Origin of the sequence: Paraburkholderia sp. J7 (assembly GCF_905220155.1) — a bacterium.
GTDB lineage: Bacteria > Pseudomonadota > Gammaproteobacteria > Burkholderiales > Burkholderiaceae > Paraburkholderia.
The window spans coordinates 56,862-111,395 of the sequence record NZ_CAJMYZ010000013.1 but is presented as its reverse complement, the minus strand read 5'-3'; the positions used below and the strand labels follow the sequence as shown (position 1 = coordinate 111,395).

Annotated in this window: 57 protein-coding genes, 1 tRNA gene, 1 pseudogene and 1 riboswitch (1 of these 60 cut by a window edge); of the genes and pseudogenes, 26 read left to right on the top strand and 33 right to left on the bottom strand. The window is 65.6% G+C overall.

The genetic code is table 11. The features are described 5' to 3' along the window. The first annotated feature begins 477 nt into the window (after positions 1-477). A complete protein-coding gene (locus tag U5A58_RS21785; protein WP_321962974.1) occupies positions 478-1,953 on the top strand; it encodes a xylulokinase in 1,476 nt (491 codons plus the stop codon). A 70-nt stretch (positions 1,954-2,023) separates the two neighbouring features. Here the strand turns inward: U5A58_RS21785 and U5A58_RS21780 are convergent, their stop codons facing one another. Genes U5A58_RS21780 through U5A58_RS21770 form a run of 3 tightly spaced genes read right to left on the bottom strand, consistent with a single transcriptional unit; the run spans position 2,024 to position 4,757 of the window. Beyond that, positions 2,024-2,806, bottom strand: coding sequence for a metal ABC transporter permease (locus tag U5A58_RS21780; RefSeq protein WP_028205927.1), 783 nt, complete (start codon positions 2,804-2,806; stop codon positions 2,024-2,026). Beyond that, positions 2,799-3,749, bottom strand: coding sequence for an ABC transporter ATP-binding protein (locus tag U5A58_RS21775; protein WP_321935057.1), 951 nt, complete (start codon positions 3,747-3,749; stop codon positions 2,799-2,801). The genes U5A58_RS21780 and U5A58_RS21775 overlap by 8 nt, the downstream gene beginning before the upstream one ends. A 24-nt stretch (positions 3,750-3,773) precedes the next feature. Next, positions 3,774-4,757 carry a metal ABC transporter solute-binding protein gene (locus U5A58_RS21770; RefSeq protein ID WP_321947233.1) on the bottom strand — a complete coding sequence of 328 codons (984 nt, stop codon included), beginning with the start codon at positions 4,755-4,757 and terminating at the stop codon, positions 3,774-3,776. A gap of 323 nt (positions 4,758-5,080) precedes the next feature. Here U5A58_RS21770 and U5A58_RS21765 point away from each other — a divergent pair, with 323 nt between their 5' ends. Next, the gene (locus U5A58_RS21765) at positions 5,081-5,884 is read left to right on the top strand and encodes an L-iditol 2-dehydrogenase (RefSeq protein WP_321962973.1); all 804 of its coding nucleotides are present in this window, start codon (positions 5,081-5,083) and stop codon (positions 5,882-5,884) included. 119 nt (positions 5,885-6,003) lie between these two features. Further along, entirely contained in the window at positions 6,004-7,338 is a 1,335-nt protein-coding gene (locus U5A58_RS21760; RefSeq protein ID WP_321913768.1) for a sugar ABC transporter substrate-binding protein, read from the top strand. Here the strand turns inward: U5A58_RS21760 and U5A58_RS21755 are convergent. Beyond that, on the bottom strand, positions 7,329-7,484 hold the full coding sequence (locus tag U5A58_RS21755; RefSeq protein WP_321962972.1) for a hypothetical protein: 156 nt from the start codon (positions 7,482-7,484) through the stop codon (positions 7,329-7,331). The genes U5A58_RS21760 and U5A58_RS21755 overlap by 10 nt on opposite strands. Here U5A58_RS21755 and U5A58_RS21750 point away from each other — a divergent pair. Genes U5A58_RS21750 through U5A58_RS21735 form a run of 4 tightly spaced genes read left to right on the top strand, consistent with a single transcriptional unit; the run spans position 7,483 to position 11,126 of the window. After that, complete coding sequence (locus U5A58_RS21750; protein ID WP_415765296.1) at positions 7,483-8,427, top strand: carbohydrate ABC transporter permease; 945 nt, start codon at positions 7,483-7,485, stop codon at positions 8,425-8,427. The two genes, U5A58_RS21755 and U5A58_RS21750, sit on opposite strands and share 2 nt — an antisense overlap. After that, positions 8,424-9,293 (top strand): carbohydrate ABC transporter permease, encoded by an 870-nt coding sequence (locus U5A58_RS21745; protein WP_415765294.1) that lies wholly within the window; start codon positions 8,424-8,426, stop codon positions 9,291-9,293. Before U5A58_RS21750 ends, U5A58_RS21745 begins: the two co-directional genes overlap by 4 nt. 12 nt (positions 9,294-9,305) lie before the next feature. Continuing rightward, positions 9,306-9,992 (top strand): HAD family phosphatase, encoded by a 687-nt coding sequence (locus U5A58_RS21740; protein ID WP_321962971.1) that lies wholly within the window; start codon positions 9,306-9,308, stop codon positions 9,990-9,992. 24 nt (positions 9,993-10,016) lie between these two features. Then, positions 10,017-11,126, top strand: a complete 1,110-nt coding sequence (locus U5A58_RS21735) for a sn-glycerol-3-phosphate ABC transporter ATP-binding protein UgpC (RefSeq protein ID WP_321935061.1) — start codon at positions 10,017-10,019, stop codon at positions 11,124-11,126. A gap of 121 nt (positions 11,127-11,247) precedes the next feature. On the opposite strand, the gene U5A58_RS21730 is transcribed toward U5A58_RS21735, so the two are convergent. The 5 genes from U5A58_RS21730 to mutL form a co-directional block, all read right to left on the bottom strand. After that, entirely contained in the window at positions 11,248-12,195 is a 948-nt protein-coding gene (locus U5A58_RS21730) for a sugar-binding transcriptional regulator (protein WP_158758530.1), read from the bottom strand. A gap of 54 nt (positions 12,196-12,249) precedes the next feature. Further along, on the bottom strand, positions 12,250-13,731 hold the full coding sequence (gene xylB, locus U5A58_RS21725) for a xylulokinase (protein ID WP_321962970.1): 1,482 nt from the start codon (positions 13,729-13,731) through the stop codon (positions 12,250-12,252). A gap of 122 nt (positions 13,732-13,853) precedes the next feature. Beyond that, positions 13,854-15,260, bottom strand: a complete 1,407-nt coding sequence (gene dalD, locus U5A58_RS21720; protein WP_321962969.1) for a D-arabinitol 4-dehydrogenase — start codon at positions 15,258-15,260, stop codon at positions 13,854-13,856. A gap of 240 nt (positions 15,261-15,500) precedes the next feature. Continuing rightward, positions 15,501-16,481, bottom strand: a complete 981-nt coding sequence (gene miaA / locus U5A58_RS21715) for a tRNA (adenosine(37)-N6)-dimethylallyltransferase MiaA (protein WP_321962968.1) — start codon at positions 16,479-16,481, stop codon at positions 15,501-15,503. Further along, on the bottom strand, positions 16,478-18,628 hold the full coding sequence (gene mutL, locus U5A58_RS21710; RefSeq protein WP_321962967.1) for a DNA mismatch repair endonuclease MutL: 2,151 nt from the start codon (positions 18,626-18,628) through the stop codon (positions 16,478-16,480). Before mutL ends, miaA begins: the two co-directional genes overlap by 4 nt. Before the next feature lie 224 nt (positions 18,629-18,852). Here mutL and U5A58_RS21705 point away from each other — a divergent pair, with 224 nt between their 5' ends. Continuing rightward, a complete protein-coding gene (locus U5A58_RS21705; RefSeq protein WP_321913775.1) occupies positions 18,853-19,539 on the top strand; it encodes a DedA family protein in 687 nt (228 codons plus the stop codon). Positions 19,540-19,634: 95 nt separating this feature from the next. Here the strand turns inward: U5A58_RS21705 and U5A58_RS21700 are convergent, their stop codons facing one another. After that, entirely contained in the window at positions 19,635-20,450 is an 816-nt protein-coding gene (locus tag U5A58_RS21700) for a mechanosensitive ion channel family protein (RefSeq protein ID WP_321962966.1), read from the bottom strand. A gap of 287 nt (positions 20,451-20,737) precedes the next feature. Here U5A58_RS21700 and U5A58_RS21695 point away from each other — a divergent pair. Next, positions 20,738-21,358, top strand: a pseudogene (locus U5A58_RS21695) (ParB-like protein); the annotation flags it as partial. A 111-nt stretch (positions 21,359-21,469) separates the two neighbouring features. Here U5A58_RS21695 and U5A58_RS21690 read toward each other — a convergent pair. After that, on the bottom strand, positions 21,470-21,850 hold the full coding sequence (locus U5A58_RS21690; RefSeq protein WP_321962965.1) for a hypothetical protein: 381 nt from the start codon (positions 21,848-21,850) through the stop codon (positions 21,470-21,472). 312 nt (positions 21,851-22,162) lie between these two features. Then, a complete protein-coding gene (locus U5A58_RS21685; RefSeq protein ID WP_321913778.1) occupies positions 22,163-23,092 on the bottom strand; it encodes a LysR family transcriptional regulator in 930 nt (309 codons plus the stop codon). Between the two features lie 112 nt (positions 23,093-23,204). Between U5A58_RS21685 and U5A58_RS21680 the strand changes: the two genes are divergently transcribed. The 3 genes from U5A58_RS21680 (at position 23,205) to U5A58_RS21670 (ending at position 25,068) form a co-directional block, all read left to right on the top strand. Then, the gene (locus U5A58_RS21680; RefSeq protein WP_321962964.1) at positions 23,205-23,774 is read left to right on the top strand and encodes a cytochrome b; all 570 of its coding nucleotides are present in this window, start codon (positions 23,205-23,207) and stop codon (positions 23,772-23,774) included. Between the two features lie 61 nt (positions 23,775-23,835). After that, entirely contained in the window at positions 23,836-24,423 is a 588-nt protein-coding gene (locus U5A58_RS21675) for a YceI family protein (protein WP_321913780.1), read from the top strand. A 54-nt stretch (positions 24,424-24,477) separates the two neighbouring features. After that, positions 24,478-25,068, top strand: coding sequence for a YceI family protein (locus tag U5A58_RS21670; RefSeq protein WP_321962963.1), 591 nt, complete (start codon positions 24,478-24,480; stop codon positions 25,066-25,068). A gap of 106 nt (positions 25,069-25,174) precedes the next feature. On the opposite strand, the gene U5A58_RS21665 is transcribed toward U5A58_RS21670, so the two are convergent. From U5A58_RS21665 to ydfG, 10 genes are all read right to left on the bottom strand, one after another. After that, positions 25,175-25,621: a BspC domain-containing protein gene (locus U5A58_RS21665; protein ID WP_321913782.1), complete on the bottom strand. Its 447-nt coding sequence runs from the start codon at positions 25,619-25,621 to the stop codon at positions 25,175-25,177. Positions 25,622-25,787: 166 nt separating this feature from the next. Next, positions 25,788-25,863: transfer RNA gene (locus tag U5A58_RS21660), tRNA-Lys, on the bottom strand. 188 nt (positions 25,864-26,051) lie between these two features. Next, positions 26,052-26,801: a tol-pal system protein YbgF gene (ybgF, locus tag U5A58_RS21655; RefSeq protein ID WP_321913786.1), complete on the bottom strand. Its 750-nt coding sequence runs from the start codon at positions 26,799-26,801 to the stop codon at positions 26,052-26,054. 23 nt (positions 26,802-26,824) lie between these two features. Beyond that, the gene (pal, locus tag U5A58_RS21650) at positions 26,825-27,331 is read right to left on the bottom strand and encodes a peptidoglycan-associated lipoprotein Pal (protein WP_042266217.1); all 507 of its coding nucleotides are present in this window, start codon (positions 27,329-27,331) and stop codon (positions 26,825-26,827) included. Positions 27,332-27,349: 18 nt separating this feature from the next. Then, positions 27,350-28,642 (bottom strand): Tol-Pal system beta propeller repeat protein TolB, encoded by a 1,293-nt coding sequence (gene tolB / locus U5A58_RS21645; protein WP_321913787.1) that lies wholly within the window; start codon positions 28,640-28,642, stop codon positions 27,350-27,352. Between the two features lie 134 nt (positions 28,643-28,776). Beyond that, on the bottom strand, positions 28,777-29,778 hold the full coding sequence (gene tolA, locus U5A58_RS21640; protein WP_321962962.1) for a cell envelope integrity protein TolA: 1,002 nt from the start codon (positions 29,776-29,778) through the stop codon (positions 28,777-28,779). Continuing rightward, positions 29,775-30,221 carry a protein TolR gene (gene tolR / locus U5A58_RS21635; protein ID WP_158758513.1) on the bottom strand — a complete coding sequence of 149 codons (447 nt, stop codon included), beginning with the start codon at positions 30,219-30,221 and terminating at the stop codon, positions 29,775-29,777. The genes tolA and tolR overlap by 4 nt, the downstream gene beginning before the upstream one ends. Positions 30,222-30,245: 24 nt before the next feature. Then, a complete protein-coding gene (tolQ, locus tag U5A58_RS21630) occupies positions 30,246-30,923 on the bottom strand; it encodes a protein TolQ (RefSeq protein ID WP_028205324.1) in 678 nt (225 codons plus the stop codon). Between the two features lie 154 nt (positions 30,924-31,077). Beyond that, positions 31,078-31,572: a tol-pal system-associated acyl-CoA thioesterase gene (gene ybgC, locus U5A58_RS21625; RefSeq protein WP_321913789.1), complete on the bottom strand. Its 495-nt coding sequence runs from the start codon at positions 31,570-31,572 to the stop codon at positions 31,078-31,080. A gap of 68 nt (positions 31,573-31,640) precedes the next feature. Next, positions 31,641-32,387 carry a bifunctional NADP-dependent 3-hydroxy acid dehydrogenase/3-hydroxypropionate dehydrogenase YdfG gene (gene ydfG, locus U5A58_RS21620; RefSeq protein WP_321913790.1) on the bottom strand — a complete coding sequence of 249 codons (747 nt, stop codon included), beginning with the start codon at positions 32,385-32,387 and terminating at the stop codon, positions 31,641-31,643. A 197-nt stretch (positions 32,388-32,584) separates the two neighbouring features. Then, a riboswitch (ZMP/ZTP riboswitch) is annotated at positions 32,585-32,722 on the top strand. Positions 32,723-32,882: 160 nt separating this feature from the next. Here ydfG and glyA point away from each other — a divergent pair. From glyA to U5A58_RS21585, 7 genes are all read left to right on the top strand, one after another. Further along, positions 32,883-34,130, top strand: a complete 1,248-nt coding sequence (gene glyA, locus U5A58_RS21615) for a serine hydroxymethyltransferase (protein ID WP_321913791.1) — start codon at positions 32,883-32,885, stop codon at positions 34,128-34,130. A gap of 15 nt (positions 34,131-34,145) precedes the next feature. Next, entirely contained in the window at positions 34,146-34,628 is a 483-nt protein-coding gene (gene nrdR / locus U5A58_RS21610; RefSeq protein WP_321913792.1) for a transcriptional regulator NrdR, read from the top strand. A 157-nt stretch (positions 34,629-34,785) separates the two neighbouring features. Next, on the top strand, positions 34,786-35,322 hold the full coding sequence (locus tag U5A58_RS21605) for a GspH/FimT family pseudopilin (protein WP_321962961.1): 537 nt from the start codon (positions 34,786-34,788) through the stop codon (positions 35,320-35,322). Continuing rightward, positions 35,319-35,747, top strand: coding sequence for a hypothetical protein (locus U5A58_RS21600; protein WP_321962960.1), 429 nt, complete (start codon positions 35,319-35,321; stop codon positions 35,745-35,747). Before U5A58_RS21605 ends, U5A58_RS21600 begins: the two co-directional genes overlap by 4 nt. Continuing rightward, positions 35,744-36,541: a PilW family protein gene (locus U5A58_RS21595; protein ID WP_321962959.1), complete on the top strand. Its 798-nt coding sequence runs from the start codon at positions 35,744-35,746 to the stop codon at positions 36,539-36,541. The genes U5A58_RS21600 and U5A58_RS21595 overlap by 4 nt, the downstream gene beginning before the upstream one ends. Continuing rightward, positions 36,538-37,074, top strand: a complete 537-nt coding sequence (locus tag U5A58_RS21590; RefSeq protein WP_321962958.1) for a hypothetical protein — start codon at positions 36,538-36,540, stop codon at positions 37,072-37,074. The genes U5A58_RS21595 and U5A58_RS21590 overlap by 4 nt, the downstream gene beginning before the upstream one ends. Before the next feature lie 20 nt (positions 37,075-37,094). Beyond that, positions 37,095-37,526: a type IV pilin protein gene (locus U5A58_RS21585; RefSeq protein WP_321962957.1), complete on the top strand. Its 432-nt coding sequence runs from the start codon at positions 37,095-37,097 to the stop codon at positions 37,524-37,526. A gap of 29 nt (positions 37,527-37,555) precedes the next feature. Here the strand turns inward: U5A58_RS21585 and U5A58_RS21580 are convergent, their stop codons facing one another. The 3 genes from U5A58_RS21580 to U5A58_RS21570 form a co-directional block, all read right to left on the bottom strand. Further along, positions 37,556-38,035, bottom strand: a complete 480-nt coding sequence (locus tag U5A58_RS21580; RefSeq protein ID WP_321962956.1) for a DUF3318 domain-containing protein — start codon at positions 38,033-38,035, stop codon at positions 37,556-37,558. A 15-nt stretch (positions 38,036-38,050) separates the two neighbouring features. Continuing rightward, complete coding sequence (locus tag U5A58_RS21575) at positions 38,051-38,437, bottom strand: phage holin family protein (protein WP_321913799.1); 387 nt, start codon at positions 38,435-38,437, stop codon at positions 38,051-38,053. 206 nt (positions 38,438-38,643) lie between these two features. After that, positions 38,644-38,946 carry a DUF883 family protein gene (locus U5A58_RS21570; RefSeq protein ID WP_007584918.1) on the bottom strand — a complete coding sequence of 101 codons (303 nt, stop codon included), beginning with the start codon at positions 38,944-38,946 and terminating at the stop codon, positions 38,644-38,646. Positions 38,947-39,307: 361 nt separating this feature from the next. Here U5A58_RS21570 and U5A58_RS21565 point away from each other — a divergent pair, with 361 nt between their 5' ends. Next, a complete protein-coding gene (locus U5A58_RS21565; protein WP_321962955.1) occupies positions 39,308-39,946 on the top strand; it encodes a peroxiredoxin in 639 nt (212 codons plus the stop codon). Positions 39,947-40,036: 90 nt separating this feature from the next. On the opposite strand, the gene U5A58_RS21560 is transcribed toward U5A58_RS21565, so the two are convergent. Then, a complete protein-coding gene (locus tag U5A58_RS21560) occupies positions 40,037-41,227 on the bottom strand; it encodes an acyl-CoA dehydrogenase (RefSeq protein WP_091996231.1) in 1,191 nt (396 codons plus the stop codon). A gap of 127 nt (positions 41,228-41,354) precedes the next feature. Here U5A58_RS21560 and U5A58_RS21555 point away from each other — a divergent pair, with 127 nt between their 5' ends. Next, positions 41,355-42,155 carry an IclR family transcriptional regulator gene (locus tag U5A58_RS21555; RefSeq protein WP_321913801.1) on the top strand — a complete coding sequence of 267 codons (801 nt, stop codon included), beginning with the start codon at positions 41,355-41,357 and terminating at the stop codon, positions 42,153-42,155. A 75-nt stretch (positions 42,156-42,230) separates the two neighbouring features. Here the strand turns inward: U5A58_RS21555 and argF are convergent, their stop codons facing one another. Next, complete coding sequence (gene argF / locus U5A58_RS21550) at positions 42,231-43,160, bottom strand: ornithine carbamoyltransferase (protein WP_321962954.1); 930 nt, start codon at positions 43,158-43,160, stop codon at positions 42,231-42,233. Positions 43,161-43,806: 646 nt separating this feature from the next. Here argF and U5A58_RS21545 point away from each other — a divergent pair. Then, entirely contained in the window at positions 43,807-44,154 is a 348-nt protein-coding gene (locus tag U5A58_RS21545; protein WP_133182706.1) for a DUF3579 domain-containing protein, read from the top strand. A 162-nt stretch (positions 44,155-44,316) separates the two neighbouring features. On the opposite strand, the gene rpsT is transcribed toward U5A58_RS21545, so the two are convergent. Next, entirely contained in the window at positions 44,317-44,589 is a 273-nt protein-coding gene (gene rpsT, locus U5A58_RS21540) for a 30S ribosomal protein S20 (RefSeq protein WP_069262794.1), read from the bottom strand. Positions 44,590-45,022: 433 nt separating this feature from the next. Between rpsT and murJ the strand changes: the two genes are divergently transcribed. Next, positions 45,023-46,573, top strand: coding sequence for a murein biosynthesis integral membrane protein MurJ (gene murJ / locus U5A58_RS21535; protein WP_321962953.1), 1,551 nt, complete (start codon positions 45,023-45,025; stop codon positions 46,571-46,573). Positions 46,574-46,578: 5 nt separating this feature from the next. Next, complete coding sequence (locus U5A58_RS21530; RefSeq protein ID WP_321962952.1) at positions 46,579-47,418, top strand: SirB1 family protein; 840 nt, start codon at positions 46,579-46,581, stop codon at positions 47,416-47,418. 82 nt (positions 47,419-47,500) lie between these two features. Here U5A58_RS21530 and U5A58_RS21525 read toward each other — a convergent pair whose 3' ends face one another. From U5A58_RS21525 to lpxK, 5 genes are all read right to left on the bottom strand, one after another. Then, complete coding sequence (locus tag U5A58_RS21525) at positions 47,501-48,259, bottom strand: SDR family NAD(P)-dependent oxidoreductase (RefSeq protein ID WP_321962951.1); 759 nt, start codon at positions 48,257-48,259, stop codon at positions 47,501-47,503. A gap of 196 nt (positions 48,260-48,455) precedes the next feature. Continuing rightward, positions 48,456-49,118 (bottom strand): adenylate kinase, encoded by a 663-nt coding sequence (gene adk / locus U5A58_RS21520; RefSeq protein ID WP_321947158.1) that lies wholly within the window; start codon positions 49,116-49,118, stop codon positions 48,456-48,458. 298 nt (positions 49,119-49,416) lie between these two features. Further along, complete coding sequence (gene kdsB, locus U5A58_RS21515; RefSeq protein WP_321962950.1) at positions 49,417-50,220, bottom strand: 3-deoxy-manno-octulosonate cytidylyltransferase; 804 nt, start codon at positions 50,218-50,220, stop codon at positions 49,417-49,419. A gap of 186 nt (positions 50,221-50,406) precedes the next feature. Continuing rightward, complete coding sequence (locus U5A58_RS21510; protein ID WP_028205303.1) at positions 50,407-50,610, bottom strand: Trm112 family protein; 204 nt, start codon at positions 50,608-50,610, stop codon at positions 50,407-50,409. Further along, positions 50,591-51,682 carry a tetraacyldisaccharide 4'-kinase gene (gene lpxK / locus U5A58_RS21505; protein ID WP_321962949.1) on the bottom strand — a complete coding sequence of 364 codons (1,092 nt, stop codon included), beginning with the start codon at positions 51,680-51,682 and terminating at the stop codon, positions 50,591-50,593. The genes U5A58_RS21510 and lpxK overlap by 20 nt, the downstream gene beginning before the upstream one ends. A gap of 549 nt (positions 51,683-52,231) precedes the next feature. On the opposite strand from lpxK, the gene xseA reads away from it, so the two are divergent. Both xseA and sodB read left to right on the top strand, forming a co-directional pair. Then, positions 52,232-53,608, top strand: coding sequence for an exodeoxyribonuclease VII large subunit (gene xseA, locus U5A58_RS21500; RefSeq protein WP_321962948.1), 1,377 nt, complete (start codon positions 52,232-52,234; stop codon positions 53,606-53,608). Positions 53,609-54,049: 441 nt separating this feature from the next. Next, a protein-coding gene (sodB, locus tag U5A58_RS21495) for a superoxide dismutase [Fe] (RefSeq protein WP_321913810.1) crosses the window boundary here: on the top strand, positions 54,050-54,534 show its 5' portion. The gene runs 94 nt beyond the window's last position; only the first 485 of its 579 coding nucleotides appear in the window; the start codon lies at positions 54,050-54,052; its stop codon lies off the right edge, out of view.

Genomic DNA, 54,534 nt, shown 5'->3' with positions numbered 1-54,534 from the left:
CATAAGGGTGGGATCAGCGTGCGCGGGGCGTGTGAGGCGGTTTCGTAACGGCTTCACCGGGCCACGTTTCGGACCGCGCGCGTGACGGTGCAAGGCGGGAACGCCCCTGTTTGCGGCGGTTGAGCGCTCTCGCGCGGTGGGAGACGCGGCGCGGGCGTGGCGGCACGGCGGACCTAACGAACGTGTACGGCGGCATCGAGCGCAGACCGGCCATGCCGCGCGGGTCATGTCACATATGGCCGCGCCGTTATGATCTCTATTCCGAATGTTGGATGTGAGCCATTTTGCATCGCACGCGCACCCACCGGGTTAACCCGCGAATGGGCGTTTTTCGCGTCGAAATCGGCGGTGTTGCGCGCGGGTTCGAGGCACGTTTGAAAGCCCTGCTTAACGCACGTTTCGCACCGTGCATCTCACCGCGCATCGCGCCGGTATGATGGCTTTTCCTTCCCCGCACAATCTCGCGCACCGTTTCCCATGAGCCCATCGCAAACGCGTTTTCTCGGCATCGACCTCGGCACTGGTTCACTCAAGCTAGGCATCATCGATGGCGATGGCGTCGAGCGCGCCGCCGCGAGCGTGGCCTACGCGCTCGATACGCCGCAGCCCGGCTGGGCCGAGATCGCCGTGGATCGCTGGTGGGACGCACTCGTCACGGCCTGCGCGCGCCTGCCCGAAAGCGAGCGCGCGGCGGTGCGAGCCATCGGTTTTTCCGGGCAAATGCACGGCGTCGTACTCACCGATGAAGCGGGCCGCGCGCTGCGCCCTGCAATGCTCTGGCCCGACACGCGCGCGCATGCGCTGCTCGATGCATGGCCCGACGAAGCCGAGCATCCGCAGCCCAACCCCGTTGCGCCCGGCATGGCGGGGCCGCTGCTGCGCTGGGTTCTGCGGCACGAGCCGCAAGTCGCCCAAGCCGCGCGCTGGGCGCTGCAGCCGAAAGACTGGCTGCGCGTGGCGCTCGGTGGCGAGATCAACGCCGATCCCTCGGACGCGTGCGCGACGGCGCTCGCCGCACCCGACGGTGCATGGGATTTCGCGCTGATCAAGCGGCTGGGATTGCCGGCGCGGTGGTTCGCACCGTTGGCCGCATCGCATGAAGCGAGCGGCGCGCTGAGCGCGGCCGCCGCGCATGCGCTCGGACTGCCCGCGGGCGTCGTGCTCGCGACGGGCGCGGGCGACACGCCGTGCGCCGCGTTCGGCAGCGGTCTGGCCGACGAAGGCGACGCGCTCCTCACCACGGGCACCGGCGGCCAGATCGTCGTGACCGCGCGCAGCGAGCCGCCCGCGCGGCGCGGGCTGCATCGCTACCGCTCGGCCACGGGCGGTTGGTACACCATGGCCGCCATGCAGAACGTGGGCGTGGCCCTCGAAGCGGCGCGCGGCTGGCTGGCCTACGACTGGGCTTCGGCCTACGCGGACACGTTCGCCGTGCCGCCTTCGGCGACGCTCGCATTCCTGCCTTATTTGAGCGGGGAGCGCTCACCGTGGCTCGACCCCACGGCGCGCGGGGGCTGGCTCGGCGCTTCCCTTGGCGACTCGCGCGGCACGCTCATGCGCGCGGCGTTCGAGGGCGTCGCGTTCGCATTGCGCGCGGGCCTCGACGCCGTGCGCAGCACGCGCGACGTTGCGGACACCGTTGCCAACGAACGCAGTGTGCCGACGCTCAAACTCGCGGGCGGCGGCTCCGTGGACGCGCGCTGGCGGCAGTTGCTCGCCGACACGCTCGACGCGGACCTCTACGCGATCGACTGCCCGAACGCAGCGGCGCGCGGCGCCGCGATGCTGGGCGGCCTCGCCTGCGGGCACTGGCGCATGAGCGACCTCGCGGCGCTTGCCCCGGCGGCGACTCAGGTGGCGTCGCCGCGTGAGGACGCCGCGCTCGCGCAGCGCTATGCGCGCTTCATCGATCTGTATGGCCGCGTTCGAACGTGGTTCCCACCGGCATCGTGACGAGGCCTAAAAGCAAAAAAGGCGTTGCCACCGCGAGGGGCAACGCCTTTCTTATTGCGTGCGTAACGTTCTAGCGACGCCCGATCAGACTCGCGCCGTAGACGAGCGCGGCGAGCGCGGTGATCCAGAAGCTGGTGGGCCAGTCGGTATAAAACGCGAGCGTGACGCCGAGCCACGCTTGCACGAGCGCGAGCAGCGCGGCCAGAACGAGTCCGGTGGAAAGGCGCGTGGTGAGATTCTGCGCGGCGGCGGCCGGACCGACCATCAGCGTGAAGACGAGCAGCACGCCGACGATCTGCGTGCACGCGGCCACCGCGAGCGCGGCGATGGCGAGGAACAGCATCGAAACCGCGCGCAGCGACACACCCTTTGCTTCGGCGAGTTCGGGCTGCAACGAGGCGAACAGCAGTGGCCGCATGATGGCGGCCAGTGCCGCCAGGCTCGCCACGGCGAGGGCGGCGAGCACGCCGAGCGTTTCGCGGTTCACGCCCAGCACGTTGCCGAACAGGAGCGCCGTGACCTGCGTGGCATACGACGTGAAGAAGTGCAGAAACAGCAGGCCGAAACCGAGTGCGAGCGAAAGAATCACGCCGATCGCCACATCGCGGCCCGCGAGCTTTTCGCCGAGCGCCCCCATCGAAACGCCCGCGGCGAGCGTGAAGCCCACCATGCCCCACATCGGCGAAACGCCCAGCAGTACGGCGCCCGTGGCACCCGTGAAGCCCACGTGCGACAGCGCGTGGCCCGCGAAGGTCTGGCCGCGCATCACGAGGAAATAGCCCACCACGCCCGCGAGCACCGCCACGATGCCCGACGCCGCGAAGGCGTTCACCATGAAATCGTATTCAAGCATCGTGCGTGTGGCCGTGTGTGTTGTCGTTGTTGTCGCCGTGACCATGGCCGTGCGCGTGGCCGTGGCCGCCGTGGTCATGGCCATGGTCGTGCTCATGTTCGTGGTCGTGCTTTTCGACTTCCACGTCGCCCGACATCACGAAGATGCGGCCCTTCATGCGCATCACTTCGATAGGCGAGCCGTAAAGGCGCGAGAGCACGGGCGCGGTGATGACTTCGTCCACGCTGCCGAGCGCGGCCACGCCGTTGCCGAGATAGAGCACGCGATCGAGCGCGTTGAGCAGCGGATTGAGTTCGTGCGCGGAGAACAGCACCGCGATGCCAAGCTCGCGCTGCACGCGGCGCACGAGTTCGACCACGCCGCGCTGATGATTCGGGTCGAGGCTGATGAGCGGCTCGTCGAGCAGCAGCAGCTTCGGGTCGCCGAGCAGGCATTGCGCGAGCAGCAGGCGCTGGCGCTCGCCGCCCGAGAGCTCCGAAAGCGGGCGATCCGCAAGCGCACTCGCACCCACGAGATCGAGCACGCGCGCGACGTCGGCGCGCGTGGCGGCGTCGGCGCGCGGCAGGCCCCAGCGGTGGCCGTCGGCGGCCATCGCCACGAAGTCGCGGCCGCGCACGCGGCGGCTCGCGAGCGCCGTGCGCGTTTGCGGCATGTAGCCGATCTTCGCGTTGCCGCGCGCGACCGGCTCGCCCAGCACGCGAATCGCGCCGTGCGAGGCCGGCACGAGGCCGAGGATGGCGCGCATGAGCGTGGTCTTGCCCGCGCCGTTCGGCCCGAGCACGCCGATGAATTCGCCCTGGTTCACTGCAAAGTTCGCATCGCGCAGGATCGTGCGCTCGCCGAGCGAGAGCGTCACGCCCGCGAGCGTGAGCACAGGCGTGGGCGCGCGATGCGCATGGTGTTGTGAAGCGATATCGGTGGGCGAAGGGCCGGCCCCGGTCATGACATCTGTCCTTGCTGAATACGGTTAGTGTTGCCCTGCGGTTCCCGCTGCAAGCGCCTTGTCGAGCGAGTCGAGCTGCACGAGCATCCATTGCTGGAAGCTCACGCCGGCCGGCTGTGTCTCGGTCACGCTCACGGACGGCACGTTCGACTGCTTCGCCAGCGCCAGCATGCGCCGCGTGAGGGCCTCGGTCGCCTGGCTGTTGTAGATCAGCACACGCACGCGGCGCTCGCGCAGGTCGCGCTCGAATGCCGCGATGTCCGACGCGCTCGCCTCGGTGTCGTTCATCGTCGCGAGCTGGAAGCGCAGGTTGCGCATGTCGAGGCCGACCGCATCCGACATATAGCCGAACACCGGCTCCGTGGCCGTGACGGGCTGCCCCTGGTAGCGCGCGCGCAGCGCCGCGACCTTGGCGTCGACCGGTTGCAGCGAGGCGAGGAACGTTGCCAGGTTGGCATCGTACACGCTCTTGTGCGCGGGGTCCGCGGCGCCGAGCGCGGCGCTCACGGCGCGCGCCACGGCAGGCATGGTCTTCGGGTCATACCAGAGGTGCGGATTGTCGCCCGCTTTCTTGCCGACGAGGTCCGCCGCAATGATCGTCGTGCGGCTGTTCGCGCTTTTCCCGCTGCTTGTTGCGCCGAGCAGCTTGGTCATCCACGGGTCGTAGTCCGCGCCGTTATAGACGACCACGCGCGCGTTCTGGAGCGCGCGGGCGGTCTTCGGGCTCGCTTCGAAGAGATGCGGGTCCTGGTCGGGGTTGCTCAGGATGCTCGTCACGTCCACGTAATTGCCGCCGATCTGCTTGACGACGTCGCCGTAGAAGTTTTCCGCTGCAACGACGGGAAGGGCGGCACTGGCCGCCTGCGCCGCCATGGCTGCAGTCGCGCCGCCGAACGCCGTCCCCAGCGCGAGAGCGAGCCTGGCCGCGAAACGCGCGAGCGCGAAGCCCCGGCGCGCGCCGGCCGTAGCCGCGCGGGGCGGGCAGTTCGCGTGGGTGAACGTGATCATGGTTCTATCCTTGTTGATAAGGGAGCCTGAAAGCGGACGCGTCGGTGTCACGAAGGCGAGATGATATAACGTATCACTTCGATTGGCGAGTCAGCTCGCCATCCGGTCAGGGGGCCGGATCCGCGGGCCGCAGCCAGCCAAGGCTTGCGCGCCGCACCATCGAAATCTCGTCCAATCGCGTTGGTTCGCCTTGACAGTCTCCGACTCGTATCCGATCATTCGATCAACGAAAGAGCAAATGCTCACATGTCGGGCGATCGCTCAGATGCTCCCCGGAGCACCAGCCGGGCGCGCCCCACACGGACGAAAATTGGAGACAACCTGTGGCACACACCGCGACGCGAGCGGCAGGACGTTTGCAGGACAAGGTTGCCGTGCTGACTGGCGCGGCAAGCGGCATTGGTGAGGCGGTCGCCCAACGCTATCTGGACGAAGGCGCGCGCTGCGTGCTCGTCGACGTGAAGCCCGCCGAGGCCGTCGCGCCAACGCTCGCCGCCGCGTACCCCGAACGCGTGCTCGCGATCTCCGCAGACGTGACCCGCCGCGAGGACATCGAGCGCATCGTGCTCAGCGCGGTCGAGCGCTTTGGCCGCATCGACGTGCTCTTCAATAACGCGGCGCTCTTCGACATGCGCCCGCTCCTCGACGAATCCTGGGACGTGTATGACCGCCTCTTCGCGGTGAACGTGAAGGGCATGTTCTTCCTCATGCAGGCCGTGGCGCGCCATATGGTCGAGCAGGGGCAGGGCGGCAAGATCATCAACATGTCATCGCAGGCGGGCCGCCGCGGTGAAGCACTCGTTTCGCACTACTGCGCAACCAAGGCGGCCGTGCTGAGCTACACGCAGTCGGCGGCGCTCGCTCTGGCGCCGCATCGCATCAACGTGAACGGCATCGCACCGGGCGTGGTCGACACGCCGATGTGGGAGCAGGTCGACGCGCTCTTTGCGCGCTACGAACATCGCCCGCTCGGCGAGAAGAAGCGACTGGTGGGTGAGGCCGTGCCGCTCGGGCGCATGGGCCTCCCCGAGGATCTCACAGGAGCCGCGCTCTTTCTCGCTTCCGCCGACGCCGATTACATCACCGCGCAGACCCTGAACGTCGACGGCGGCAACTGGATGAGCTGATATTTCCCGCAACCCTCGCCCGCAACCCTTGCACAACGCATCACGACAGCATCACGACAGCATCACGACAGCAGCACGGCTGCAGCAAGACATAACGCAACGAACAAGGAGACAACGTCATGAAGCCAGCAATGAAGACCGCCGCGAAGTGCATAAGTCGCGCGGTGAGTGCGGGTGCACTCGTCGCCGCGGCCAGCGCCGCTCACGCGCAGACCGTCACGATCGCCATGTTGAACAATCCGGACATGATCGAGCTGAAGAAGCTCTCGCCGGCCTTCGAGAAGGCCAATCCGGGCATCAAGCTGAACTGGGTGATCCTCGAAGAAAACGTGCTGCGCCAGCGCGCGACCACCGACATCACGACCAACAGCGGCCAGTTCGACGTGATGATGATCGGCACCTACGAGGCGCCGCAATGGGGCAAGCGCGGCTGGATCGTGCCGATGACGAACCTGCCCGCGAGCTACGATCTCGACGACGTGGTGAAGACCGCGCGCGACGGTCTCTCGTACAACGGCACGCTCTATGCGCTGCCGTTTTACGTCGAAAGCTCGATGACGTATTACCGCAAGGACCTGTTCGACAAGAAGGGCCTCAAGATGCCCGAGCAGCCGACCTATGACCAGATCCGCGACTTCGCCGACAAGCTGACCGACAAATCGGCCGGCCAGTATGGCATCTGCCTGCGCGGCAAGGCCGGCTGGGGCGAGAACATGGCGTACGTGACGACGGTCGCGAACACCTTCGGCGGCCGCTGGTTCGACGAGAAGTGGCAAGCGCAGCTCACGTCGCCCGAGTGGAAGAAGGCGGTGAACTTCTATGTCGATATGCTGAAGAAGGATGGCCCTCCGGGAGCGAGCTCGAACGGCTTCAACGAAAACCTCACGCTGATGTCATCGGGTAAGTGCGCGATGTGGATCGACGCCACGGTGGCCGCGGGCATTCTCTACAACAAGCAGCAGTCGCAGGTGGCCGACAAGATCGGCTTCGCGGCCGCGCCGACCGAAGTCACGCCCAATGGCGCGCACTGGCTGTGGTCGTGGGCGCTCGCCGTGCCGAAGTCGTCGAAGTCGCAGGACGCCGCGAAGAAGTTCATCGAATGGGCGACCTCGAAAGAGTATGTCCAGATGGTCGCGCAGGACGAAGGTTGGGCTTCGGTGCCGTCGGGTACGCGGATTTCGACGTATCAGAATCCCGAGTACAAGAAGGCCGCGCCGTTCTCCGACTTCGTGCTGAAGGCGATCCAGACCGCCGATCCGACCCACCCGACCGCGAAGCCGGTGCCGTACACGGGTATCCAGTTCGTTGGGATTCCTGAGTTCCAGTCGTTCGGTACGGTCGTGGGCCAAAGCGTTGCGGGCGCCGTGGCAGGGCAGATGAGCGTCGATCAGGCGCTCACGGCGGGTAACGCCGCTGCCAACCGCGCCGTGGCGCAAGCCGGGTATCAGAAGTAAAAGCGAAAAATGAGGCTGCGATGTTCGAGCAGCCAGCGTAGTAACGCGAGCGCGCGCCGGGCCGCCCGGCGCGGCGCGCGCCCTCGCGAAGCCGATGCAGCGCCTGCACCCTGAGCAGGCGCGCAACCGAGAAGGGTGGTCCTCATGCGTCATCTCCATCTCCCCATGCCTATATTCAATCGAGCGCGCACGCCACAGAAACCGCAGCAGGTCGAATCGCGCCGCACGGCGTCGCGCTGGCTCGTGTCGCCGTCCGTCGCGGTGCTGCTGCTGTGGATGACGATCCCGCTCGCGATGACGATCTGGTATTCGTTCACGCGATACAACCTGCTGAATCCGGACCTCAAGGGTTTCGCGGGCTTCGACAACTACCGGTTCCTCGCTACCGACCCCTCGTTCGTGCCGTCGATCGTGCACACCATCGAGCTGATCGTGGCGGTGCTCGTGATCACCGTGGTCGGCGGCGTGCTGATGGCAGTGCTGTTCGACCGCAAGTTCGTGGGCCAGGGCGTGGCGCGCCTCTTCGCCATCGCGCCGTTCTTCGTAATGCCCACGGTGAGCGCGCTGATCTGGAAGAACATGATCCTGCATCCGGTGTATGGCCTCGTGGCCATCGCGATGCGCTCGATGGGCATGACGCCGATCGACTGGTTCGCTGTGTATCCGCTCACCGCGGTCATCATGATCGTGGCCTGGCAATGGCTGCCGTTCGCGTTCCTCATTCTCTTCACGGCGATCCAGTCGCTCGACCAGGAGCAGAAGGAAGCCGCGAAGATCGACGGCGCGGGGCCCATCGCCTTGTTCTTCTACATCACGCTGCCGCACCTGCGGCGCGCGATTGCCGTTGTCGTGATGATGGAATCCATCTTCCTGCTCTCGATCTTCGCCGAGATCTACACGACCACGGGCGGCGGTCCCGGCAACGCGACCACGAACCTCACCTACCTGATCTACTCGTTGGGCCTGCAGCAGTTCGACGTGGGTATCGCTTCGGCTGGCGGCATTCTCGCTGTCGTGCTGGCGAACATCGTGTCGTTCTTCCTCGTGCGCATGCTCGCGCGCAACCTCAAAGGGGAGTACGAAAAATGAGCCAGATTACTGCTACGCCTGCTCGATCGCCCGACGCGGTCAACCACTCGTCGCCGCTGCAGTTCCTTGGTCGCGTGGTCCCGGGGCTGCTCGCCTGGCTGATCGCGATTGCGCTGTTCTTCCCGATCTTCTGGATGACGATCACGGCATTCAAGACCGAACAGCAGGCCTATATTCCGACGATCTTCTTCCTGCCGACGCTCGACAGCTTCCGCGAGGTGTTCGCGCGCAGCAACTACTTCGCGTTCGCCTGGAATTCGGTGCTGATCTCGGCGGGCGTGACGGTCGTCTGCCTGATCTTTGCCGTGCCCGCGGCCTACGCGATGGCGTTCTTCCCGAACCAGCGCACGCAGAAGATCCTGTTGTGGATGCTCTCCACGAAGATGATGCCTTCGGTGGGCGTGCTCGTGCCGATCTATCTGCTGTGGAAGAACACGGGGCTGCTCGACACCGTGAGCGGGCTCATCATCGTCTATACGCTCATCAACCTGCCTATCGCGGTGTGGATGGCGTACACGTACTTCAACGAGATTCCACGCGACATTCTCGAAGCGGGGCGTATGGACGGCGCGGCCACCTGGCAGGAGATCGTCTATCTGCTCATGCCGATGGCGGTGCCGGGCCTCGCATCCACCGCACTGCTGCTGATCATTCTTTCGTGGAACGAAGCATTCTGGAGCATCAACCTCTCCAGCTCGAACGCCGCGCCGCTTACCGTGTTCATCGCTTCGTATTCGAGTCCTGAGGGGCTCTTCTGGGCGAAGCTTTCCGCGGCGTCGCTGCTGGCGGTCGCACCGGTGCTGATCGTCGGCTGGCTTTCGCAGAAGCAGCTGGTACGCGGCCTTACGTTCGGTGCAGTCAAGTAAATGGACCACGCGATGCCCATTCAAGCCCTCATCTGCGACTGCGACGGCGTGCTGATCGACAGCGAAGCCGTGGCGGCCAGCGTGCTGGTGCGCGAACTCGAAGCGCGCTGGCCCGGTGTGGACGCGGCGCCGGTCGTGATGCCGTTGCTTGGCCAGCGCATCGAGCGCGTGCTGGGCGGCGCGGGCGAGGCGCTCGGGCGCAGCCTGAGCGTAGCGGACGTCGATGCGATCCGCGCGGTCGCAGAAGCCCAGGCGCGTGAGGCGCCGCTTTTCCCGGGCGTCGTCGCCGCGCTGGAAGCCGTGACGCTCACCAAGGCCTGCGCGAGCAACAGCTACACGGCAGTGGTGCGCGAAGTGCTGGCGCGCAACGGACTCGAACGCTTCTTCGGCGCGCGCGTGTATTGCGCGGATATCGTCGCCAAACCGAAGCCCGCGCCCGATGTCTACCTCGCGGCGGCGCAGGGCATGGACGTCGCGCCCGCCGCGTGCCTTGTGGTCGAGGACAGCGTGACGGGTGTGAGCGCGGCGCGCGCGGCCGGCATGACCGTGCTCGGCTTCGTGGGCGGCACGCACGTGGGCGGCGACGCGCACGCGCACGAGTTGCGCGAAGCGGGTGCAATCGAAATTTTCGACGACATGACGACGCTGCCTGCGCGGGTGGCGCAATGGATGAACAGGGCGCAAGCGCGTTCGAACTGAATCAGGCAGAAACGGAGACATATCATGGCAAGCGTGATCCTCAGAGACGTACTGAAGCGCTACGACGACAACGAAGTCCTGCGCGACGTGAACCTCGACATCGGCGACGGCGAGTTCGTCGTGTTCGTGGGCCCGAGCGGCTGCGGCAAGACCACGCTCATGCGCATGATCGCGGGGCTGGAGGACATCAGCGGCGGCGACCTGATGATCGACGGCACGCGCATGAACGACGTGCCCCCGGCCAAGCGCGGCATTGCAATGGTGTTCCAGTCGTACGCGCTCTATCCGCACATGACGCTCTACGACAACATGGCGTTTGGCCTGAAGCTCGCGGGCGCGAAGAAGCCCGAGATCGACGCGGCCGTGAAGAACGCCGCGAAGATCCTGCACATCGACCACTTGCTCGACCGCAAGCCCAAGCAGCTTTCGGGCGGCCAGCGCCAGCGCGTGGCGATCGGGCGCGCGATCACGCGCAAGCCCAAGGTGTTCCTGTTCGACGAGCCGCTCTCGAACCTCGATGCCGCGCTGCGCGTGAAGATGCGCCTCGAATTCGCGCGTCTGCACGACGAACTGAAGACCACGATGATCTACGTGACGCACGATCAGGTCGAAGCGATGACGCTCGCCGACAAGATCGTCGTGCTCTCCGCGGGCAACGTCGAACAGGTCGGCAGTCCGAACCGTCTGTATCACGCGCCGGCGAACCGCTTCGTGGCGGGTTTCATCGGCTCGCCGAAGATGAACTTCCTCGACGGCACGGTGCAGAGAGTCGAGAGCGACGGCATTGTCGTGCGCTACGAGACGGGCGATACGCAGAAGGTGGCCGTCGAGCCCGGCACGGCGCGCGAAGGCGACAAGGTGACGGTGGGCATCCGTCCCGAGCATCTGCACATCATGACGGGCGGAGAAGGCGTGAGCGCGAAGGCGATGACGGTCGAATCGCTTGGCGACGCGGCCTATCTCTACGCCGAATGCCCGGTTGCGCCTGATGGCCTGATCGCGCGCATTCCGCCGCTGGAGCGGCACGAGCGCGGCGAGGCATTCAAGGTCGGCTCGACGCCCGATCATTGCCATCTCTTCAATGCGGATGGTCTCGCGTTCGAGCGTCGTTTCGCGCAGCAACTGGCTGCGTGATTTCACTGGCTTGCTGGACGCACCGCCTCGAAGCGTGAGGCGGTGTTTGTGTGGCGAGGTACCTGAGGTTGCCTTTGTTAGCCCGCTTCGCGCGGGCTTCTTTTTTTGTTCGGTGCAGGGTTTAGCGTTCGATCGCCGCGCGCGCGCACAGCTCGTCGGTGACGAGCCCGGAGAGCCAGCCGCCGTTGAGCGCCGCGATCACGGCTTCGCGCTTGCGCGCGCCGCCTGCAAAACCGATGGTCGGGCGGCGCGGCGGCGAATCGAGGTACACGCTCGTCACGCGGCGGCCCGTGGGGGAATCGACACGCTTGCCGGCTGCGTCGATCGGCAGGCCGAGCATTTCGGCCACAGCGCCTTGGCCCATCAATTCGCGCACTTCGTCGGAGGTGATGAAGCCGTCCTCATGCAGCGGGCAATGCTCGCCGATGTTGCCAATGCCGACGAACGCGACATCGGCCTCGCCCGAAAGCGATTCGACGATGCGATAGAGCCGGTGATTGCACCACTGCGCGCGCTCGGCCTCGTTATCGGCGATGAGCGGTGCGGGCAGCAAAAAGTGCTTGCCACCCGTTTTCTCGGAGATATGCAGCGCGACGTCGTAGCGGTTCGACGAGCCGTCCTGGGCGATCGCGCCCACCATCGAAACCAGCCGATGCTGCGGCCGCTCCAGTTGCGCGATCTGATCGACGGCCGCCTTGAGCGTACGTCCACTGCTCACCGCCACCACCATCGGCCGCTCTTCGGTGAGGTAGCGCTCCATCACTTGCGCGCCCGCTACCGCGAGCTTGCGGTCGATCTCCTCGGGTGTGTCGTTGTCCACGGGCACCACTTCGCAAACCGAAAGGCCGTAGCGCTTCGAAAGCGCATCGGCGAGCGCGAGACAATCGGCGAGACGGTGATCGACGCGCACGCGGATAAGGTTCTTCTCGACCGCGAACGCAACTAGGCGCTGCGCGACGGGGCGCGACACCTGCAGTTTCTCGGCGATTTCGTTCTGGGTGTTGCCGGCCACGTAGTAGAGCCAGGCGGCGCGGGTCGCGAGATCGAGTTTTTCGGTGGACTTGGGCACGGTGGTGGTCGGAGCGGGATCGGGGCCGAAGTGTACTGCACGCAATTGCGCGGCTTACGCGAGGCGTTCGCGCGAGGGCTCGAAAAGCGGGCGCACGTGGCGGTACAGCGCGCGGTAGGCGGTCAGCCGCTCGCGCAGCGCCGCGTGGCGCGCGGCGTTGGGCGTGTACTCGGCCACCACGGGCGGCTTCGTCAGCACCTCGCGTGCGTCGCCGCCTGCCGCGAGCCAGCCAAGGCGCGCCGCGCCGAGCGCCGCACCCGTCTCGCCGCCGCCGTGCTGGCGCGTGGGCGTGTTGAATGCGTCCGCGACCAGTTGCGCCCAGTAGCCGCTGCGCGCGCCGCCGCCGAGCATCGACAGCGCGCCCACTTCGGTGCCGGCGGCCGCGAGGGCGTCGAGGCCGTCGGTGAGCGCGAGCGTCACGCCTTCGAGCACGGCGTAGCCGAGCAGCGCGCGGTCGGTCGCGTGCGTCATGCCGAAGAACACGCCCTGCGCATATGGGTCGTTGTGCGGCGTGCGCTCGCCCGAGAGATACGGCAGGAAGAGCGGGGCTTCGGCGAGCGTTTGCGCGCCCAGCTGTTCGACTTCGGCGAGCAGGGTGGGCTCGTTCGTGCCCGTGAGCTTGCAGACCCAGCGCAGGCAGCTCGCCGCCGAAAGCACGACGCTCATCTGGTGCCAGCGGTCCGGAATCGCGTGGCAGAACGCATGCACGGCGGAAGCGGGGTTGGGCCGGAAGCGGTCGCCCACCACGCACAGCACGCCCGAGGTGCCGAGCGAGACGAAGCCGTCGCCGGGCTGCGTCGCGCCGATGCCGATGGCGCTCGTCGCGTTGTCGCCGCCGCCCGCGGCGACGACCACGTCCTCGCGCAGGCCGAATTCGCGCGCGAGTGCGGGCAGCAGCGTGCCGGAGGGCGCGCTGCCTTCGGCGAGCGCGGGCATTTGCGCGCGCGTCATGTTGCAGGCGTCGAGCAGCGCGTCGGACCAGTCGCGTTTGGCCACGTCGAGCCAGAGCGTGCCGGCGGCGTCCGATGGATCGGAGACCTTGCCACCCGTGAGTTGCAGGCGCAGATAGTCCTTTGGCAGCAGCACGCAGGCCGTTGCGCGAAAGATCTGCGGCTCATGGCGCGCGACCCACAGCAGTTTGGGCGCCGTGAAGCCCGGCATGGCGAGATTGCCCGCGATGCGATGCAGTTGCGGCGCGCGCGCGGTGAGTTCGGCGCATTCGTCCACCGCGCGCATGTCGTTCCAGAGGATCGCGGGGCGCAATACGTTGTCGTGCGCGTCGAGCAGCACGGCGCCGTGCATCTGTCCGGAAAGGCCGATGCCGCGCACCTGCGCGAATTCGCGCGGATGCGCCTCACGCAGCGCGGCGAGCGCGCGGCGCGTGCCGTCCCACCAGTCGGCGGGATTCTGCTCGGACCAGCGCGGATGCGGGCGCGAGACGACGAAGGGCGTGCCGGCAGTGCCGATCACGCGGCCGTCGGGCGCGAGCAGCAGGACTTTCACTTCGGAGGTGCCGAGGTCGATGCCGAGATACATAGGCGCGCGGAAGTCGTAATGTGAGTTGCGCTACTTTAGCCGCGCGCCGTGCGCGACGCCATGCGCGCCGACCCGGAGGGCGCGCGCGGCGCGGGGGTGACGGATCAAGCCGCCGTGTTGCTTCACACGCTGCAGCCGCGCGAGGCGAGCCACGCGTCGACGCGCGTGAGCGCGCCGCGCACGGCATCGCCCAGCGTCGGGTTGCCGGCGAGGCCGCCCCAGAGCAGCTTGTCGCCGAGAAACGTCGAGACAGGGTCGCCGCTGTCGAACATGCGGTGCACGGCCGCCTGGTCCATCACGCCATCCTGGTAGGTGTAGGGCAGCGTGCCCTTGTGCCAGCGCGCGAGAAAGCGCAGGAAGAGCGCGGGCAGCATGGCCGTGGCGGCAGGCGTCGCGCCGCTGGCGATGCGTTGTGCGAGCGTGGGCGCGATGAAGCCGGGGATCTTCGAGTAGCCGTCGGCGGCCACGCGCTGGTTCGTGTCCTGGATATACGGGTTGCTGAAGCGTTCGAGCACGACGTCGCGATACTTCGCGAGATCGAGCGGGCTGGGCGTGAGGCAGGGAATCACGTCTTCGCTCACGTACTCGCGCGCAAAGGTGCGGATGTCGGCGTCGTGGGTGCCTTCGTGGATGAAGTCGAGCCCGACGAGCGTGCCCGCCCACGCAATGCAACTGTGCGTGGCGTTGAGGATGCGGATCTTCGCTTCCTCATAGGGCATCACCGATTCGACCATCTCCGCGCCCGCGCGCTCCCAGGCGGGCCGCCCGGCGCAGAAGTGATCTTCGATCACCCATTGAATGAACGCCTCGCCCATCACTGGGCAGGCGTCGTCCACGCCGGTCGCCGCCTTCACGCGCTCGCGCACGTCGGGCGTGGGGCGCGGCGTAATGCGGTCGACCATCGAGTCGGGGCAGGCCGTGTTCGCGTCGAACCAGGCGCGCAGATCCGTCGCGCCGCGCAGCGCGAGGAACTCGCGCATGCCCGCGTGAAAGCGCTTGCCGTTGCTGCGCAGGTTGTCACAGGTCTGCAGCGTGACGGGGCCGCCATCGCGCGCCATGCGCGCTTCGAGAATCGCCGCGAGGGCACCGTAAATGGTCGTGCGGCCGCCATTGAGGTCGGCAGCGAGGTCCGGGTTCGCGGTGTCGAGCCGGTCGTGTTCGTCGAGGTAATAGCCGCCTTCGGTCACCGTGAACGCGATGATCTTGCAGTTCGGGTCGGCGCCCGCGTCGATCAGGCTCGCGAGATCGGCGGACCATGGCAGCACGCGCGTGATCGAGCGGATCGTCTCGTAGGCACGCTCGCCTTGTGGCGTGACTGTTTCGAGCGTGTAGGCGCCGTTCTGCGCGGCCAGCGCGTCCATCACGGCGTTCATGTCGGAGCGGATGTTGCCGACGGTGAGCGACCAGGCGGCCTCGTCGGGCTTGCGCGTGAGGTTTACGCGATGCAGGTACCACGCCTGATGCGCCCGGTGAAACGACCCGGCGCCGATGTGCAGGATCACGTTCGCATCGCTGCGTTCGGTGTTCATTCGGTGTCTCCTTACTCAAAGCGGCCTGGCGGCTCGAGCCTGAGCAATTGCTCTAGTGATGAACGAATGATCGTATCCGGTCGATCGAAAGTCAAGCGGGCGAGGGCAGTTTTCGGTGGCGCGCTGCGGCGGCGGATGACGCGCGCGCGGTCGTCGAACGCGCGTCGAGTAAATGTGGGTGGGGATGTTGTGGCGCACAAGGCGCCCGGGAATCGATGGCGGGAAAATGGGCCAGCGGTTTCAGCCGCCAATCCGCTCCACCGCCGCAACGGCCTGTGCGGTCGCGTCTTGCGCGCAGCAATCCACGACGATGCGCTCCGGCATCGCGCGCAGCCACGTGAGCTGACGCTTGCAGAGCTGGCGCGTGGCGAACACGCCCTTGTCGCGCATGGTGTCGTAGTCCGCGTCGCCGTCGAGGTATTCCCACACCTGGCGGTAGCCCACGCAGCGCATGGACGGCAGGGTGGGATTCAGGTCGCCGCGCGCGCGCAGCGCCTTCACCTCGTCGATGAGGCCGCCCGCGAGCATCGCATTGAACCGCGCCTCGATGCGCGCGTGCAGCACGCCGCGATCGGACGGTTCGAGCGCAACCGGCACGAAGCGATAGCGCGCGGCTTCATCCTCGCGCGTGGACGGCGTGGCGAGCAGCACTGACATCGGCTGCCCGCTCAGTATGAAAATTTCGAGCGCGCGCTGAATGCGCTGCGAGTCGTTCGGGGCCAGGCGCGCCGCGGTGGCCGGATCGACCTGCGCGAGGCGGGCGTGCATGGCGGGCCAGCCGTCGCGTGCGGCTTCAGCGTCGAGTTGCGCACGCACGGCGGGATCGGCCGAGGGCAGGTCGTTCAGGCCTTGCGTGAGCGCCTTGTAATACAGCATCGTGCCGCCCACGAGCAGCGGCACGTTCCCGCGCGCAACGATTTCGCCCGTCACGCGCAGTGCGTCGGCGCGAAAGTCGGCGGCGGAATACGCATCCAGCGGATCGACGATATCGATCAGATGATGCGCGGCGGCCGCCCGCTCCTCGGCGGTCGGCTTCGCGGTGCCGATGTCCATCTCGCGGTACACGAGCGCGGAATCGACGCTGACGATCTCCACCGTGCGCCCGCGCGCCGCCAACTGCGCGGCGTACGCAAGCGCGGCCGCGGTCTTGCCCGAGGCCGTGGGACCGAGCAGGCACGCGACGGGCAACGCTTCGTTGGTTTGTTTCGTGGACTGCGTCATTGACCGCGCATGAAGAGCCGATCGAGATCGGCGAGCGTGAGCTGGTACCAGGTCGGCCGGCCGTGGTTGCACTGGTCGGCGCGCTCGGTCGTTTCCATCTGGCGCAGCAGCGCGTTCATCTCGTCGAGCGTGAGGCGTCGGTTTGCGCGCACCGCGTGATGGCAGGCGAGCGTGCCGAGCATCTCGTGCTGGCGCTCGGTGAGCACGCGCGAGCCGCCGTACTCGTGCAGATCGGCGAGCACGGCGCGCGCGAGCGCCTGGAGATCGGCGTCCTTGAGGAGTGCGGGCACCGCGCGGATCGCGATCGACGTGGGCGAGAGCACGGCGAGATCGAAGCCCAGCGCCTCGAGCGTCGCCTTTTCTTCCTCGACGGTGCCGGTTTCGACGGGATCGGCCGTCATCGAGATCGGGATCAGCAAGGGCTGCACGGCGAGCGAGCGCTCGGCAAGGGCCTGCTTGAACTGCTCGTAAAGAATGCGCTCGTGTGCGGCGTGCATGTCGACGATCACGAGGCCGCGCGCGTTTTGCGCGAGCACGTAAATGCCGTGCACCTGCCCGAGCGCGAAGCCGAGCGGATGGTCTTCGCCCGCTTCGAACGCGGCGTGCGGTGCGCTGGCGGCGAACGCGTCGGCTGCGCCGTCTTGCGCCTGCGGCACGGTCGAGCCCTGCGCCGTGCCCGCGCCGACGTCCTTGCGGCCGAACAACGCGTCATACAGCGCGAGCGGTTGCGCGACCGGCAGGCTGCCTTGCGTCATGCGCGACTGGCGCAGCCAGGTGTTGCCGCTGCTTGCGTTGGCGCCGCCTGCGTTTGCAGCCCCAAAGCCGGCAGCGCGCGAGAGCGGGCTACCCGCGCCGCCGCCGAAGCTGCTGGCCACGCTTGCGGTGCCGAACTTGCCGTCCGCGCCGAAACCGCCCGTAGCACCTGGCGCTGCGCCCGCGCGCGGGTAATCGGACGCGCCCGAAGCCAGGCCGACCGATGCGCCCAGCACCCCGGCGCCCGGCAACGCGCGCGGCTCGATGAGCGCGGCCGCGTGGCCGCCCGAGGTCGTCTCGGGCGAGGCGCCCGCATGGCGCGCAAGCGCGCGCTGCACGGCGTGGAACACGAACTGGTGAATCGAGCGCGAGTCGCGAAAGCGCACTTCGATCTTCGAGGGATGCACGTTCACGTCGACGGCTTCGGGCGGCAGGTCGAGGAACAGCACGTACGACGGATAGCGCTCGCCGTGCAGCACGTCCTCGTAGGCCGCGCGCACGGCGTGCGTGAGCAGCTTGTCGCGCACGAAGCGGCCGTTCACAAAGAAGTACTGCTGGTCGGCGCGGTTGCGGCTCGCCGTGGGCAGGCCCGCGCAGCCGTACACGGCGAGCGGCCCGGCGCGCTCGTCGAGCGGCAGGTGCGCCGTGGCAAAGACTTCGCCGAGAATCTTCGAAACGCGCGTGGCGGGATCGCTTGCGTTCCAGTGCTCGACCGCGCGGCCGTTGTGCAGCACCGAGATCGCGACGTCCGGGCGCGCGAGCGCGCTGCGGCGGATCATCTCGAGGCAATGGCCCAGTTCGGTCTGCTCGCTCTTCAGGAACTTGCGGCGCGCGGGCGTATTGAAGTACAGCTCGCGCACCTCGATGGTCGTGCCCTGGCCGCCCGCAGCCGGCGAGATCGCGCCCGTGTGGCCCTCGATCTTCACGGCGTGCGGCGCGTCGGCGCTGCGGCTCGTGATCGACATCTCGGCCACCGAGGCGATCGACGCCAGCGCTTCGCCGCGAAACCCGAGCGTCGCGACGCTTTCGAGTTCGGCGAGCGAGCGGATCTTGCTCGTGGCGTGGCGCATGAGCGCGAGCGGCAACTCGGCTTCGGGAATGCCGCAGCCGTCGTCGGCGATGGAAATGCGCTTCACACCGCCTTCGTCGAGCAGGATGCGCAGGGTGCTCGCCCCGGCGTCGAGCGCGTTTTCCAGCAGTTCCTTGACGACGGAGGCGGGCCGCTCGACCACTTCGCCCGCGGCGATCTGGCTGATGAGCTGATCGGGCAGCGCCTGGATCGCGCGCGCGGGCTGCGCGGCGCGCGATGCGACGGCGGCGTCGGTCGTGCTGGCGGCGGGGGCGGCGTTGGCGGAATCCGGCGCGGCGCCGGTGGGTTCGGAATTCGAAGACATGCGCGCAATTATAGCGAGTCGGCGCGGCGCCACCTGGCGCGCATCGGCACCCCTAAAAACCGCCATCTAGCAGCGCTTTGTGCGCGAAATCACCGAAATTGGCGGGATTTTTTCGTGACGGCCAGGCACTTTCGGTATCATGGCGCGGTCAATTTTGCTTCTCGCGCAACACAGGGCGAACGCGATTTTTCAGGCGCGCGGCCCACGATCAATAAGGGACACTTTTGGATACGCTTCTGCAGTTCGTCAATCTTGTCTTGCACATCGACAAGTTTCTCGGTGTCTTCATCCAGCAATACGGCGGCTGGGTCTACGCGGTGCTGTTCCTGATCGTGTTCTGCGAAACCGGGCTCGTGGTGCTGCCGTTCCTGCCGGGCGACTCGCTGCTCTTCATCGGCGGCGCGTTTGCCGCTACGCACGAGATGAATCTCGGCCTGCTGATCGTGCTGCTGCTCGTGGCGGCGGTCCTTGGCAATACGGTCAACTATCTGATCGGGCGCGCCATCGGGCCGAAGGTGTTCAATACGCACATTCCCGTGCTCGAACGCTTCCTCGATCGCGCCGCACTGCAGAAAACGCACGAATTCTACGAGCGCCACGGCGGCAAGACCATCGTGCTCGCGCGTTTCATTCCTGTCGTGCGTACCTTCGCGCCGTTCGTGGCGGGCGTGTCGCAAATGAGCATGCGACGTTTTCAGTTCTTCACGATCACGGGTGCGCTGTTCTGGGTGTTGCTGCTCGTGCTGCTCGGCTACTTCTTCGGCAACATTCCGTTCATTCGCCAGTATCTGAACGTGATCGTGCTCGTCGGCATTGGCGCTGCGATCGTGCCGATCCTGCTTGGCGGCCTGTGGAAGATGCTGCGCAAGAACTCGCGCGGCGGCGCTGTGCGCAAGCCCAACGGCGGTTGAGCGCCTGGCGCCACCAGGCTGCAACGCAATAAAAAACGGCATCGCCTGCGAAGGCGATGCCGTTTTGCTTTGGCGGGCGCGTCGAACGCGGTGGGCTAGGTGCCCACGCGGCGAATGATCGAAGGCGTTTCGGGGGTGGGGTAGCCCGCGTCCTTGAAGGTCTCGACGATCGCGCGGTTGGTGTCGAAGTAGACCTGCCAGTAGGTGTCGTTGTTCGTGTAGGGCCGCACGGCCAGCAGCGGCCCTTCGGGCGTGAACGAGAGAATCTCGACATCGGCCGCCGGTTCCTGCGCAACGTTCGGAATTTTCGCGATGGCGGCGCGCAGGCGGTTGGCGGCATCGACGGGATCGACACCGTTGGCGATCTTCGCGGTCAGCTCGACGCGGCGCACGGCCGTCGCGCTGTAGTTCGAGATGGTGTCCGAGAAGATCTTGTTGTTGCCGACGATGTTGACCACGTTGTCCGGCGAGATGATGGTCGTGCCGAAAATGCCGAGTTCCTTCACGGTGCCCGTCACGCCCCCGGCCGTCACGAAGTCGCCCACCTTGAACGGCCGCAGCACCTGCATGAACACGCCAGCCGCGAAATGCGCGAGGAGGCCGCCCCACGCCGTGCCGATGGCGAGGCCAAGACCGGCGAGGAGCGCCGCGAACGAGGTGGTCTGCACGCCGAACACCTGGAGGATCGCGAGGACCAGCAGCAGGTTCAGGACGGCGGCGAGGATTGAACTGAGGTAATGCGCGAGCGTGGGATCGACGCGCTCGTTGCGCGCGAGCACCTTGCGCAGCAAACCGGCGACGAGGTTGATGGCCCAGCGCCCGATGATCCACAGGGCGATCGCCGCGACGACCTTGGTCCCGAAGTCGATGCCCCGGGTCATGATGAATACGCGGATGGTTTCGAGATCCAAAATGCCCTCGCTTGTGCCGTGGAATTGCCGTTGATCGAGCCGGAAAAGACGTGCAACCGACAGTGGCGGGGAGCGCGGCGCGTGTCGTGGCTGGCGCCGTCTGTCCCTCGGAGCATTTATAGGCGAACTGAAAAAAGCGCGCATCCAACGTGCCCAGCGGCTTGAAGGGTTGACCCCGCGCACGCAGCACGAAGCGCGCGTTCAATCGATGCGGCGTGCATGGCCGTTCGGCTGTATCGTTGCGCGATCGACACCGACACTGACCCGCACCAAAAAGGAGGCCCGCCATGAACCTTCAGAACACCGATCTCCATCTCATCACCGTAAAGCTCGACGAGCTTCGTCCCACGCAGATCACGGTGGGCTTTCGGGAGGTGAACGCCAAGCGCGCGCACTGGCAGGCGCTCGACAAGAAAGGCCGCGCGGCGGCCATCGACTCGCACTGGTTTCCCGCCGTGCTCGGGCCGAAGTCGCGCTACTACGTGGTCGATCACCACCACCTTGGCCGCGCGTGGCTCGAAGAATCGGTGGAAAGCGTGCGGGTGACGGTGCTCAAGGATCTCTCGTGGCTCGAGCCCACGATCTTCTGGCGCATGATGGAGCACAACCAGTGGGTGCATCCGTTCAATGCCTCGGGCGAGCGCTGCGAATTCGAGCAGTTACCCAAGCAGCTCCTGGGTCTCGCCGACGATCCGTATCGCAGCCTCGCGGGCGAGTTGCGCACGTCGGGCGGCTACGCGAAGGACACGACACCGTTCAGCGAATTCCTGTGGGCCGACTATCTGCGCCGTAAGGTATCCGAAACGCGCTTGCGCAAAGACTTCGACGCGGCGCTCGCCGACGCGCTTTCGCACGCGCACGATCCCGAAGCGCGTTACTTGCCGGGCTGGTCGGGGGTGGTGCCAGCCGCGGCGGCCGGCGTGCCGGCGGGGGCGACTGGGAAGGCGCCCAAGGTGGCGAAGGTGGCGAAGGTGGATAAGGCCGGCAAGGTCAAGAAGAGCTGAAGCGGGCGGCGCGCCTTACATCGGAAGCGTCGATTCGCTGTAGGGCGACGTTTCGATTGCCTGCGCGCCAGCCGGTCCGCGGTGCGCCCGGCGTGCGTCCTGCCGGCGCGCATGCCGCGCGAGCAGCAGTGCCATCAACGCGGCGAGCGCGTAGGCGAAGGCGCGATCAGGGTAGGTCTCGCTCGGGTTGTGCGCTTGCCACGACCCACCGGCACTGGCGAACACGAGGAAGGTGACCGCCGTGTCGAACGCGAGTGCAATCGCCATCAAGCCGACGAAGATGCGCGTGCCATTGAGCGTGAGATCGGGCCGCGCGCAGACAACGAGCCAGCAACCCACGCGCACGGCGAAGAGCAAGGCGAGATTCCAGAGCAGAAAGCAGATGAAGTTGACCATGATGCGAAGTGACCGGGCGCGTGAGGCAAAGCTCGCGCTGGGTGTTCGGGGCGTGCGGCGGTGCGTATGCCCACGCTCCCGGCGAGCGGTGGCGCGATCCTGGCATGGAGGTCCATCTCGATAAATGCGGGCAGACGAAGGTCGATGGCGCGAAGTCAGTGCCCGTCGTCGCGCGAGCCCGGCGCGACGCGGCTCGCGAGAGTTTGTGAAGCATTGTCAGGCGTGCGCGGGGTTGCGTTCTTGCAACTCGCAGGCGCATCGCTGAGGCGCCGTTGGGCCGACGATGGCCCGAAGTTGGCTCGCTGCTGACAATTAGCGCGCGTCGGGCAGCGCAGCTTGCGGCGGCGTGCCTTGCGTCAGGTAGTGGCAGAGCCACTCGCTGGCGGGACCGCGTGCGGCGTCGGTGCGATGGATCAGCGAGATGTTGTAGCTCACCGAGCGCCGGTCCGCGAGCGCGACGCGCACGAGCCGCCCGGCTTCGAGATCGGCTTCCACGAGATGCTTCGGCATCGACCCCCAGCCCAGACCCGCGAGCAGCAGCCGGTGCTTGGCGCCGAGGTCGCCGAGCTTCCATGCGCGATTGCTGTACACGCCGAAGTTCTGGCCTTCGGTGAGGCGGCTTCGGTCGGTGAGGACCAGCTGCGTGTGCTCGCGCGCATCCGAAATACGCACGGGATGCTCCGCCTTGGCGAGCGGATGGCAGGGGGCGGCCACGAGCACGAGCTCCACGGTGCCGATGGACTGCGCCTCGATCACATGCGGCCAGTTGTGGTTCGGCCCGCTGATGCCCACCGCGCAATCGCCGTCGAGCACGAGCTTGAGCACGCCGCCAAGCGCCTCCATGGTGAGATTCAGTGCGACGGTGGGAAACGTGAACGCGAACGCCTGCAGCGCTTCGACGAGCCGCTGCGACGGAAACATCACGTCGACGGCCAGCGAAACCTCGCCTTCCAGTCCCCTCTGCAGGCCGGCCGCCTTGGCGTTAAGCTGACCCATGAGCAGATCGAGACGGCGCGCGTCGGCGAGGATCGCGCGGCCCGCGGCCGTAAGTTCCGGCTTGCGCTTGCCGCGCTCGAACAGTGCGACGCCCAGCAGCGCCTCGAGATTGGCGATCGTATAGCTGACCACCGACTGGGCGCGGTCGAGCTGGCGCGCCGCCGCCGAGAAGCTGCCGGTTTCGGCGACGGCGATCAGCGCGCGAAGCTGCTCGAGACTAGGGGAGCGGTCCGAGGTGCGGTCCACGAGATACGGTCCTTTTCGATCTATCGAAAAAGTGGATGATAACCATCCATTTTAGACGATTGTTTGAATAGGTTTGGCCGGGTAAAGTGCACACCTCGAATATTGGAGTCGTATGCCGATGAACCCTTCCGTCAAGCCCGCCGGCCGCTATAGCGGCTTTGCCATGCTGCTGCACTGGCTGATCGCTGCGCTGATCGTCTGGGGCTTTGCGCTCGGCTGGGTCATGACCGACATTCCCGGCATCACGCCCACGAAGCTGCGCTACTTCTCGTGGCACAAGTGGATTGGCGTGACCGTGCTCGCACTCGTGCTCGTGCGCATTCTCTGGCGCGTCACGCACGCCGCCCCCGCGCTGCCCGGCTCCATGCATGGCTGGGAAAGGCTCGCCGCGCATCTCGGCCACACCGCGCTCTACGTGCTGATGGTTGCGATCCCGGTGACGGGGTATCTGTATAGCTCGGCGGCCGGCATTCAGGTCGTGTACCTCGGCATCTGGCCGCTGCCCGTGCTGATCGGCCCCGACACCGCGCTCAAGGGTGTGCTGCGCATCGTGCATATCGCGCTGAACTACACGTTGCTCACCGTGGTCGTGCTGCATGTGCTCGCCGTGATCAAGCACCAGTTGATCGACCGCCAGAACATCCTCTCGCGCATGCTGCCGTTCGGCACGCCGCGCGACTGACCTTGCGGCGCGTGCGCGCCGAATCCATTTTCCGATGCCTCCCACCTTGGACCGACAGCCCATGATCCAACGTCTTGCCCATACCGCTTCCGTCGTCGCGCTCGGCGCGGCGCTCGCCGCCGGCGCGACTTTCGCCACGACTTTCGCCACCAGCGCCAACGCCGCGGCCGAAGCCGCCAAGAACTCCGTCACCGCCGTGTTCAAGCAGATGAACGTGCCGGTCGAAGGGCGCTTCAATCACTTCACCGCTGACGTGCGCTTCGATCCGGCGAACGTCGCGGCATCGAGCGCGAAGCTCGACGTCGAAGTGTCGAGCTTCGACATCGGCGCGCCGGAATACAACAAGGAAGTCGCCGGCGACGAGTGGTTCGACGCCTCGCATTTCCCGCACGCGACCTTCGTCTCCACGCAAATCAAGCCGGGCGCGAACGGCGCGTTCACGGTGGCCGGCAAGCTGACCATCAAGGGCAAGACGACCGACGTCGTCGTGCCGGTGCAATACCGCAAGGACGGCGCCAACCAGGTGTTCGACGGCGCGCTGCCCATCAAGCGCCTCGCCTACGGCATCGGCTCGGGCGAGTGGAAGGACACCTCGATCGTCGCCGACGACGTGCAGATCAAGTTTCACATCGTGTCCGCCGCGCACTGACGCGCGAGCGGCATCATTTTTTCATCCAGTTTCTCTCGCACCAGGAATCGATTCATGAAGACCACGATTTTCGCCGCGGCCGTTGCCGCCTCGCTCGCCGCTTTCGTCGCCACGCCCGCGTTCGCGGCCACTACGACCTACAACATTGACCCGATGCATACGTATCCGAGTTTCGAAGCCGATCACTTCGGCGGCGTCTCGGTGTGGCGCGGCAAGTTCACGAAGAGCGCGGGCACGGTCACGATCGACCGCGCGGCGAAGACGGGCACGGTGGACGTGACGATCGACGCATCGTCGATCGATACGGGCAACTCGCAGCTCGACAAGCATGTGAGCTCGGCCGAATTCCTCGACACCGCCAAGTACCCGACGGCCACCTACAAGGGCACGTCGATCCGCTTCGACGGCGACAAGCCCGTGGAAGTGATCGGCACGTTCACGCTGCACGGCGTGACGAAGCCGCTGAACCTGAAGATCGACTCGTTCAAGTGCTTCCAGAACCCGATGCTCAAGCGTGAAGTGTGCGGCGCAGACGCATCGGCGCAATTCGACCGCGCGGACTACGGCGTGAACTGGGGCCAGTCGTATGGCTTCAAGACGGCAACGACGCTGCAGATCCAGGTGGAAGGCGTCAAGGCAGACTGAGTTAGCGCGCGGCATGGGCCGCGCCTCGCTCGATGCGAAAAAGCCCGTGCGTTGTTGGCGCACGGGCTTTTTTGTTGCATGCAGCAATAAGGACGACGAAGTATCGTCAGTGGATGGGCGACGTTGCATGCGTGCTGCGCGGCGACAGCGCGACATCGACGACGTGCGAATGCCAGATACCGCAGGTGGCCTTCACGGGGACCCAGGCGTACTTGCCGCGTACCTTGGCGAAGGCGTGCAGGTGGATCAACGTGTCGACGGATGTGACAGGCGTGAGCGCATCGCTTGCGGCGGGCGCGGGCGTGACATTGCCGGGCGCGGGCTGCTCGATCTTCGCCGAGAGCGCGCGGCGGTCGGGCACGAGCAGCGAATCGTAGCGCTGCGCCTTGCGCACCCACTGATCGAGCGCGGAGACGCAATTGACGACGGCGTCCGGCACGCGAATGCGGCGCAGGTATTCGTAGTCTTCGGGTTGCGGTTGGACTTGCGCATGAACGCGCAGACTGAGCCAGAAAAGCGCGAGCAGGGCGCAGGCAAGGGTCGTGAACTTCATGAGGACGTGGCCTGTGCAGCAGGGGATGGGACGGCGAGGGAGGGGGGAGTATACATGCTGGGCCGGTGGCCGCGCGCTGAGGCTCTCAAGGCCAGTTGCCTGCGAATTGCCATGCGCTGCAAAGCAAAAAGCCCAGTCCGGAGACTGGGCTTTTCGTTTGATTCTTTGGTAGGCCGTACGGGATTCGAACCTGTGACCAACGGATTAAAAGTCCGCTGCTCTACCAGCTGAGCTAACGACCCAAAAGAGAAGCGGGATTATAGCGGCGTATGGTCAAGGCGTCAACTACTGCGCCACGAAACCAAAGGAAAGTGCAAAAGAAAAGGCCCGGAGCACGCCGTGCCCCGGGCCTTCCTTGTACGCGAGAGGCGCATTTCGCGGCATCGGCAATACGCCAGTGCCACATCACGCCAAAACCAGCCAGCAGCGCTTATTTGAGCTGTGAAAGCTTGCTCTGCGCCGTCTGGGCGACATCCGAGTTGCCGTATTGCGAAACGACCTGCTCGAGCGTGCGCTTGGCTGCAGCCTTTTGCCCCTGCTCGATCTGATTGTTCGCAATGGCCAGCAGCGCCTCCGGCGCGCGCGGATGCTGCGGGTACTTGCTGACGACGTTCTGCCACGTCGCGGTCGATCCCTTGTAGTCCCTCAGCGCATAGAGCGCGTTGCCGAGCCAGTACTGCGCGGTCGGCTGGTAAGGACTCTGCGGGAACTTCGCGATGAAGCTGCGAAACGATGCTGCCGCGTTCTTGAAGTCGCCGTTGCGGAACTGCTGCGAAGCGGCGTTGAACGCTTCCATTTCACCCGGCTGAACCGTGCCTTGCACGCCGTCTACGGTCTCCTGCTGCGGCTCGAACTTCTTGAGTCGCGTGTCGAGATCCGTGTAGTAGTCCTTCTGTTGCTTCTGCAGGGTTGCCAACTGGTTCGCCATGTCCTCGTTCTGTCCGCGCAACGTTGCGACCTGCTGGTTGAGCTGGTCGAGTCGGTTGGACTGGTCGAGGATCGTGCGTTGAGCGGCGGACAGCTGGTTAGACAAGCTGTCCGTTTTCGCGCGCAGGTCGAGAATCGCCTGGCGCGCCTGATCGTCATCGAAGATACCCGCGTGAGCCGGCAGCGCCGCAAAGGCGACGCCAGCCACGCAGGCGGCTGCGGCTACGCGCAGCGGGGAGAAACGGTGCGACATACGCCCCTTCATCCAATGCTCAATTACTGTTGATACACGAGGTCAGCACGGCGGTTTTGCGCCCACGATGCTTCGTCGTGGCCCGTTGCGACCGGCTTTTCCTTACCGAGGCTGACAGCTTCCATTTGCGAATCGGGCACGCCCATCAGCGAGAGGGCGCGACGGACTGCTTCAGCACGCTTTTGACCCAGCGCCAGGTTGTATTCGCTCGTGCCGCGCTCGTCGGTGTTGCCCTGGATCAGGACGTGACGTTCCGGGTGCGTCTTGAGGTACTGTGCGTGAGCTTGCAGCAGCGACTGGTAGTCGTCCTTGACGGCGTAGCTGTCGAAATCGAAGTACACGCTGCGCTTGGCGAGCGGGCTGTTCGGGTTGTTCAGCTCATCGACGTTCACCTGGGCGACCGCGTTCGGGTTCGGCTGGGTGTTCATCGCGCCTGCGTTCGGGTTCGTTTCCTTGACACCCGACTTACACGCTGCCAGGGCACCGATCATCAAAACGGCCAAGGCCAGGCGTACTTTCTTCGACATCATTTTTGCTCTCCTGAAGTGTTATTGCATAAAAGGACCCCAGGACGGCTCGCGTACGCTGCCGCCCTGAACGGACAGGATTTGCCGCGTACGACCGTCGGTCGATACAGCAGCCAGCACGCCACGGCCGTTCACCTGTGTGGCGTAAAGAATGTACTGACCGTTCGCCGCGAAGCTGGGCGATTCGTCATGTGTCGTGTCAGTGAGCGCCGTGGCGACACCGGACTGCAGATCTTGAATGTACAGCTTAAATCCGCCACCCGTGCGTGAGATGTACGCCAGTTGCTTGCCGTCCGGGCTGACCTTCGGGCTCGTATTGTAGTTGCCGGTGAACGTCACACGCTGTGCCGCTCCGGTGCTTTCGCCCTGGGCCGGCATCCTGTAAATCTGAGGCTGGCCGCCGCGGTCGCTCGTGAAATAAATCGAGCGTCCGTCAGGAGAGAAGTTGGGTTCGGTGTCGATCGTCGTGCCTTGCGTGAGGCGGTGCAGGCCGGAGCCGTCGGCATTGACGGCGAAGATCTGCGTGTTGCCCGTGCGCGACAGTGCTACCGCGAGCGTGCGGCCATCGGGAGACCATGCCGGCGCCGAATTGTTGCCCTTCTGGTCCGAAATGATTACGCGGCGACCCGTAGGCAGGTCATGCACGTAGACGATCGGCTTCTTCTTTTCGAAAGAGACGTAAGCGACCTTGGTGCCGTCGGGCGACCAGGCCGGCGAGATGATCGGCTCGGGGCTCGAGAGCGCGATGTGCGCGTCTTGTCCATCGGAGTCCGAAACCTGCAGCTGGAAGCGGCCGCCCGTTTTGATGACGTACGAAAGACGCGTGGCGAACACGCCGCGGTCGCCGAGCAGCTTTTGATAGATGTAGTCCGAAACCTTGTGCGCGCTCATGCGCAGGCCGCTTGCGGGGCTCGTGAGCACGAGGCCGCCGAGGCTTTCGCCCTTCACGGTGTCGTAGAGCTTGAAGCGCACTTCGTACTGGCCGTTGGCGAGCTTGTTCACGCTGCCCGCCACGAACGCATTGGCGCCCTTGGCCTTCCAGCTGCCGAGGTCGACGGAGTCGTTTTCCGAAATCGGCGCGCTGCCTGCGTCGATGTTGGTGAATTTCCCGCTGCGTTGCAGGTCGGCGCGCACGATGGCCGCGACCTGTTCGGGCGAATTCGCTTCACCGGCAAAATTAGCCGTGGCGATCGGGAACTGGGTGGAGCCCACGCCGGTGACGAGGACGTTGAGTTGTGCGTTCGCCGCGCCGCCCGCCGTGATCAGGCAGGACGCGACGAGGGTCCGCAGGCCAAGCTTCGTCATCAATGTCATGCTGTGATATTTCCTGAAAAAAGCAATGTTGTCATATCGCGCAACAGCAGACTGACCCGAATTCGTTCGAATCGTTCCTTGTTTCGCTGTTGCGCGCCGGCTTTCCTCAACCTTTCTCTGACTTGCGGCCGCGGTTAGCCCGCCGGGCGCAAGGTGATCAAAAAGCTCGACGGCGCCTTGCCGTTCGTATCGAGCGGCATCGGATCCGAACGCTGGACCGCTCGTAGCGCGGCGTCATCCCACGACGAGTTGCCGCTGCTACGCTGTATCTGCGCCGAAAGCAGCGTGCCGGTCGGCGAGCAACGCACCGCAACAACCGTCTCCAGTCCTGACGTCTCGCCGGACCAGATGATGTTCGGCCGCACACGCCGCTGCACCTTCTCCGCATAGCCTGGCGACGTCGCATTCCCGCCCGAACCGCTGCCGGTACCGCTCTTCGCGAGACCATTGCCGCTTGTGCCTTCGCCGCCGCCCATCGAGCCTTGCATTTGCGCGATGCGGGCGCGGCGGTCTGCGTCGAGCTTCTTCGCGTTGGCATCGGCTTGAGCCTTCGCCTTGGCCGCCTTCTCGGCGTCGGCCTTCTTCTGCGCGTCGAGCTTCGCCTGCTTCTGCTGCTCTTCTTCCTGCTGCTGCTTCTTGAGCGCGTCTTGCTGCTGTTGCTGCTGCTTTTGCTTCTCTGCCGCGGCTTGTTGCTGTTCCTGCTGCTGCTTGAGCTTCTGCGCCTTTTGCTGCGCGGCGAGCTGCGCAGCCTGCTGGGCCGCGAGCTGCTGCTGGCGTTTCGCGTCGGCTTCCTGCTGTGCTTTCAGACGCTGCTGCTCGGCCAATTGCGCCTCGCGCTGCGCTTCCTGTTCCTTACGCTTTTGCTGTTGCAGCGCGATGTCGGCGTCCTCGGTTTGCGGCGGCGGCGGGGCAGGGGCGACCGGCGCGGGCGGCGGCAGCGGCTTCGGCGCCGACAGGTCCGGCACTTCGGTCCACAGTTCCGCCTCTTCACCCGCCGGCGTGCTGTTCTGCCAGTGGATGCCGTGATAGAGGAACAGACCGAGCAGCGCGTGCATGATCACCGCGAGGGCGATAGCACGTCCCGTGCCACGCTCGCGCGGAGGCTGCAGCGGATACGAATCTTTCTTCCGGGTCATTGCGATTTGACGAGCAGTCCGACACGTTTGACGCCGTGCGACTTCAGGTCGGACATCACGTTCATCACCGTCTCGTATTTGACGGACTTGTCGGCGGCGATCACGACGGGCTGGTCCGGATGGCTCTGCTCGCGATCGGCGACGAAGCCGTTGAGATCGGCGCGCGTCATGGTTTCCTGCTGCGTGGCGCCGGAGTCATCCTTGTAGCGTACGCTCAGATTGCCGTCGGGGCGAATGTTGACCACGACGGGCGGCACCTGCTGCTGCTGCGACGCGCCGCCGACGGTCGGCAGATTGACGATGGACGGCGCCACGAGCGGCGCGGTCACCATGAAGATCACGAGCAACACCAGCATCACGTCGATGTACGGCACGACGTTGATGTCGGCCATCGCACGGCGCGAGCGGCTGCCTCGCATGCTCGAACGGACTGAGCCTCCCATCTTCGACTCCTTGCTTCGTGACGATTAGTGGGCCTGACGCTGCAGGATGTTCGAAAACTCTTCGATGAAGGTTTCGAAGCGGATCGCCAGACGGTCGATGTCGTGTGCGTAGCTGTTGTACGCGACCACCGCCGGAATGGCGGCGAACAGACCGATCGCGGTCGCCGTCAGCGCTTCGGCAATGCCGGGCGCCACGTTCGCGAGCGTGGCCTGCTGCACGTTGGCGAGGCCGCGGAACGCGTTCATGATCCCCCAGACCGTGCCGAAAAGACCGATGTACGGACTGACCGAGCCGACCGAGGCGAGGAACGAGAGATTCGCCTCGAGCGCGTCCATCTCGCGCTGGAAGGCGGCGCGCATCGCGCGGCGGGCGCCGTCGAGCACGAGGCTCGGATCGTTCAGGCGCTTTTCTTTCGCCTTCAGAAATTCGCGCATGCCCGACTCGAAGATACGCTCGAGCGCGCCGATCGTGTGGCGGTTGTTGGCTGCGCTCTGATAGAGCGCCTGCAGGTCGCCGCCTGACCAGAAGTCGCGCTCGAAGCGCTCTGTCTGGGAGCGCGCCCGGCGGATCGCAAACCACTTGCGGAAGATGAAGGTCCAGGAAATCAGCGACATGAGCAGAAGAAGCCCCATCACCGCCTGTGCCAGTATGCTCGCATTAAGAACGAGAGAAATGATCGACAGATCTTGTGTAGTGTTCATATAGGTTCGTTGTGACGTCCCGAAAGGGGCGAGCGGCTGCAAGACAACGCAAGGCTTCCTGTAGGCGGTTGGGAAGCTCTCGCGCCGTCGCGGCCGAACCCTGCTTGGTCCTGCATTGACCGGCGCGAGTTCACTGGCGTCGTATCAACGGTAATTACTGCACTGCCGTTGACACGGCGTACAGGTCTTTCTGTGGCCCACGTAGCAAGGCTTCATGAACGGGGGCCGGAATGGGCGCGGGGCGCATGGCTGTGCTGTCGACGCAGGCGACACGAATGGTGCCCGTGGCGAGCAGCGTGTTCTCGCGCCACGCTTCCTGCATGAAGTCGACCGAGGCGCGGCCAAGCTTCTCGACGCGGCTGACGGTGGTCACGACGTCGTCGAGGCGCGCGGGCGAACGGTAGTCGAGCGCAGTGCTGCGCACGACGAAGAGCACGCCCGTTTCCTCGGCGAGCCGACGCTGATCGACGCCGCACGCGCGCAGCCATTCGGTGCGCGCGCGTTCGAAGAACTTCAGGTAATTCGCGTAAAACACGATGCCACCGGCGTCGGTGTCCTCGTAATAGACGCGTATCGGCCACGTAAAACCGCGCCCGGCCGGTGACGACGCGGCGTCCGGCTTGCTGGTCGAATTTTCCATGCCGCGCATTCTACCGGAACGCGCGGCCCCAACGTCTTTCGTACGACTGACGTAAGTATAAAATTTGTAAGGTAATTTTAGCCGCGATGGATGCTGAGGCCGGCGAATGTCTGGGCAACGGGCATCAATTCGATCGTGTTGATGTTCACGTGTGCGGGGCGCGTGGCGATCCAGTAGATCGAGTCGGCGATGTCCTCGGCCGTGAGCGGTTGCACGTCCTTGTAGACGTTGGCCGCCTTGGTGTCGTCGCCGCGAAAGCGCACATTCGAGAACTCGGTGCCGCCGCACAGGCCCGGCTCGATGTCGGTCACGCGCAGCGCGGTGCCCGCGAGGTCCGCGCGCAGGTTCAGGCTGAACTGGCGCACGAAGGCCTTGGTCGCGCCGTAGACGTTGCCGCCCGCATACGGCCAGCGGCCCGCCACGGAACCGAGGTTGAAGATGTGGCCGCGGTTGCGCGCGATCATGCCGGGCAGAAACGCGTGGGTGACCTGCACGAGGCCCGTGCAGTTGGTGTCGATCATGGTTTCCCACTCGTCGAGGTCGGCCTTCTGTGCCGGTTCTACGCCGAGCGCGAGGCCGGCGTTGTTGACCAGCACGTCGACGCCGGCGAACTCGGGCGGCAGCGCGCCGGGCGCGGCTTCGACCGCGGCGCGGTCGCGTACGTCGAGCTCGATGGGCAGAAGGGCGTCGCCGAGTTCGGCGGCGAGCGCGTCGAGGCGGTCCTTGCGGCGGGCCGTGGCGACGACGCGATGTCCGCCCGTGACAAAGGCCCGCGCAATGGCGGCGCCGAATCCTGCGGATGCGCCGGTGACGAAAACGATCATGGTGGCTCCCTGGTCGGTAGAAGGCGAGGAAAGCGGAAAGCCTACTTCCAATGCCGCGTTGCGGCAAGGAAGGGACAGAACGCGCGAGGGCCGCATCGCCGGTACCACCGGCCGTCGCGCCAGCAGGCGCGGGGCGCCCGGGCGCACGGGGTGTGGGCGGTTGCCTATTCCCTGCCGTTCCAATACACTAACGCGCTCAATCCCTGCGTGACTGGCGATAGGGTCCTGAAATAGCGGCGATAGCGGTAGCGATCTGCCCGCAATAAGGGACTCAAGGTGGAACGACCCACCGTGAAGCGCAGGGTGCCGTTTTGCCGTTCGCCTGGGCAGCCTGATTTCGCGCGCTTTCGTTAGCGCTGCGGGGGCTGTCCTGCCTCGCGTGTGCGGCACCTCCTTCCGCCACGTCAAGGCTGGCCTCTTCGCCAGCAGCGCCGCGTACCCGCTACGCGTTCCGCGCGAGACCCGGTCAACCTGAACACACTTAACGGAATCCGTATGTTTGACAGAGCCGAAAGCACCATCGCCAACGTCGATCCCGAACTCTTCAAGGCGATCGAACTCGAAAACCGCCGCCAGGAAGAGCACATCGAGCTCATCGCGTCGGAAAACTACACCTCGCCCGCAGTCATGGCCGCGCAGGGTTCGCAGCTCACCAACAAGTACGCCGAAGGCTACCCCGGTAAGCGCTATTACGGCGGCTGCGAATACGTGGATATCGTCGAGCAGCTCGCGATCGACCGCGTGAAGCAGTTGTTCGGCGCGGAAGCCGCGAACGTTCAGCCGAACTCGGGCTCGCAGGCCAACCAGGGCGTGTTCTTCGCCGTGCTCAAGCCGGGCGACACCATCATGGGCATGAGCCTCGCCGAAGGCGGCCACCTCACGCACGGCATGGCGCTGAACATGAGCGGCAAGTGGTTCAACGTCGTGAGCTACGGCCTCGACGCCAAGGAAGACATCGACTACGAAGCGCTCGAAAAGCGCGCGCACGAAACGAAGCCGAAGCTGATCATCGCTGGCGCGTCGGCATTCGCGCTGCGTATCGACTTCGAGCGCATCGCCAAGGTTGCCAAGGCGGTTGGCGCGTACTTCATGGTCGACATGGCGCACTACGCGGGCCTGATCGCTGCGGGCGTCTACCCGAACCCGGTGCCGCACGCCGACTTCGTCACCACGACCACGCACAAGAGCCTGCGCGGCCCGCGCGGCGGCGTGATCCTGATGAAGGCGGAGTTCGAGAAGCAGATCAACTCGGCCATCTTCCCGGGCATCCAGGGCGGTCCGCTCATGCACGTCATCGCCGGTAAGGCCGTGGCGTTCAAGGAAGCGCTCTCGCCGGAATTCAAGACCTACCAGCAGCAAGTGGTCGAGAACGCTCGCGTGTTGGCGGAAACGCTGGTCAAGCGCGGTCTGCGCATCGTTTCGGGCCGCACGGAAAGCCACGTGATGCTGGTGGACCTGCGCGCGAAGAACATTACCGGCAAGGCAGCTGAAGCCGTGCTTGGCAGCGCGCACATCACGGTGAACAAGAACGCAATTCCGAACGATCCGGAAAAGCCGTTTGTGACGAGCGGCATCCGCCTCGGTTCGCCGGCCATGACGACGCGCGGTTTTGGCGTGAAGGAAGCCGAGCAGGTGGGCAACCTGATTGCCGACGTGCTCGACAATCCGGAAGACGCCGCCACGATCGAGCGCGTGAAGGCGCAGGTCGCTGAGCTGACGAAGCGCTTCCCGGTCTACCGCTAAACCACGCGATAGGCCATGCGCTGCCCCTTTTGCCGGCACGAAGACACGCAGGTCGTCGACTCGCGCGTGTCCGAAGACGGCGCCGCGATCCGGCGCCGCCGCCGCTGCCCGGCCTGCGACAAGCGTTTCACGACGTACGAGCGGGTCGAGCTGGCGATGCCGTCTATCGTCAAGAAGGATGGCAGCCGCACGGAATTCGACCGCCGCAAGATCATGGCGAGCATGCAACTGGCGCTGCGCAAGCGCCCGGTTGCGGCCGATGCGATCGACGCGGCGGTTGCCCGTATCGAATATCAATTGCTCGGCAGCGGTGAGCGCGAAGTGCGCAGTGAGCGCCTTGGCGAGCTCGTGATGGGCGAATTGCGCGAACTCGACAAGGTCGCGTTCGTCCGGTTTGCTTCGGTGTACCGACGCTTCGAAGACGTCTCCGAATTCGAAGACGTGATCGAGGAATTCCGCCGTGCGGGTGCTGCCAACAACCCCACGAAAAAGCGCTGAGCGCATTCGCATTCTTCTTCCCTCCCGCTTTGCCGCTGTCGTAACGCTTGCATTCTCGCGAGCCGACGCTGCGCGCACCAGCTAGCCGTTCGGCTAATTGTTTCGTTTCCTGTTCGTCCGTAGATTGATGGCAATCCGCTCAAACTGAGGATTGCTGATGAGGCACGGAGGATTCACACTCGTCGAGACGATGGTCGTCATCGTCTTGCTGGCGATCTGCGCAACGATTTCCACGCCTGTTTTCACCGCGTGGCGCGTGCGCGACCAGGTCGACGCACGCGCCAACGCCATGCTCGGCACGCTTGCCTACGCGCGCAACGAGGCAATACGGCGCAAGGCGCGCATTACCGTCTGCCGCGTGGATACTGCGCGCAATTGCCTGGCGGCGGCTAAGGCGTGTCCGTCCGGTAGCGCCGACTGGTCATGCGGTTGGGCCGTCATGATCGAGCGCGCGGGCGCGTATATCCCTTTGCGCATCCAGCCGGCGCTCGACTCGATCACCGTGGCTTCGGGGCTCACCGCCATCACTTTTTCGCCGCCGGCGGGGCAAACCATTGGTAGCTTGCGCAACTTCGAGTTCGCCCCGCGGACCACGTCGGCTGCGCAGCGCGGCGCGAGCTGGCGGCGCTGCATACGCATCGCGGCGGGCGGCCGGGCACGCGTGAGCGACGGCGCATGCACGGGTGCGTCGTGAGCCGGGCCAGCAAGCGTGGCGTGCGCGGATCGACGCTGCTCGAAGTTGCCATCGCGCTCGGCGTCATGGCGATGTGCGGGCTCGGCCTGATGAGCACGCAGCTCGGGGTGGCCCGGCATGCGCAGCTGGCAGCGGCGCGCGAACGCGCGGTGTTTGCCGCTGACGCCATCGCCGAAGCCGCACGCGTGGCAGGCGCATCTGGCTCCCCGATCGATCGATGGAAGGCGCTGACGGCGAGCTTTGTGCCGGAAGGGCAGCTGACCACGTCGAGTGCGGGCGGAGACGCATCGATCGCGTCTGTGAGTTGGGCGGCGACACCGTTCGGCGCAGCGTCAGGTTCGGCTGCGGCCTCGCGGGTCGCGCCATGTCTCGATGCAACGGCGCCCGCAGGGCGCGCCTGCGTCGCCTTGGCATTTCTGCGATGAGTAAGCGTCTCGCGTATGCACGCCAGCATGCTGGCCACACACTGCTCGAACTGACGATTGCCGTGGCGCTCGGTCTCGTGGTGACGCTGGGCGCGCTCTCGGCCTACCGCACGCAGCGCCAGGCCTACGCGCTGGCGAGCGATGCCGTGCGTATCCACGAGGCCGGCATGAACGCATTGATGTTGATCGGCGAGCAGATCCAGATGGCCGGTTTTACCGCAGCCGATGCGCGCTCGCCGCTTGCCGGTCCTGCAATTTTCGGCTGCGCTGCCGGGCGACCGAGCGGTGCCGATGCCGCGCTTGCCTGCGAGTCGCTGTCGAGCCGCTCCGATGGGCTGGCGGTGCGCTATCAAGGCGACGGAATCTCGACGTGGCCCGCCGCGAACGGCCAGATCACCGACTGCCTTGGGCAGGCGGTTGGCGCAGCGGGCGTCGAAATCGTGAACCGCTATCACGCCAAGGTGAGCGGCTCAACCGGTGAGACCGAGCTTTATTGCGAGGGCTCCGGAAAGGTCGGCACGGCGCAGCCGCTTGTCGAGGGCGTCGAACGTTTGCGCTTGCGCTACTGGACGGCGGGCGCGGCGCAGGCGGTCGAAGCTTCGGTGCTCACGCGCGATCAATGGGCTGCGGTCGTCGCGGTCGACCTATGCGTGCTGGTGCGTGGCGCGCTCCTTTCCCGGCGCGTGCGCTATGTCGATTGCGATGGCATGCAGGCAGTCGGCGCCGATGGGCGAGCGCGGCAAGCGTTCTGGCGGCACGTCGTGCTGCGTAACGTTCTGCCGGCAACGTCATGAGCGTGCACCTTCGCGTGAAGCGCCGCAGACGCGCCGCTCGTCGTGGCGTCGCGCTGCCGGTCGTGCTGCTCATCGTCGCGATGATGCTCGTGACTTCGGCGGCATGGTTCGAGGCAGCGTTGCTCGCGCGGCGCAACGCAGATGCTGTAGCCGATCATCTGCAGTCCTTCCATGCCGCCGATGCCGCGCTCGTGTTGTGCTCGCGTGCGCTGGCGAATGGCTCGCTGGCCGCGCCTGCGGCCGCCACGCAGCCCGGCGAGCCGCAAGCCTGGCGGCGGCAGGACAGCTTCGAGCGGCAGGCCATCGCACCCGTTGCCGCCTGGCCTGGGTCCGTGCGCGCGCCGCAATGCTTCGTCGAAGCCTGGCGCATCGAGAGCCGCCCGCTGGCGCGCGCGTATCTCGTCACAGCGCGAGGGTTTGGCGCATCGGAAGACACACAAAGCTGGCTGCAGAACCAGTTGACCATCGAAGCCGAGGGCGACGAGACGCGCGTCGAGCATCACTGGCGTCACGTCGTCGCGAGGCCGTTTTGACAAGTCAAGCGGGAGGAAAGGTGAAGAGCAATCGCTACAGCGCGTTCACACTGCTGGAGCTGGTCATCGCGCTGGCGGTGGCCGCGATCGTCGCGGCCTTCGCGTTGCCGGGATGGAGCGCGCAGATCGCACGGGGACATCGCATCGACGCTGTCGCCGCGCTCTATCGGGCGGCGCAGTTCGTCGATACGCAGAGCGCGTCGATGGCGTCATTGCCTGCGGGATTCGACCAGGCGCCGCCGACGGGTACGCCCATCTACCGCTTGCGCGTGTTGCCCGCAGACGAGTCCAACGGCGGCTACGCCATCGCGGCCGATCCTGTGGAAACCGGCCCGATGCGCGGCGACGCTTGCGGCGCGTTCGTACTCGACGCAACCGGCGCGCGTAGCAATCATGCTGCAGGCGGCGGTGTTGTCGCGGCGGCTATGCAAACGTGCTGGCGGGACCGGTGAAGGCCTGGGAACTGCGCAATGGCCGGCAGTCAGCCAGTGAGATCGTCTTCGTCGGACCTGGTGCGGGCGGGCGGGTTCGAAGAGGTGTCGCGCTGGCGCCGCACCTGCTGCCACACGCGGTACGCCTCCCAGGCCGTAAAGGCGAGGCCGCCCCACTTGATGATGGGGCGCGCCGCCGAAACGATGCTAGTGCGCAGCGGTTTCGCCACAATGAGCGAGACGAGCGAGCTGACCAGCGGATATTCCTTGAGCAGGCTGCCGAGGCCGGAAGCCACCCCGCCGCCGGAGCCGGAGCCGGAGCGACCGAAGCCGGGCACCACGAAGCGCAGCCAGCTGAAATTCGTGACTGTCGCGCGGATGTCCACGAGCGCTTCAGCCATTTCGGCGCGCTCGACGCTAGCTCGCACGAGCAGCAATTCCTTGCGCAGCGCGCGCAGTTGTGGCGTCGAGAGGTCGTGTGCACGACCGCCGCGGGGGCGAAAAGCGGTGTCCGGTCGGGGTTGGTTCATGGCGTCGGCTCGCGGCTAGGGGTTGCGCAGGGCATCTCGGTCTTTCTCGAATTCCTCGAGCGTCGCCTGAAACACGAGTGGCGCGGTGTGCAGGCCGCGGCGCGCCTTCAGGCCGCAGAAAATCGCCGCGACCGCATAGAGGATCGTGAGACCGGCGAGCGCCTCCCAGCGGTACGTGTCCCAGAAGGCGATCGCAACGAGCGCCGTGAGCGCGATTAGCGCAAGCATGGCGAACATCATTCCCGCGAGGCCGAGGAAGAGCACGCCGATGAGGCGGTCTTTCTCCTCGGCGAGTTCGATGCCGATCAGTTCTAGCCGCGTCTGTAGCATCGCGGACGCGGAGCCGAGCAGTCGGCGCAACGGCCCGTGTTCGTGTCGCTGCGAGTGGGTGTCTGTCGTCATGGCGATGGCAGGTGGCGCAGGCGTGTGCCCGAGCAATGCGCAGGAAAAAGCGCAAAAAGAAACAGCGGGCGGAATCGCTCGGCAAAACCAATGGGCGCGGCGGGGCGCGCCCGAGAAAAGCCGTCAGGCAAGCACCGCCAGCGGGCTGTACGACCGCGCCGCACGAGCGGCCCTGAGACCGCCCGCGTGGCGAAGGAAGCGCCGCTTTACTTGCGGTTGATCAGCAGACCGACCAGCACGCCCACGCCGGCGGCGATGCCGATCGACGCCCACGGATGCTCGTGGACGTAGTCGTCGGTAGCGCGCGCCGCTTTCTTGCCTTTCTCGACCACGACCACCTGGACGTCGGCGGCCTTCTCCTTCGCCTGCTTCAGACGCGAGAGTGCCGTTTCGCGCAATTCCGAAGCGCGCTCGCCCGTAGCGCTCGCAGCCTGCTTGAGCAGGTCCTCTGCATCCGCGAGGACGGTTTTGATATCGGACATCAGCCTCTCCTTGTTGACTTCTGACATTGACTGGCTCCCATCGTGTCACATCACGCGTGAATCGTAACAAAGATACGGGCGCTGGCAAGCGTGACGCGCCGCCACGACCCTGAATTCGCACGATCCGTTCCCGCGAACGCGTGTGGAACGGGTTGTGGATGGCGCGCGCAAAAGCAGCGCGCGGTGAGAGTCATGGATCTGATCCGGCACCTAAAGTTTCCCTCAACTCGCTCAAAATTACAAAAACTCATACCGGTGTGAGCCGATGTTCGTTCGCGGGGCACGATCAGGGCCTGTATGCTTGGGTGTTGTAAACGTCTACCGGATCAACGCGCCGCGTGCGCCGTGTCGATCAAACTCCGTTCATCTCGTTCAAAGGAACCGCACCATGAGTCTACGTCTTGGCGATATCGCACCCGACTTCGAGCAGGATTCGAGCATTGGCCGCATCAAGTTTCACGAGTGGCTCGGCAATAGCTGGGGCGTGCTGTTTTCGCACCCGGCCGACTTCACGCCGGTCTGCACGACCGAACTTGGCCTGACCGCGAAGCTCAAGGACGAATTCGAGAAGCGCAACGTGAAGACGATTGCACTTTCGGTCGATAGCGCCCAGTCGCACAACGAATGGATCAAGGACATCAACGAGACGCAGGCGGCGAGCGTTGGTTTCCCGATTCTCGCGGACGGCGACCGCAAGGTGTCCACGCTGTACGACATGATCCATCCGAACGCGAACGAGACGTTCACGGTTCGCTCGCTCTTCGTGATCGACCCGAACAAGAAGGTGCGCCTCATCATCACCTATCCGGCGAGTACCGGCCGCAACTTCGACGAAGTGCTGCGCGTGATCGACTCGCTGCAGCTCACCGACAACTATCAGGTCGCGACGCCCGGCAACTGGAAGCAGGGCGACGACGTCGTGATCGTCCCGTCGCTGAAGGACGAAGAGGTCATCAAGCAGAAGTTCCCGAAGGGCTACAAGGCGCTGCGTCCGTATCTGCGCTTGACGCCGCAGCCGAACAAGTAAGCCATTCGGCTAACGCCAAAACAAAAGCGCCGCACGAAACCCATCGTGCGGCGCTTTTTTATGCGCAGATGATGCCGAGCGGGGCGGCGATCAGAAGAATGCCTGGATACCCGTCTGCGCGCGACCGAGGATCAGCGCGTGAATGTCGTGCGTGCCTTCGTACGTGTTCACCACTTCGAGGTTCACGAGGTGGCGCGCCACGCCGAATTCGTCGGAGATGCCGTTGCCGCCGAGCATGTCGCGGGCGAGGCGCGCGATATCGAGCGACTTGCCACACGAATTGCGCTTCATGATCGACGTGATCTCGACAGCGGCCGTGCCTTCGTCCTTCATGCGGCCGAGACGCAGGCAGCCCTGCAGGCCGAGCGTGATTTCCGTTTGCATGTCGGCGAGCTTCTTCTGGATCAGCTGGTTTGCCGCGAGCGGGCGGCCGAACTGTTTGCGGTCGAGCACGTATTGGCGCGCCGTGTGCCAGCACGACTCCGCTGCGCCGAGCGCGCCCCAGGCGATGCCATAGCGCGCCGAATTCAGGCAGGTGAACGGACCGCGCAGGCCCTTCACACCCGGCATGATGTTTTCTTCCGGCACGAACACTTCGTCGAGCACGATTTCGCCGGTGATCGAGGCGCGCAGGCCGACCTTGCCGTGAATGGCGGGCGCCGAGAGACCCTTCCAGCCCTTTTCCAGGATGAAGCCGCGAATGTCGTCCTTGCCGTCTTCCTCGAGCTTCGCCCAGACGACGAACACGTCGGCGATAGGCGAGTTCGTGATCCACATCTTCGCGCCCGAGAGCGAGTAGCCGCCGTTCACTTTCTTCGCGCGCGTGACCATGCTGCCCGGGTCCGAGCCGTGGTTCGGCTCCGTAAGACCGAAGCAGCCGATCCACTCGCCGCTGGCGAGCTTGGGCAGGTACTTCTGCTTTTGCGCTTCCGAGCCGAATTCGAAGATCGGCACCATCACGAGCGACGACTGCACCGACATCATCGAACGATAGCCCGAGTCGACGCGCTCCACTTCGCGCGCAATCAGGCCGTAGCTCACGTAGTTCAGGCCCGGGCCGCCGTATTGCTCGGGAATCGTCGGGCCGAGCAGGCCGACTTCGCCCATCTCGCGGAAGATCGAGGCGTCCGTCTTCTCGTGGCGGAACGCTTCCAGCACGCGCGGCGCAAGCTTGTCCTGGGCGTACGCGGCGGCGGCGTCGCGCACCATGCGCTCCTCTTCGGTGAGCTGCTGGTCGAGCAGAAGCGGGTCTTCCCAATGGAACTGGGCGTGTGCGGCCATGGTGTCTCTCCTTTCCTCAAATCCTTTAGATGGGCGAATTTGCGCTTGACTATGGTTCCGCTATGCGGAACAATGTTTTGCAAATTAACTTTAGTGTAGCACCAGGGCGCCCATGTCTGCATCCGGAATGACTACGACTTCCTCTTTTTCTTCTTCGCTGGCTGAGGGTCCGATCGACGAGCGCAAGTTCGTCGTAGCGCTCGCCCGCGGGCTCGACCTGCTGCGGGCGTTCCGCCCAGGCGAGACGCTGCTCGGCAATCGCGACTTCGTTGAGCGCACGGGCTTGCCGAAGGCAACCGTGAACCGGCTCGCGTACACGCTCACCGTGCTCGGTTATCTGCGTTTTGACGAATCGCTCGGCAAATATGCTCTCGACGCCGGGGTGCTGTCACTCGGCTTTGCGCTGCTGTCCGGCACGGACACGCTCGAACTCGCCCGCCCGCATATGCGCGCGTTCGCGCGCGAGGTGGGCGCCGCGGTGTCGCTCGGTTGTCGCGACGGTCTGGACGTGATCTATCTGGATACCATCCGCAGCGAGACGGCGCTCACGCTGGGCCTCGCCTCTGGCTCGCGGCTGTCGATGCTCACGAGTTCGATGGGCCGAGCGTATCTGGCCGTGCAGCCTATCGATGTGCGCATGGCGTTGTTCGCGGAACTGGAGAAGGCGGCGGGCGCCGAAGGACCGGCGCTGGTCGAGGCCGCAAAGCGCGAGATCGAAGTGTTTGGCAAGGAAGGGTGCTGCTATTCGTTTCGCGATTGGCACGAAGACGTCAACGCCGTGGCGGTGCCGTTTCGCGAGCCGCGCGAGCGCCGCTGGCTCGTGCTCAGCTGCAGCGGGCCGGCTTCGTCGATGGGGCCCGACGTGTTTCGCGAGCGTGTGGCGCCGCTCCTGAAGTCGCTGGCGCGGCGGCTTGGCGAAACGGTCTGACGCGCGAGCCGCGCGCAGCGGGCACAAAAAAGCCGACCTGCGGGTCGGCTTTTTCATGGCGACGTGCGGCGAGATTCAGTGGTTCAAGCGGCCGAGCAGCAGGAACTCCATCAGCGCCTTCTGCACGTGCAGGCGGTTTTCCGCTTCGTCCCAAACCACGCTCTGCGGGCCGTCGATCACCTCGGCGCTCACTTCCTCGCCGCGGTGCGCGGGCAAGCAGTGCATGAAGAGCGCGTCGGCGTTGGCGCGAGCCATCATCGGCGCGTCCACGCACCAGTCGGCGAACGCTTGCTTGCGTGCTTCGTTTTCGGCCTCGAAGCCCATGCTCGTCCAGACGTCGGTCGTCACGAGGTCGGTGCCGTCGCAGGCGTCGTGCGGGTCTTCGAACACTTCGTAGAACGGCTTGCTTTCCGGTGCGACCAGCGCCGGATCGAGCGGATAGCCCGGCGGCGTGGAAATCCGCAGCTTGAAGCCGAGGATCTGCGCGGCTTCGATCCACGTGTAGAGCATGTTGTTGGCGTCGCCGACCCACGCCACGGTCTTGCCGCGGATCGGGCCGCGATGCTCGTAGAACGTGAAGATGTCGGCCAGCACCTGGCAGGGGTGGTACTCGTTCGTCAGACCGTTGATGACCGGCACGCGCGAGCTTTCGGCAAAGCGCTGGAGGATGTCCTGGCCGAACGTGCGGATCATGATGATGTCGACCATGCGCGAGATGACCTGCGCCGAATCTTCGATCGGCTCGCCGCGGCCGAGCTGCGTGTCGCGCGTGTTCATGAACACGGCGTGGCCGCCCAGCTGGAAGATACCCGCTTCGAACGAGAGGCGCGTGCGCGTGGAGCTCTTCTCGAAGATCATCGCCAGCGTGCGGTCGTGCAGCGGGTGATAGGTCTCGTAGTTCTTGAACTTGCGCTTCAGGATGCGCGCGCGCTCCAGCACATATTCATATTCGTCAAGGGAGAAATCCTTGAACTGCAGGTAATGGCGTATGGTCCGGGAGGTCATGAAACAAAAACGGCGCCCGATCCGGCCTCGAACTGCAGGATTGGGCCGGCGACGCCGCTGCGGTTGGTGGTAAGTCAAAGCAGCATAAAGGATTTTGCGCATTTTGACGAGTTGCCCAAAAAATAGGCAGGGTGCCCTGGCGCGGGTAGGGTGGCGCTTTCGGGGTAGCTTTCGCGGCGGTTTCGCGGGCATCGAGAGGGCCCGGATTTAGCCTTTCAAGTGCCTTGTGTGCACTGCGTCAAAACGGTCGGTGCGCTATAATCCCAGAGATTTCTTAGGCACGACAAACGGGCCCTGGACGTGTGGTGGCAACACCTGCGGCAAGGTGGCGACACCTCGCGGCAACGGCAGGCAAGCCCGCGGGAGCGGCCTGTGCGCTGACTGGCAGTGCGCCGCGAAATCGTCCCGTCGATCCCGTTGCGAGACTTGCTTGTGACGTTTGGCGGCGGCGATTTTCGAGACTGAACGCCAGGCGGGGTGCGCGGCAGCCGTTTCCTATCCATCGGACTGTCCATGCGCGTGGTGGCGGGCGATCCCCGCAGCCGGCGTTGCGCGGTACCAGCGAGGTACCAGCGCGGGCGCAGCGCTCGTGCCGCCGTTACATGCTGCAAACGCACCCAGCAGCTACACACACAGGTACTCCTGCATGGCCGACGAAGCTCCAACCGAATACTTCATTCAAGGCATCACCAGCGCGGGGAAGAAGTTTCGTCCGAGCGACTGGTCGGAGCGCCTCGCCGGGGTCATGTCGAGCTTCGGTCCGAAAGCGTCGGCCAATGCGCGCGGCCCGAACGCCTATCTGCGCTACTCGCTCTATGTGCGCCCGACAATGATCGGCGACCTCAAAGTCGTCGTGCTGGACTCGCGTTTGAAGGACGTCGAGCCGATGGCCTTCAATTTCGTCATGAACTTCGCGAAGGACAACGACCTCGTCGTGACCGAGGCGTGCGAACTGCCGCACGATCACGCCACGCAGCAAGCCACGGTGCGCTAACGGCGCAGCCGCGGCAACGAATGGACCCGCTTCGGCGGGTTTTTTTGTGCCGGCGGTGTTGCCCGTCGTGTGCCGGGCAGAAACAAAAAAACCCGCCGAAGCGGGTTTTTTGTCGTGCAGCTCGAAGAGAGCGCTGCCAGCGTGGCCGGCAGTCCGAATCTCTTACTGAGCGGCTTGCATGGCCTTGACGGCAGCAGCCAGGCGGCTCTTATGGCGAGCGGCCTTGTTCTTGTGAACGATCTTCTTGTCGGCGATGATGTCGAGCGTCTTGCCCGATGCCTTCAGAACTTCAGCAGCCTTGGCCTGGTCGCCGGCGTCGATTGCCTTGCGAACAGCCTTGATGGCGGTGCGGAACTTCGAGCGCAGTGCCGAGTTGTGCGAGTTTGCCTTAGCGGCCTGACGGGCGCGCTTGCGTGCTTGTGCGGAGTTTGCCATTGCGATTCCTTGTGATTGCGGAGCGTGGACCTGGTCAGCGCTCTTTGCCTGGATTTGAACCTTCGGCAGCGTTGCCGGGGGAGTTCAAAACGGTATTTGCCAGTTCAGCTTCCTCAACTGGCCGCGCCTTTTGTGCCAGAGCAGCTTCCTGCCCCCTTTCCAAGACGCGCTTCGGGTCCTCTGGGAGAACTCGAATCGACGATTATAGCAACAGACTCATGAGCGTGGCAATCCACGACAATTGCGGCCTATCAGCCAGCACAAGCGCCACAGGAGGTGAACGCCTTTAACGCGACGCGGTCACAATCAGCGCGCTTTGTCTTTGCCTACCTTTTACCGGTGCGTTTGCCTGCGCCATTGCGTGGGTTTTTGCGTCGACCGTTGCGCCGCGCATCCGCGATTGAGCGGAAGGCGCCCGTATAATAGCCGCCCCATGAATCTATTCCGAGCCCTGCTGACAGTCAGCGGCTTCACGCTGCTGTCGCGCGTGACCGGTCTGGCCCGAGAAACGCTGATTGCGCGCGCGTTTGGCGCGAGCCAGTACACCGACGCCTTTTACGTCGCGTTTCGCATTCCCAACCTGCTGCGCCGCATCTCGGCGGAAGGCGCCTTTTCGCAGGCGTTCGTGCCGATTCTCGCGGAATTCAAGAACCAGCAGGGCCACGACGCCACGCGCGCGCTCGTCGACGCCACGTCGACCGTGCTCGCCTGGGTGCTCGCGATCCTCTCGCTGCTGGGCATTTTCGGCGCGTCGTTCGTCGTGATCGTGGTCGCGTCGGGCTTGAAGAGCGACGGGCAAGCGTTTCCGCTTGCCGTCACGATGACGCGCATTATGTTCCCCTATATCGTGTTCATCTCGCTGACGTCGCTCGCATCCGGCGTGCTCAACACGTACAAGCAGTTCTCGCTGCCCGCGTTCGCGCCGGTGCTGCTCAACGTTTCGTTCATCACGGCGGCCGTGGCGTTCGCGCCGCACATGAAGCAGCCCGTCTACGCGCTCGCGTGGGCCGTGATCGTGGGCGGCGTGCTGCAGTTCATCGTGCAATTGCCGGGCTTGAAGCGCATCGACATGATGCCGCGCATCGGCCTGAATCCGCTCAAGGCGCTCGCGCACCGGGGCGTGAAGCGCGTGCTCGCGAAGATGGTGCCCGCCATGTTCGCCGTCTCGGTCGCGCAGATCAGCCTCATCATCAACACCAATATCGCCTCGCGTCTCGGCCCCGGCGCGGTGTCGTGGATCAACTACGCCGACCGCCTGATGGAGTTCCCCACGGCGCTGCTCGGCGTCGCGCTCGGTACGATCCTGCTGCCGAGCCTCTCCAAAGCGCACGTCGATGCCGATCCGCACGAGTACTCGGCGCTGCTCGACTGGGGCTTGCGCGTCACGTTCCTGCTTGCCGCGCCTTCGGCCGTCGCGCTTTTCTTCTTCGCCGAGCCGCTCACGGCCACGCTGTTCCACTACGGCAAGTTCGACGCCACGTCCGTCATCATGACGGGCCGCGCGCTCGCGGCGTACGGGGTGGGGCTGGTCGGCCTCATTCTCATCAAGATCCTCGCGCCCGGCTTCTACGCGCGCCAGGACATCAAAACGCCGGTCAAGATCGGTGTAGGCGTGCTCATCGCCACGCAGATCAGCAACTACGTCTTCGTGCCGATCTTCTCGCACGCGGGCCTGACGCTCTCGGTCGGCCTTGGCGCCTGCATGAACGCGCTGCTGCTTTTCATCGGGCTGCGCCGCCGCGGCATCTACATGCCGTCCTCGGGCTGGACAACGTTCTTCGTGCAATTGCTCGGGGCATGCCTCGTGCTGGCAGGGGCGATGCACTGGTGCGCCATCAGCTACGACTGGATTGCACTGCGTCATGAACCGCTCGCACGCATTGCCTTGCTCGGTGCGTGCCTCGTCCTGTTCGCGGCGCTATATTTCGGTATGCTTTGGCTCATGGGCTTCAAATACGCGTACTTCAAGAGGCGGGCGAAGTGACCACGATGACTACGCGGGTTCTGGATTATTTCAGCGCGCTCGTTGCCGACGACGAGAGCCTGCCGCTCACCGAGGCGGCGCTGGCAATCGCGCAGGACGCGTATCCTGATCTCGATCTGCAAGGCACGCTCGCCGAGATCGACGAACTCGCGTTGCGGGTGCGACGCCGCATGCCCGAAGGGGCGGACGTGCGTCAGCGAGTCGCCGTGCTGAACCGCTGCTTTTTCCGCGAGCTGGGCTTCGCGGCCAACCTCAACGACTTTCTCGACCCCGAAAACAGCCACCTGAACGTCGTGCTCAAACGCCGGCGCGGCATCCCCATTTCGCTGGCGGTGCTGTATCTGGAAATGGCGACCCAGCTCGGACTGCCGGTGAAGGGCGTGTCGTTTCCGGGGCATTTTCTGTTGCGCGTCGCGCTGCCCGAAGGCGACGAGATGCTCGATCCCACCACGGGCCGCACGCTCACCGAGTCCGACATGGTGGAGATGCTCGAACCGTTCGTGGCCAACGCGGGCGACTCCGTGGCGCGTGCGCTGCGCATGCTGCTCGAACCGGCCACGCGCCGCGAGATCGTCGCGCGCATGCTGCGCAACCTGAAGTCGGTGTATCTGCAGACCGAGCGCTGGCAGCGCCTGCTGGCCATCCAGCAGCGGCTCGTGATCCTGCTGCCCGATCACATCGAGGAAGTGCGCGACCGCGGGTTCGCTTATGCACGGCTCGACTATCTGCGCCCGGCGCTCGAAGACCTCGAACACTATCTCGACGAGCGCCCCGACGCGGAAGACGCGACCGTGGTCGAGTCGCAGTTGCATGAGCTGCGCCAGCGCACGCTCGACAACGACTGAAGCGCCTCGCTGAAAAGCGCAGACAAAAAAGCCCGCGACGAATCTCGCGGGCTTTTTTTATCGCGCGGGTGAGGGCGCGCCGTTACTTCGGCTGCATGCGAATCGCGCCGTCCAGACGGATCACTTCGCCGTTGAGCATCGGATTCTCGACGATCTGCTTGACGAGCATCGCGTATTCATCCGGCTTGCCGAGGCGCGGGGGGAACGGAACCATCGCGCCGAGCGCGTCCTGCACTTCCTTGGGCATGCCGAGCAGCATCGGCGTTTCGAAGATGCCGGGCGCGATCGTCATCACGCGGATGCCGCTGCGCGAGAGGTCGCGCGCGATCGGCAGCGTCATCGCGACGACGCCGCCCTTTGATGCCGCGTAGGCCGCCTGGCCGATCTGGCCGTCATACGCGGCCACCGAAGCCGTGTTGACGATCACGCCACGCTCGCCGCCTTCGCCCGCCGCTGTCTGGGCGATCGCGGCGGCCGCGAGGCGGATCATGTTGAAGGTGCCGATCAGATTGACCGAGATGGTCTTCGAGAACGTGTCGAGCGGATGCGGGCCGTCCTTGCCCACGGTCTTGACGGCGGGTGCGATGCCCGCGCAGTTCACGAGGCCGCGCAGTGTGCCGAGCGCGGTTGCCGCGGCCACGGCGCGTGCGCCGTCGTCTTCGCTTGCGACGTTGCACTTCACGAACGCGCCGCCCAGTTCCTGCGCGAGCGCGTTGCCTGCGTCCTCGTTGAGGTCGGCGATGACGACCTTGCCGCCTTCGGCCGCGATCAGACGCGCGCTGGCCGCGCCGAGCCCCGACGCGCCGCCGGTGATGAGAAATACGTTGCCGCGGATCTGCATGTTTCGTCTCCTGTCATTGGGCTATGCCTCGCGTAGAGCGGAAGCCCTCGCAAGGCTATGCAAAACAAAGCGGGCCGGCTGGCGTCGCGTCCCGAGTCATCTCAGGAGTGCGGCGCCAGCCGGCCCGCAGGCAAACCAGCATGAAAGCCGAAAAAAACCGGCTTCGAATCGTGCTTTTAACGGGGCGGCGAAGCGCTTACTTGAGCGCTTCGAATGCGCGTTCGCGAATCTCGTCGACGCTGCCGAGGCCCGAGATGGCGCGATACTGCGGCGCCTTCAGGCCGTTTTCCTCGCCACGCTTGGCCCAGTCGCTGTAGTAGGCGATGAGCGGCTTGGTCTGTGCAACGTACACGTCCAGACGCTTGCGCACCGTTTCTTCCTTGTCGTCGTCGCGCTGGACAAGCGGTTCGCCCGTTACGTCGTCCGTCATTTCGACCTTGGGCGGATTGAACTTGACGTGATACGTGCGGCCCGAACCCGGGTGCATGCGGCGGCCGCTCATGCGCGTGATGATCTCGTCGAACGGCACGTCGATCTCGAGCACGTAGTCGATCGCGACGCCTGCCTGCTTCATCGCTTCGGCTTGCGGCAGCGTGCGCGGGAAGCCGTCGAACAGGTAGCCGTTCTTGCAGTCGGGCTCCTGAAGGCGTTCCTTCACGAGATTGATGATGAGTTCGTCGGTGACGAGCTCGCCGGCGTCCATGAATCGTTTCGCTTCGAGGCCAAGCGGCGTGCCAGCCTTGACGGCGGCGCGCAGCATGTCGCCCGTCGAGATTTGCGGAATGCCGAACTTTTCCTTGATGAAGCTTGCCTGGGTTCCCTTGCCCGCGCCCGGGGCGCCCAACAGGATCAAACGCATGTGAACAATCTCCGATCTGTGTGAATTCTTGCGGCGCGGCGGCTGCACCACGTGGGGTGGGACAGCGTCGTCAGCGTCGTGCGTCTCCTCGCCCGTTCGCTCACGGCCGTCGAGGCAGTGCTGGCGGGGGCGACGGCCCGTCCCGCGCGGCTTTCGCCCGGTGTCTACGACGTGCTCAGGACACGGGGCGGCGCTGCAAGACGGTGCCGAAAAGCGGGGAAACCCCGACGCACAAAGGCTTTAGACGGCTCGCGCAAACAATTGATTATGCCATGGGATTTTTGCCCCACGGACGGAATTAAGGCCGGTATAACGCCTGCACACGGGCGAGGTCGGCGGGCGTGTCGACGCCCGGCGCGGGTGCTTCGGCCGTCACGAGCACCGCAATGCGCTCGCCGTGCCACATCGCGCGCAGCTGCTCGAGCGCCTCGACCTGCTCGATCGGCGAATGCGCGAGCGAGGGGTAGCTGCGCAGGAATTTCGCGCGGTACGCGTACAGGCCGATGTGCCGATAAACGGTCGCGGGAGCCGGTGGGGCGGGCATTGCGCCGAGATCGAGGCGCGCCGGCGACCAGTGCGGCTGCCAGGCGTCGCGGGCCCAGGGAATGGGCGCGCGCGAGAAGTAGAGCGCCACACCGCGCGCGTCCAGCACGACCTTCACGACGTTCGGGCTGAAGATCTCCTCGGGCGCCGTGATGGGATGCGCTGCGGTCGCGATGGCGCATTCGGGGTGCGCTGCAAGGTGCGACGCAACGTCGCACACGAGCGCAGGGTCGATCAGCGGCTCGTCGCCCTGGACGTTGACCACGATCGTGTCGTCGCTCCAGCCGTAGTGTTCCGCGACCTCGGCGAGGCGGTCGGTGCCCGACGGGTGATCGGCGCGGGTGAGCACAGCCTCGAAACCGTGCTCGCGTGCGGCGTCGAGCACGCTCTGGGCGTCCGAGGCGATCAGCACCTTCTGCGCGCCCGAGTCGCGCGCGCGCTCGGCCACACGCACCACCATCGGCTTGCCGCCGATGTCGGCGAGCGGTTTGTTGGGCAGCCGCGTCGACGCGAGGCGCGCCGGGACGACGGCGATGAAGGGTTGCACGGGAGCGGTCATGGCCAGTTGGGGCAAGGACAGGAAACGGGATTGGGATACCCGGTTCTGGAAACCGTCTTTGGAGACGACAGCGCGCCGGGTGCGGCGCGCGTGACCTGGCTTCCAGCCGGGAATGCGAAATGAGCGAAATGAGCGGGGCGAGTGAGCACGGCCGCCAGGCGGCGCGCGACGCTCCGCCCGCGCGCCTTACGCGGCGCCCGGCCCGTGCGGGTCGACCGGCGTGCCTTCCACGGTTTGACGTGCTTCGTCGACGAGCATGACCGGGATGCCGTCGCGGATCGGGTAGGCGAGCTTGTCGGCATTGCAGATCAGCTCCTGCGCGGCGCGGTCATAGCTGAGCGGGCCCTTGCAGATCGGGCAGACCAGGATTTCAAGCAGACGAGCGTCCACGGAGTTTCTCCACAACCAGGGTAATGAGGCGATGATCGAGCGCGGCTTCGACGGGGACGACCCAGATGCGCGCGTCGTTCCAGGCCCCCAATTTTACTGCATCCTTTTCGGTGACCAGGATCGCGTCGGCGGCGACGTCGGCGAACGGGTTGGTCGCGTACGCGTAGTGGTCGGGCAGCGGCAGGGTTTGCGGCGCCAGGCCGGCCGCGCGCAGCGTCGCAAAAAAGCGCTCCGGCGAGCCGATGCCTGCCGCCGCCACGATGCGCAGCGCGGGCTGCGACGCTTTCCCGTCCGGCGTCAGCCGGGCGCCTTGCCCCGGCGCGTCCGCGCCAGCGGCAAATTGCGCGAGCGGGCGGCGCAGCGCCGGATTGGCGAGATGCCAGGCGTCGCCGGGTTCGAGTTTGAGCGCGAACGTATTGGGCCAGGGCGGCAGCGTGCGCTCGAACGGATTGTTGATAAGCGTGGCGTCGCGGCTGCGCGAAAGCGGCTCGCGCAGCGGACCCGCGGGCAGCAGAAAGCCATTACCGCCCAGGCGATGGTCGAACACCACGATCTCGACGTCGCGCACGAGGCGGTAGTGCTGGAGGCCGTCGTCGCTCACGATCACGTCGACGTCGCTGTGAGCGCCGCACAGCGCCGTGGCCGCCGCGACGCGGTCGGGCGAGACCCACACGGGCACACCCGTGCGGCGCGCGATCAGCAAGGGCTCGTCGCCGCAAAGGCGCGCGGGCGTGTCCGCCGTGACGGGTGTCGGGCGTGCGATTTTCGCGCCGTATCCGCGCGAGACCACGCCGGGCGAGAAGCCCGCTGCGCGCAGCGCCTCGACGAGTGCGATTACCGTGGGCGTCTTGCCCGTGCCGCCTACGGTCACGTTACCGACCACGACCACCGGCACGCCCACGCGCACGCTCTTGAGCCAGCCCGCCGCGAAGGCGGCGCGGCGCGCGCCGCTCACGGCGGCGAACACGGCGGCGAGCGGCGTAAGCGCCCAGGCGAGCGCGCCGCGGCGTTGCCAGGCGTGCGCAAACTGCGCTTCGGCGCGCTCCTTCAGACGGGAGACAGGGCCGCTCATCGGCAATTTGCGCGCGAAGCGCCGCACGCGGTATGCGGGGAGCAGTCAGGCAGGGCGGGCATCGGGTCGGTTCTCCGGTTCGAGGTGAGCGACAAACAAGACGGCAGACGAATGACCTGCATAGGCGAGCGCCCGGCGCTTCGCGCGGCGTAGGCAGTCGTGAACCCGGCACTCTAGCGCGGGTAGGCGCCGCGCAGCAAGTTGGTTGGCCGCACGCAATTGTCGGTTGCCTGCAAGGTGCGTGAAACGCCCGAAAAATCGCCGCCTGTGGATAACTTTGTGGAGAAGTCGGTCCCGGGAAGGCTGAAAGGCCCATTCGTCGGCCTCTCCATCGGCATGTAAGGATGTTATAGGGATAAAAAACGTATAGAAATCAATGGGATGGGATATTTTTGCGGCGTTTGCGGGCCGGGCGCGGTCATCTTGCCGCATGACAGCGTCGATGTGGACACTTCACGGGGCTTGCGAGCCGGTTCTCATTCGTGCTGGACTGCCGCCCCCCGAACGGTCTATCGTCTGTCCGGCCGACGTTTCTCCACATCCTTTCGCATGCTATCCGACCGATTCTCCGCTTCTTCCGCGCCCTCGGGCGACGTCGTCGTGCCGGTTTCGGCGCTCAACCGGGCGATTGCCTCGATGCTCGAGCGCACGTTCCCGCTTGCCTGGATTTCCGGCGAAGTGTCGAACTTTACGCGCGCCGCGAGCGGCCACTGGTACTTCTCGATCAAGGACGCCCAGGCGCAGATTCGCTGCGTGATGTTCCGCGGCCGCGCGCAGTACGCGGAATTCACGCCGCGCGAAGGCGACCGCATCGAAGTGCGCGCGCTCGTCACGATGTACGAGCCGCGCGGCGAACTCCAGCTGAACGTCGAGGCCGTGCGGCGCACCGGCCAGGGCCGGCTCTACGAAGCCTTCCTGCGACTGAAGGCGCAACTCGAGGCCGAAGGGCTCTTCGACCCCGAGCGCAAACGCGCGCTGCCCTCGCATCCGCGCGCCATTGGCGTGATTACGTCAATGCAGGCCGCCGCGTTGCGCGACGTGCTCACCACGCTGTGCCGGCGTGCGCCGCACGTGCCGGTGATCGTCTATCCCGCGCCGGTGCAGGGCGCGGGCTCGGCCGAAAAGCTCACGGCGATGCTGGAGACCGCGAACGCGCGCAACGAAGTGGACGTGCTCGTGCTGTGCCGCGGGGGCGGCTCGATCGAGGACCTGTGGTCGTTCAACGACGAAGCGCTGGCCCGCGCGATTGCGGCCAGCGCCATTCCCGTGGTGAGCGGCGTAGGGCACGAAACCGATTTCACGATCGCCGATTTTGCCGCCGACATGCGCGCGCCGACCCCCACTGGCGCGGCTGAACTCGTCAGCCCGCAGCGCACGCTGCTGCTGCGCGACCTCGACCAGCGCCATGCCGCGCTCGCGCGCGATTTCGGCCGCCTGCTCGAGCGGCGCTCGCAGCAGCTCGACTGGCTGGCGCGCCGGCTCGTCTCTCCCGTCGAGCGCCTTGCGCAGCAGCGCACGCATTTGCGCCAATTGACGATACGGCTCGCTTCGGCGGGCTCCCGCGCCACCGCCGAGGCCCGTGCGCGCCTGAATGTCATGCAGATGCGCTGGCAGCGCGCGCGGCCCGACGCCGCCGCTCAGCGCGCTCAACTGGAGTCGCTTGGCCGGCGTCTGGACGGCGCCTTCGCGCGCACGCGCGAGCGCGAAGCGGCACGCGTATCGGAACTCACGGCGCGGCTCGAAGTGCTGAGTCCGCAGCGCACGTTCGAGCGCGGCTATGCAGCGCTGCTCGACGCGCAAAGCGGCGCGGCCGTGCGCTCGCCCGCCACGCTAAAGCCTGGCAAGCGGCTTACGGTGCATCTCGCGCAAGGCAGCGCCGACGTTGCGCTCGCCGATGTCCAGCCGCGCCTCGCCGACGGTTTCTGAACCGGGCTCGCTGTTTGCTGCGCAAGGAAGAACCGGCGCGATTGCTTGCTCCACGACGAAAAATCGTGGCGGCGAGCGATTGTGGCAGTCTCGTTGCAGGAAGTTTGCATGTCGATTGCGCGGAGATTGCAACGCGATTGCAGCCGTCTTGTTTGCGCCCAAAACCGACATCGATTGCATGGCTTCGCAAAGCGCTGTTCGAGCGTCATTGCGTCGAGCATCACGTGCTGTGCAATCGGAGCAGCACGACGCCCATGAGGCGGGGAATCGGCACAAAACCGCTTAGCGGTTCATGCGCGAAAGCCCCGCGCAAACGATATCCGGCATAAAGGCCGCGCGTTTGCGGGGTTATTCCAACTCGCCTACAATCGAGTGCTCCATGCCGGCGAATTTGCAGAACTTCACGCAGAACTCCCCATAACACGACGAAGGAACCGCATCATGTCATTTACGCTCCCGCCGCTGCCGTTCGCGAAGAACGCCCTCGCTCCGCATATGTCGGAAGAGACGCTCGAGTTCCACTACGGCAAGCACCACCAGGCTTACGTCACGAATCTGAACAATCTGATCCCGGGCACCGAGTTCGAAAACCTGTCGCTCGAAGAGATCGTCAAGAAGTCGTCGGGTGGCGTGTTCAACAACTCGGCGCAGATCTGGAATCACACGTTCTTCTGGAACAGCCTCTCGCCGCAAGGTGGCGGCGCACCGTCGGGCGCGCTCGGCGACGCGATCAACGCGAAGTGGGGCTCCTACGACGCGTTCAAGGAAGCCTTCACGAAGGCTGCAGTGGGCAACTTCGGTTCGGGCTGGACGTGGCTCGTGAAGAAGGCCGACGGCTCGCTCGACATCGTGTCGACCAGCAACGCCGCCACGCCGCTCACGACCGACGCCAAGGCGCTCCTCACGATCGACGTGTGGGAACACGC

Coding starts and splice junctions, on each gene's coding strand:
- U5A58_RS21760 (WP_321913768.1), top strand. CDS start 6,004: ATGAAGCCAGCAATGAAGACCGCCGCGAAGTGCATAAGTCGCGCGGTG.
- U5A58_RS21570 (WP_007584918.1), bottom strand. CDS start 38,946: ATGTCAGAAGTCAACAAGGAGAGGCTGATGTCCGATATCAAAACCGTC.
- glyA (WP_321913791.1), top strand. CDS start 32,883: ATGTTTGACAGAGCCGAAAGCACCATCGCCAACGTCGATCCCGAACTC.
- xylB (WP_321962970.1), bottom strand. CDS start 13,731: ATGTATCTCGGCATCGACCTCGGCACCTCCGAAGTGAAAGTCCTGCTG.
- U5A58_RS21680 (WP_321962964.1), top strand. CDS start 23,205: ATGCCGATGAACCCTTCCGTCAAGCCCGCCGGCCGCTATAGCGGCTTT.
- adk (WP_321947158.1), bottom strand. CDS start 49,118: ATGCGTTTGATCCTGTTGGGCGCCCCGGGCGCGGGCAAGGGAACCCAG.
- ybgC (WP_321913789.1), bottom strand. CDS start 31,572: ATGCGCGGCATGGAAAATTCGACCAGCAAGCCGGACGCCGCGTCGTCA.
- tolQ (WP_028205324.1), bottom strand. CDS start 30,923: ATGAACACTACACAAGATCTGTCGATCATTTCTCTCGTTCTTAATGCG.
- U5A58_RS21735 (WP_321935061.1), top strand. CDS start 10,017: ATGGCAAGCGTGATCCTCAGAGACGTACTGAAGCGCTACGACGACAAC.
- U5A58_RS21745 (WP_415765294.1), top strand. CDS start 8,424: ATGAGCCAGATTACTGCTACGCCTGCTCGATCGCCCGACGCGGTCAAC.
- kdsB (WP_321962950.1), bottom strand. CDS start 50,220: ATGACCGCTCCCGTGCAACCCTTCATCGCCGTCGTCCCGGCGCGCCTC.
- U5A58_RS21590 (WP_321962958.1), top strand. CDS start 36,538: ATGAGCGTGCACCTTCGCGTGAAGCGCCGCAGACGCGCCGCTCGTCGT.
- U5A58_RS21555 (WP_321913801.1), top strand. CDS start 41,355: ATGACTACGACTTCCTCTTTTTCTTCTTCGCTGGCTGAGGGTCCGATC.
- U5A58_RS21560 (WP_091996231.1), bottom strand. CDS start 41,227: ATGGCCGCACACGCCCAGTTCCATTGGGAAGACCCGCTTCTGCTCGAC.
- U5A58_RS21525 (WP_321962951.1), bottom strand. CDS start 48,259: ATGCAGATCCGCGGCAACGTATTTCTCATCACCGGCGGCGCGTCGGGG.
- lpxK (WP_321962949.1), bottom strand. CDS start 51,682: ATGAGCGGCCCTGTCTCCCGTCTGAAGGAGCGCGCCGAAGCGCAGTTT.
- U5A58_RS21690 (WP_321962965.1), bottom strand. CDS start 21,850: ATGGTCAACTTCATCTGCTTTCTGCTCTGGAATCTCGCCTTGCTCTTC.
- U5A58_RS21740 (WP_321962971.1), top strand. CDS start 9,306: ATGCCCATTCAAGCCCTCATCTGCGACTGCGACGGCGTGCTGATCGAC.
- U5A58_RS21665 (WP_321913782.1), bottom strand. CDS start 25,621: ATGAAGTTCACGACCCTTGCCTGCGCCCTGCTCGCGCTTTTCTGGCTC.
- rpsT (WP_069262794.1), bottom strand. CDS start 44,589: ATGGCAAACTCCGCACAAGCACGCAAGCGCGCCCGTCAGGCCGCTAAG.
- miaA (WP_321962968.1), bottom strand. CDS start 16,481: ATGACGCAGTCCACGAAACAAACCAACGAAGCGTTGCCCGTCGCGTGC.
- dalD (WP_321962969.1), bottom strand. CDS start 15,260: ATGAACACCGAACGCAGCGATGCGAACGTGATCCTGCACATCGGCGCC.
- tolB (WP_321913787.1), bottom strand. CDS start 28,642: ATGACATTGATGACGAAGCTTGGCCTGCGGACCCTCGTCGCGTCCTGC.
- U5A58_RS21575 (WP_321913799.1), bottom strand. CDS start 38,437: ATGACGACAGACACCCACTCGCAGCGACACGAACACGGGCCGTTGCGC.
- ybgF (WP_321913786.1), bottom strand. CDS start 26,801: ATGTCGCACCGTTTCTCCCCGCTGCGCGTAGCCGCAGCCGCCTGCGTG.
- nrdR (WP_321913792.1), top strand. CDS start 34,146: ATGCGCTGCCCCTTTTGCCGGCACGAAGACACGCAGGTCGTCGACTCG.
- U5A58_RS21755 (WP_321962972.1), bottom strand. CDS start 7,484: ATGAGGACCACCCTTCTCGGTTGCGCGCCTGCTCAGGGTGCAGGCGCT.
- ydfG (WP_321913790.1), bottom strand. CDS start 32,387: ATGATCGTTTTCGTCACCGGCGCATCCGCAGGATTCGGCGCCGCCATT.
- U5A58_RS21565 (WP_321962955.1), top strand. CDS start 39,308: ATGAGTCTACGTCTTGGCGATATCGCACCCGACTTCGAGCAGGATTCG.
- murJ (WP_321962953.1), top strand. CDS start 45,023: ATGAATCTATTCCGAGCCCTGCTGACAGTCAGCGGCTTCACGCTGCTG.
- U5A58_RS21785 (WP_321962974.1), top strand. CDS start 478: ATGAGCCCATCGCAAACGCGTTTTCTCGGCATCGACCTCGGCACTGGT.
- pal (WP_042266217.1), bottom strand. CDS start 27,331: ATGATGTCGAAGAAAGTACGCCTGGCCTTGGCCGTTTTGATGATCGGT.
- U5A58_RS21530 (WP_321962952.1), top strand. CDS start 46,579: ATGACTACGCGGGTTCTGGATTATTTCAGCGCGCTCGTTGCCGACGAC.
- argF (WP_321962954.1), bottom strand. CDS start 43,160: ATGACCTCCCGGACCATACGCCATTACCTGCAGTTCAAGGATTTCTCC.
- U5A58_RS21605 (WP_321962961.1), top strand. CDS start 34,786: ATGAGGCACGGAGGATTCACACTCGTCGAGACGATGGTCGTCATCGTC.
- U5A58_RS21595 (WP_321962959.1), top strand. CDS start 35,744: ATGAGTAAGCGTCTCGCGTATGCACGCCAGCATGCTGGCCACACACTG.
- U5A58_RS21770 (WP_321947233.1), bottom strand. CDS start 4,757: ATGATCACGTTCACCCACGCGAACTGCCCGCCCCGCGCGGCTACGGCC.
- xseA (WP_321962948.1), top strand. CDS start 52,232: ATGCTATCCGACCGATTCTCCGCTTCTTCCGCGCCCTCGGGCGACGTC.
- U5A58_RS21675 (WP_321913780.1), top strand. CDS start 23,836: ATGATCCAACGTCTTGCCCATACCGCTTCCGTCGTCGCGCTCGGCGCG.
- U5A58_RS21670 (WP_321962963.1), top strand. CDS start 24,478: ATGAAGACCACGATTTTCGCCGCGGCCGTTGCCGCCTCGCTCGCCGCT.
- U5A58_RS21580 (WP_321962956.1), bottom strand. CDS start 38,035: ATGAACCAACCCCGACCGGACACCGCTTTTCGCCCCCGCGGCGGTCGT.
- tolA (WP_321962962.1), bottom strand. CDS start 29,778: ATGACCCGGAAGAAAGATTCGTATCCGCTGCAGCCTCCGCGCGAGCGT.
- tolR (WP_158758513.1), bottom strand. CDS start 30,221: ATGGGAGGCTCAGTCCGTTCGAGCATGCGAGGCAGCCGCTCGCGCCGT.
- mutL (WP_321962967.1), bottom strand. CDS start 18,628: ATGTCTTCGAATTCCGAACCCACCGGCGCCGCGCCGGATTCCGCCAAC.
- U5A58_RS21780 (WP_028205927.1), bottom strand. CDS start 2,806: ATGCTTGAATACGATTTCATGGTGAACGCCTTCGCGGCGTCGGGCATC.
- U5A58_RS21775 (WP_321935057.1), bottom strand. CDS start 3,749: ATGACCGGGGCCGGCCCTTCGCCCACCGATATCGCTTCACAACACCAT.
- U5A58_RS21750 (WP_415765296.1), top strand. CDS start 7,483: ATGCGTCATCTCCATCTCCCCATGCCTATATTCAATCGAGCGCGCACG.
- U5A58_RS21545 (WP_133182706.1), top strand. CDS start 43,807: ATGGCCGACGAAGCTCCAACCGAATACTTCATTCAAGGCATCACCAGC.